General features: G+C 54.4%; 55 protein-coding genes and 1 pseudogene (1 of these 56 cut by a window edge). 27 read left to right on the top strand and 29 right to left on the bottom strand.

All coding sequences use genetic code 11. The annotated features are described in order from the left end of the window. Positions 1 to 141 carry the 5' portion of a 50S ribosomal protein L27 gene (gene rpmA, locus LDK53_RS15155; RefSeq protein ID WP_004385076.1) on the bottom strand. Its footprint begins 117 nt before the window's first position, so the window shows 141 of its 258 coding nt (coding positions 1-141); the start codon lies at positions 139 to 141; the stop codon falls past the left edge of the window. 19 nt (positions 142 to 160) lie between these two features. Beyond that, the gene (rplU, locus tag LDK53_RS15150; RefSeq protein WP_003025032.1) at positions 161 to 472 is read right to left on the bottom strand and encodes a 50S ribosomal protein L21; all 312 of its coding nucleotides are present in this window, start codon (positions 470 to 472) and stop codon (positions 161 to 163) included. A 257-nt stretch (positions 473 to 729) separates the two neighbouring features. Here rplU and ispB point away from each other — a divergent pair, with 257 nt between their 5' ends. Next, positions 730 to 1,701: an octaprenyl diphosphate synthase gene (ispB, locus tag LDK53_RS15145; RefSeq protein ID WP_025756703.1), complete on the top strand. Its 972-nt coding sequence runs from the start codon at positions 730 to 732 to the stop codon at positions 1,699 to 1,701. Between the two features lie 228 nt (positions 1,702 to 1,929). Further along, on the top strand, positions 1,930 to 2,217 hold the full coding sequence (gene sfsB / locus LDK53_RS15140) for a DNA-binding transcriptional regulator SfsB (RefSeq protein WP_025756702.1): 288 nt from the start codon (positions 1,930 to 1,932) through the stop codon (positions 2,215 to 2,217). Between the two features lie 61 nt (positions 2,218 to 2,278). On the opposite strand, the gene murA is transcribed toward sfsB, so the two are convergent. From murA to mlaF, 7 genes are all read right to left on the bottom strand, one after another. Then, entirely contained in the window at positions 2,279 to 3,538 is a 1,260-nt protein-coding gene (murA, locus tag LDK53_RS15135; protein ID WP_025756701.1) for a UDP-N-acetylglucosamine 1-carboxyvinyltransferase, read from the bottom strand. A 50-nt stretch (positions 3,539 to 3,588) separates the two neighbouring features. Next, complete coding sequence (gene ibaG / locus LDK53_RS15130) at positions 3,589 to 3,843, bottom strand: BolA family iron metabolism protein IbaG (RefSeq protein WP_008501458.1); 255 nt, start codon at positions 3,841 to 3,843, stop codon at positions 3,589 to 3,591. Between the two features lie 126 nt (positions 3,844 to 3,969). Then, positions 3,970 to 4,263 (bottom strand): lipid asymmetry maintenance protein MlaB, encoded by a 294-nt coding sequence (mlaB, locus tag LDK53_RS15125; RefSeq protein WP_225287492.1) that lies wholly within the window; start codon positions 4,261 to 4,263, stop codon positions 3,970 to 3,972. Next, positions 4,263 to 4,898, bottom strand: coding sequence for a phospholipid-binding protein MlaC (gene mlaC, locus LDK53_RS15120; RefSeq protein ID WP_014885387.1), 636 nt, complete (start codon positions 4,896 to 4,898; stop codon positions 4,263 to 4,265). The genes mlaB and mlaC overlap by 1 nt, the downstream gene beginning before the upstream one ends. An 18-nt stretch (positions 4,899 to 4,916) precedes the next feature. Then, positions 4,917 to 5,465, bottom strand: coding sequence for an outer membrane lipid asymmetry maintenance protein MlaD (gene mlaD / locus LDK53_RS15115; RefSeq protein ID WP_025756699.1), 549 nt, complete (start codon positions 5,463 to 5,465; stop codon positions 4,917 to 4,919). Between the two features lie 4 nt (positions 5,466 to 5,469). After that, entirely contained in the window at positions 5,470 to 6,252 is a 783-nt protein-coding gene (gene mlaE / locus LDK53_RS15110; protein WP_010436044.1) for a lipid asymmetry maintenance ABC transporter permease subunit MlaE, read from the bottom strand. Positions 6,253 to 6,259: 7 nt separating this feature from the next. Next, positions 6,260 to 7,072 carry a phospholipid ABC transporter ATP-binding protein MlaF gene (mlaF, locus tag LDK53_RS15105; RefSeq protein ID WP_225287491.1) on the bottom strand — a complete coding sequence of 271 codons (813 nt, stop codon included), beginning with the start codon at positions 7,070 to 7,072 and terminating at the stop codon, positions 6,260 to 6,262. 227 nt (positions 7,073 to 7,299) lie between these two features. Between mlaF and LDK53_RS15100 the strand changes: the two genes are divergently transcribed. From LDK53_RS15100 to npr, 11 genes are all read left to right on the top strand, one after another. Then, positions 7,300 to 8,277 carry a calcium/sodium antiporter gene (locus LDK53_RS15100; protein WP_225287490.1) on the top strand — a complete coding sequence of 326 codons (978 nt, stop codon included), beginning with the start codon at positions 7,300 to 7,302 and terminating at the stop codon, positions 8,275 to 8,277. Between the two features lie 13 nt (positions 8,278 to 8,290). Next, positions 8,291 to 9,277, top strand: coding sequence for an arabinose-5-phosphate isomerase KdsD (gene kdsD / locus LDK53_RS15095; protein ID WP_059385406.1), 987 nt, complete (start codon positions 8,291 to 8,293; stop codon positions 9,275 to 9,277). Positions 9,278 to 9,291: 14 nt separating this feature from the next. Then, positions 9,292 to 9,858, top strand: coding sequence for a 3-deoxy-manno-octulosonate-8-phosphatase KdsC (kdsC, locus tag LDK53_RS15090; protein WP_151412465.1), 567 nt, complete (start codon positions 9,292 to 9,294; stop codon positions 9,856 to 9,858). Further along, entirely contained in the window at positions 9,855 to 10,430 is a 576-nt protein-coding gene (gene lptC / locus LDK53_RS15085) for an LPS export ABC transporter periplasmic protein LptC (RefSeq protein ID WP_025756694.1), read from the top strand. The genes kdsC and lptC overlap by 4 nt, the downstream gene beginning before the upstream one ends. Continuing rightward, entirely contained in the window at positions 10,399 to 10,953 is a 555-nt protein-coding gene (gene lptA, locus LDK53_RS15080) for a lipopolysaccharide ABC transporter substrate-binding protein LptA (RefSeq protein WP_025756693.1), read from the top strand. Before lptC ends, lptA begins: the two co-directional genes overlap by 32 nt. Positions 10,954 to 10,959: 6 nt before the next feature. Continuing rightward, positions 10,960 to 11,685 carry an LPS export ABC transporter ATP-binding protein gene (gene lptB / locus LDK53_RS15075; protein ID WP_025756692.1) on the top strand — a complete coding sequence of 242 codons (726 nt, stop codon included), beginning with the start codon at positions 10,960 to 10,962 and terminating at the stop codon, positions 11,683 to 11,685. Positions 11,686 to 11,732: 47 nt separating this feature from the next. Beyond that, complete coding sequence (gene rpoN / locus LDK53_RS15070; RefSeq protein ID WP_025756691.1) at positions 11,733 to 13,166, top strand: RNA polymerase factor sigma-54; 1,434 nt, start codon at positions 11,733 to 11,735, stop codon at positions 13,164 to 13,166. Positions 13,167 to 13,188: 22 nt separating this feature from the next. Then, the gene (gene hpf, locus LDK53_RS15065) at positions 13,189 to 13,476 is read left to right on the top strand and encodes a ribosome hibernation promoting factor (RefSeq protein WP_013098943.1); all 288 of its coding nucleotides are present in this window, start codon (positions 13,189 to 13,191) and stop codon (positions 13,474 to 13,476) included. Between the two features lie 82 nt (positions 13,477 to 13,558). Then, positions 13,559 to 14,050, top strand: a complete 492-nt coding sequence (ptsN, locus tag LDK53_RS15060; RefSeq protein ID WP_008501443.1) for a PTS IIA-like nitrogen regulatory protein PtsN — start codon at positions 13,559 to 13,561, stop codon at positions 14,048 to 14,050. Positions 14,051 to 14,095: 45 nt separating this feature from the next. Next, the gene (gene rapZ, locus LDK53_RS15055; RefSeq protein ID WP_014885397.1) at positions 14,096 to 14,950 is read left to right on the top strand and encodes an RNase adapter RapZ; all 855 of its coding nucleotides are present in this window, start codon (positions 14,096 to 14,098) and stop codon (positions 14,948 to 14,950) included. Further along, positions 14,947 to 15,219, top strand: coding sequence for a PTS phosphocarrier protein NPr (npr, locus tag LDK53_RS15050; RefSeq protein ID WP_025756690.1), 273 nt, complete (start codon positions 14,947 to 14,949; stop codon positions 15,217 to 15,219). The genes rapZ and npr overlap by 4 nt, the downstream gene beginning before the upstream one ends. A 39-nt stretch (positions 15,220 to 15,258) precedes the next feature. Here npr and mtgA read toward each other — a convergent pair whose 3' ends face one another. The 5 genes from mtgA to lptF form a co-directional block, all read right to left on the bottom strand. After that, complete coding sequence (gene mtgA, locus LDK53_RS15045) at positions 15,259 to 15,984, bottom strand: monofunctional biosynthetic peptidoglycan transglycosylase (RefSeq protein WP_225287489.1); 726 nt, start codon at positions 15,982 to 15,984, stop codon at positions 15,259 to 15,261. Then, positions 15,981 to 16,634, bottom strand: a complete 654-nt coding sequence (elbB, locus tag LDK53_RS15040) for an isoprenoid biosynthesis glyoxalase ElbB (protein ID WP_225287496.1) — start codon at positions 16,632 to 16,634, stop codon at positions 15,981 to 15,983. The genes mtgA and elbB overlap by 4 nt, the downstream gene beginning before the upstream one ends. Before the next feature lie 232 nt (positions 16,635 to 16,866). Next, the gene (gene arcB, locus LDK53_RS15035) at positions 16,867 to 19,200 is read right to left on the bottom strand and encodes an aerobic respiration two-component sensor histidine kinase ArcB (protein WP_225287488.1); all 2,334 of its coding nucleotides are present in this window, start codon (positions 19,198 to 19,200) and stop codon (positions 16,867 to 16,869) included. Between the two features lie 135 nt (positions 19,201 to 19,335). Continuing rightward, positions 19,336 to 20,418 carry an LPS export ABC transporter permease LptG gene (lptG, locus tag LDK53_RS15030; protein ID WP_025756686.1) on the bottom strand — a complete coding sequence of 361 codons (1,083 nt, stop codon included), beginning with the start codon at positions 20,416 to 20,418 and terminating at the stop codon, positions 19,336 to 19,338. Further along, positions 20,418 to 21,518 (bottom strand): LPS export ABC transporter permease LptF, encoded by a 1,101-nt coding sequence (gene lptF / locus LDK53_RS15025; protein ID WP_045284739.1) that lies wholly within the window; start codon positions 21,516 to 21,518, stop codon positions 20,418 to 20,420. The genes lptG and lptF overlap by 1 nt, the downstream gene beginning before the upstream one ends. A 266-nt stretch (positions 21,519 to 21,784) precedes the next feature. On the opposite strand from lptF, the gene pepA reads away from it, so the two are divergent. The 5 genes from pepA to ahr all read left to right on the top strand — a co-directional run bounded on the left by pepA (position 21,785) and on the right by ahr (position 28,408). After that, positions 21,785 to 23,296: a leucyl aminopeptidase gene (gene pepA, locus LDK53_RS15020; RefSeq protein ID WP_025756684.1), complete on the top strand. Its 1,512-nt coding sequence runs from the start codon at positions 21,785 to 21,787 to the stop codon at positions 23,294 to 23,296. An 83-nt stretch (positions 23,297 to 23,379) separates the two neighbouring features. After that, positions 23,380 to 23,823, top strand: coding sequence for a DNA polymerase III subunit chi (holC, locus tag LDK53_RS15015; RefSeq protein ID WP_025756683.1), 444 nt, complete (start codon positions 23,380 to 23,382; stop codon positions 23,821 to 23,823). Continuing rightward, entirely contained in the window at positions 23,823 to 26,678 is a 2,856-nt protein-coding gene (locus tag LDK53_RS15010; protein ID WP_095450570.1) for a valine--tRNA ligase, read from the top strand. Before holC ends, LDK53_RS15010 begins: the two co-directional genes overlap by 1 nt. A 123-nt stretch (positions 26,679 to 26,801) precedes the next feature. Then, positions 26,802 to 27,305 carry a GNAT family N-acetyltransferase gene (locus tag LDK53_RS15005; RefSeq protein ID WP_025756681.1) on the top strand — a complete coding sequence of 168 codons (504 nt, stop codon included), beginning with the start codon at positions 26,802 to 26,804 and terminating at the stop codon, positions 27,303 to 27,305. A gap of 83 nt (positions 27,306 to 27,388) precedes the next feature. Next, on the top strand, positions 27,389 to 28,408 hold the full coding sequence (ahr, locus tag LDK53_RS15000) for an NADPH-dependent aldehyde reductase Ahr (RefSeq protein WP_225287487.1): 1,020 nt from the start codon (positions 27,389 to 27,391) through the stop codon (positions 28,406 to 28,408). An 89-nt stretch (positions 28,409 to 28,497) separates the two neighbouring features. On the opposite strand, the gene LDK53_RS14995 is transcribed toward ahr, so the two are convergent. Next, the gene (locus LDK53_RS14995) at positions 28,498 to 30,135 is read right to left on the bottom strand and encodes a dihydroxyacetone kinase subunit DhaK (protein WP_225287486.1); all 1,638 of its coding nucleotides are present in this window, start codon (positions 30,133 to 30,135) and stop codon (positions 28,498 to 28,500) included. 137 nt (positions 30,136 to 30,272) lie between these two features. On the opposite strand from LDK53_RS14995, the gene LDK53_RS14990 reads away from it, so the two are divergent. Then, positions 30,273 to 31,775 (top strand): helicase HerA-like C-terminal domain-containing protein, encoded by a 1,503-nt coding sequence (locus LDK53_RS14990; protein ID WP_225287485.1) that lies wholly within the window; start codon positions 30,273 to 30,275, stop codon positions 31,773 to 31,775. On the opposite strand, the gene LDK53_RS14985 is transcribed toward LDK53_RS14990, so the two are convergent. Then, entirely contained in the window at positions 31,755 to 32,696 is a 942-nt protein-coding gene (locus tag LDK53_RS14985) for a TIGR01212 family radical SAM protein (protein WP_104556610.1), read from the bottom strand. The two genes, LDK53_RS14990 and LDK53_RS14985, sit on opposite strands and share 21 nt — an antisense overlap. A gap of 687 nt (positions 32,697 to 33,383) precedes the next feature. Between LDK53_RS14985 and gltB the strand changes: the two genes are divergently transcribed. Beyond that, positions 33,384 to 37,844 (top strand): glutamate synthase large subunit, encoded by a 4,461-nt coding sequence (gene gltB / locus LDK53_RS14980; RefSeq protein WP_225287484.1) that lies wholly within the window; start codon positions 33,384 to 33,386, stop codon positions 37,842 to 37,844. A 9-nt stretch (positions 37,845 to 37,853) separates the two neighbouring features. Continuing rightward, positions 37,854 to 39,272 (top strand): glutamate synthase subunit GltD, encoded by a 1,419-nt coding sequence (gene gltD, locus LDK53_RS14975; RefSeq protein ID WP_025756676.1) that lies wholly within the window; start codon positions 37,854 to 37,856, stop codon positions 39,270 to 39,272. A 42-nt stretch (positions 39,273 to 39,314) separates the two neighbouring features. Here the strand turns inward: gltD and LDK53_RS14970 are convergent, their stop codons facing one another. The 10 genes and pseudogenes from LDK53_RS14970 to zapE all read right to left on the bottom strand — a co-directional run bounded on the left by LDK53_RS14970 (position 39,315) and on the right by zapE (position 48,643). After that, positions 39,315 to 39,992, bottom strand: a complete 678-nt coding sequence (locus tag LDK53_RS14970) for a DUF1120 domain-containing protein (RefSeq protein WP_225287483.1) — start codon at positions 39,990 to 39,992, stop codon at positions 39,315 to 39,317. Positions 39,993 to 40,044: 52 nt separating this feature from the next. Continuing rightward, entirely contained in the window at positions 40,045 to 40,596 is a 552-nt protein-coding gene (locus tag LDK53_RS14965; protein WP_225287482.1) for a hypothetical protein, read from the bottom strand. Next, complete coding sequence (locus LDK53_RS14960) at positions 40,593 to 43,019, bottom strand: fimbrial biogenesis outer membrane usher protein (protein WP_225287481.1); 2,427 nt, start codon at positions 43,017 to 43,019, stop codon at positions 40,593 to 40,595. The genes LDK53_RS14965 and LDK53_RS14960 overlap by 4 nt, the downstream gene beginning before the upstream one ends. A 6-nt stretch (positions 43,020 to 43,025) precedes the next feature. Further along, complete coding sequence (locus LDK53_RS14955) at positions 43,026 to 43,733, bottom strand: fimbria/pilus chaperone family protein (RefSeq protein ID WP_225287480.1); 708 nt, start codon at positions 43,731 to 43,733, stop codon at positions 43,026 to 43,028. A gap of 108 nt (positions 43,734 to 43,841) precedes the next feature. Then, on the bottom strand, positions 43,842 to 44,513 hold the full coding sequence (locus LDK53_RS14950) for a DUF1120 domain-containing protein (protein ID WP_225287479.1): 672 nt from the start codon (positions 44,511 to 44,513) through the stop codon (positions 43,842 to 43,844). 427 nt (positions 44,514 to 44,940) lie between these two features. Further along, a pseudogene (sspB, locus tag LDK53_RS14945) lies at positions 44,941 to 45,437 on the bottom strand (ClpXP protease specificity-enhancing factor). A 5-nt stretch (positions 45,438 to 45,442) separates the two neighbouring features. Continuing rightward, positions 45,443 to 46,081 carry a stringent starvation protein SspA gene (gene sspA, locus LDK53_RS14940; RefSeq protein WP_025756674.1) on the bottom strand — a complete coding sequence of 213 codons (639 nt, stop codon included), beginning with the start codon at positions 46,079 to 46,081 and terminating at the stop codon, positions 45,443 to 45,445. A gap of 308 nt (positions 46,082 to 46,389) precedes the next feature. Continuing rightward, entirely contained in the window at positions 46,390 to 46,782 is a 393-nt protein-coding gene (gene rpsI, locus LDK53_RS14935) for a 30S ribosomal protein S9 (RefSeq protein ID WP_003860436.1), read from the bottom strand. 15 nt (positions 46,783 to 46,797) lie between these two features. Continuing rightward, positions 46,798 to 47,226 (bottom strand): 50S ribosomal protein L13, encoded by a 429-nt coding sequence (gene rplM, locus LDK53_RS14930; protein ID WP_003860434.1) that lies wholly within the window; start codon positions 47,224 to 47,226, stop codon positions 46,798 to 46,800. A gap of 292 nt (positions 47,227 to 47,518) precedes the next feature. Continuing rightward, the gene (zapE, locus tag LDK53_RS14925; RefSeq protein WP_045284729.1) at positions 47,519 to 48,643 is read right to left on the bottom strand and encodes a cell division protein ZapE; all 1,125 of its coding nucleotides are present in this window, start codon (positions 48,641 to 48,643) and stop codon (positions 47,519 to 47,521) included. Between the two features lie 189 nt (positions 48,644 to 48,832). Between zapE and zapG the strand changes: the two genes are divergently transcribed. The 3 genes from zapG to degS all read left to right on the top strand — a co-directional run bounded on the left by zapG (position 48,833) and on the right by degS (position 51,930). Then, positions 48,833 to 49,231 carry a Z-ring associated protein ZapG gene (gene zapG / locus LDK53_RS14920; protein ID WP_008502832.1) on the top strand — a complete coding sequence of 133 codons (399 nt, stop codon included), beginning with the start codon at positions 48,833 to 48,835 and terminating at the stop codon, positions 49,229 to 49,231. A gap of 171 nt (positions 49,232 to 49,402) precedes the next feature. Next, positions 49,403 to 50,770: a serine endoprotease DegQ gene (gene degQ / locus LDK53_RS14915; protein WP_025756671.1), complete on the top strand. Its 1,368-nt coding sequence runs from the start codon at positions 49,403 to 49,405 to the stop codon at positions 50,768 to 50,770. Between the two features lie 92 nt (positions 50,771 to 50,862). Beyond that, positions 50,863 to 51,930 carry an outer membrane-stress sensor serine endopeptidase DegS gene (degS, locus tag LDK53_RS14910; RefSeq protein WP_045284728.1) on the top strand — a complete coding sequence of 356 codons (1,068 nt, stop codon included), beginning with the start codon at positions 50,863 to 50,865 and terminating at the stop codon, positions 51,928 to 51,930. Between the two features lie 89 nt (positions 51,931 to 52,019). Here degS and mdh read toward each other — a convergent pair whose 3' ends face one another. Then, on the bottom strand, positions 52,020 to 52,958 hold the full coding sequence (gene mdh / locus LDK53_RS14905) for a malate dehydrogenase (RefSeq protein ID WP_225287478.1): 939 nt from the start codon (positions 52,956 to 52,958) through the stop codon (positions 52,020 to 52,022). A gap of 395 nt (positions 52,959 to 53,353) precedes the next feature. Between mdh and argR the strand changes: the two genes are divergently transcribed. The 3 genes from argR to yhcN (LDK53_RS14890) all read left to right on the top strand — a co-directional run bounded on the left by argR (position 53,354) and on the right by yhcN (LDK53_RS14890) (position 54,838). After that, the gene (gene argR, locus LDK53_RS14900) at positions 53,354 to 53,824 is read left to right on the top strand and encodes a transcriptional regulator ArgR (RefSeq protein WP_025756668.1); all 471 of its coding nucleotides are present in this window, start codon (positions 53,354 to 53,356) and stop codon (positions 53,822 to 53,824) included. Between the two features lie 375 nt (positions 53,825 to 54,199). Further along, entirely contained in the window at positions 54,200 to 54,463 is a 264-nt protein-coding gene (gene yhcN / locus LDK53_RS14895; RefSeq protein ID WP_025756667.1) for a peroxide/acid stress response protein YhcN, read from the top strand. Between the two features lie 108 nt (positions 54,464 to 54,571). Then, positions 54,572 to 54,838, top strand: a complete 267-nt coding sequence (gene yhcN, locus LDK53_RS14890) for a peroxide/acid stress response protein YhcN (RefSeq protein ID WP_045284727.1) — start codon at positions 54,572 to 54,574, stop codon at positions 54,836 to 54,838. A 67-nt stretch (positions 54,839 to 54,905) separates the two neighbouring features. Here yhcN (LDK53_RS14890) and LDK53_RS14885 read toward each other — a convergent pair whose 3' ends face one another. Next, positions 54,906 to 55,178 (bottom strand): barstar family protein, encoded by a 273-nt coding sequence (locus LDK53_RS14885; protein ID WP_025756665.1) that lies wholly within the window; start codon positions 55,176 to 55,178, stop codon positions 54,906 to 54,908. Between the two features lie 45 nt (positions 55,179 to 55,223). Further along, on the bottom strand, positions 55,224 to 56,678 hold the full coding sequence (locus LDK53_RS14880) for an NAD-dependent succinate-semialdehyde dehydrogenase (RefSeq protein ID WP_225287477.1): 1,455 nt from the start codon (positions 56,676 to 56,678) through the stop codon (positions 55,224 to 55,226). Positions 56,679 to 56,755: the final 77 nt, after the last annotated feature.

The raw sequence follows: 56,755 nt of genomic DNA, 5'->3' as shown, positions 1-56,755 counted from the left end.
AGCGTGGAATTTGGTACCACGTTGACGAACGATGATGCTACCCGCCAGAACGGATTCGCCACCGAAACGCTTAACGCCCAGGCGTTTAGCTTCTGAATCGCGACCGTTACGTGTGGAGCCGCCAGCCTTTTTATGTGCCATTTAAATCTCTCCTCAGGTCTTAGGCGCTGATGCCAGTAATTTTCACATCAGTGAACCACTGACGGTGGCCCTGCTGCTTACGGTAGTGCTTACGACGACGAAACTTAACGATTTTAACTTTCTCGCCACGACCGTGTGCAACAACTTCAGCTTTGATAACGCCGCCATCAACGAAAGGAACGCCGATTTTGACTTCTTCACCGTTTGCGATCATCAGAACTTCTGCGAACTCAACAGATTCGCCAGTTGCGATGTCCAGCTTTTCCAGGCGAACGGTCTGACCTTCGCTTACTCGGTGTTGTTTACCACCACTTTGGAAAACCGCGTACATATAAACTCCGCTTCCGCGCACGTCCTCGTATGAATCAGAGTGCGCTATAAATATTCACAATAGGGCGCGAATATTACGCAAAACGCGAGCCTTTGACAAGTGCTACCGTCAATACATGAAGAAAAAAAACACAACACGTACGGTAACGTTTATCTGAGCCGTTTTTTCAGTACAATCAGCAATACTATTGATAAACCGAAACCCTTCGTTACCCCATAGTAGATGGGATCAACAGGATAAAAAGCCCGGCTTTTGCGATGAATTTAGAAAAAATCAACGAGTTAACCGCGCAAGATATGGCGGGTGTGAATGCAGCAATCCTGGAGCAACTCAACTCTGACGTTCAACTGATCAATCAGTTGGGCTATTACATTGTCAGCGGTGGCGGTAAACGCATACGTCCGATGATTGCCATTCTGGCTGCCAGAGCCGTTGGTTATCAGGGAAATGCCCACATCACCATCGCAGCGCTCATCGAATTTATTCACACAGCGACGCTTCTGCATGATGATGTTGTGGATGAATCGGATATGCGTCGCGGCAAAGCCACGGCAAACGCCGCTTTCGGGAACGCAGCCAGCGTACTGGTGGGGGATTTTATCTATACCCGCGCCTTCCAGATGATGACCAGTCTGGGCTCCCTGAAAGTACTGGAAGTGATGTCCGAAGCCGTTAACGTCATCGCAGAAGGCGAAGTACTGCAGCTGATGAACGTCAACGATCCTGATATTACCGAAGAAAACTACATGCGCGTGATCTACAGCAAAACCGCGCGCCTGTTTGAAGCAGCCGCCCAGTGTTCCGGCATTCTGGCTGACTGTACCGACGCCCAGGAAAAAGGGCTGCAGGACTATGGTCGTTATCTGGGTACGGCATTCCAGCTGATTGATGATTTGCTGGACTACAGTGCGGACGGCGAGACGCTCGGCAAAAACGTGGGTGATGACCTGAACGAAGGCAAACCGACTCTGCCGCTGCTCCACGCCATGCGCAACGGAACGGCCGACCAGGCGAAAATGATCCGTGAAGCGATTGAGCAGGGAAATGGTCGCCATCTTCTGGAACCCGTACTGGAAACCATGGCCATTTGCGGATCGCTCGAGTGGACGCGCCAGCGTGCGGAAGAGGAAGCGGATAAAGCCATTGCTGCACTTCAGGTTATTCCAGACAGCCCGTGGCGCGATGCGCTGATCGGTCTGGCGCACATCGCCGTTCAGCGCGATCGGTGATCCCTCCTGTTTCTCCCCGCGCCTTTGCGGGGAGATTCCCGTACGTTCCTGTAAATTACGTCTTCATGTAAACGCATCGGTTTAGAGACCGCATGAATAAAGCTGTGCCTTATTCTGAATATCCCTTCAAGTAACGCGAACTTTTTAGAACAAGAGTTTGAAATGGGTATAGTAACCCCGTCGTTTCTGACGAAACGGCGAAGGTGAATCCGAACTAAGGACAGCGTTATGGACACGAAATTTATCGACTGGCACACAGCGGATATTATTGCCGCACTGCGCAAAAGAGGCACGTCACTGGCAGCAGAGTCCCGCCGCCACGGACTGAGTTCTTCAACCCTGGCAAACGCCCTCACCCGCCCCTGGCCCAAGGGAGAGCTCATTATCGCAACGGCGCTGGATACGCACCCGTGGGTGATTTGGCCCTCGCGTTACCACGATCCTATTACCCATGAGTTTATTGACAGAACGCGCATGATTCGCCAGAAAAAGGCAAAGAAAGGATTGCAGGGATAACACGTTAATTGACAGGCACAGCAACCCCCCGGTCATTGCTGGCAGGGGGCTGCCGGAACGATTACTCGCCCTTCACACGCTCGATATTCGCACCCAGCGCGCGCAGTTTATCTTCGATACGCTCATAACCACGATCGATGTGATAAATACGATCCACAATCGTTGTCCCTTCCGCGATACAACCCGCCAGCACCAGGCTCGCAGACGCACGCAGATCGGTGGCCATCACCTGAGCACCCGACAGTTTCTCCACGCCGTGGCAAATTACGGTATTACTCTCGATCTCTGCATGCGCGCCCATACGGATCAACTCCGGTACGTGCATAAAGCGGTTCTCGAAAATGGTTTCAGTGATAAAGCCCGTCCCTTCGGCGACCAGGTTCAATAAGGTGAACTGCGCCTGCATGTCCGTCGGGAACGCCGGGTGTGGCGCCGTACGCACATTGACAGCTTTTGGACGCTGACCGTGCATATCGAGGCTGATCCAGTCTTCACCGATTTCGATATCCGCGCCGGCATCGCGCAGCTTCGCCAGCACTGCATCCAGGGTATCAGGCTGTGCGTTACGGCAAACAATCTTACCGCCAGAGATCGCCGCTGCCACCAGGAAGGTACCGGTTTCGATACGGTCAGGCAGGACGCGATAAACACCACCGCCCAGACGCTCAACGCCTTCAATGGTGATACGGTCTGTTCCCTGACCGGAGATCTTCGCCCCCAGCGCCACGAGGAAGTTGGCGGTATCCACAATTTCCGGCTCACGCGCGGCGTTTTCGATGATCGTGGTACCTTCAGCCAGCGTTGCCGCAGACATAATGGTGACCGTTGCGCCCACGCTCACCTTGTCCATGACAATGTGCGCGCCTTTCAGACGACCGTTGACGGACGCTTTAACGTAGCCTTCTTCCAGTTTGATCTCTGCGCCCAGTTTTTCCAGGCCAAAGATATGCAGGTCAACCGGACGCGCCCCGATGGCACAACCGCCCGGAAGTGAAACCTGCCCCTGGCCAAAACGCGCCACCAGCGGGCCAAGCGCCCAGATGGAAGCACGCATGGTTTTCACCAGATCGTAAGGGGCAGAGAAGTTATTCACATTGCTGGCGTCGATCCAGACAGAACCGTTACGCTCAACTTTAGTGCCCAACTGGGTGAGCAACTTCATGGTCGTGTCGATATCTTTCAGTTTCGGGACGTTCTGAATTTCTACCGGCTCTTCCGCGAGCAGCGCAGCAAAGAGGATTGGCAGCGCGGCGTTTTTCGCGCCAGAAATTGTGACTTCGCCCTGGAGGCGCGTAGGCCCCTGTACACGAAATTTATCCATTGTGTGCTCTCTTATAAATTCAACCGTGCTGCGGGCCTGTCGCCCTCAGCTCAAAAACCGTTTAGTTTGCGATCGCGTGCCCACTCTTGCGGGGTGAACGCTTTAATCGACAGGGCGTGGATGCGGTTATCCGCAATATATTCCATCAGCGGCGCGTACACAGCCTGCTGTTTCTTCACGCGGCTCATGCCGTCGAACATCTCACCCACAGCAATAACCTGGAAGTGACTGCCATCGCCAGTGACGTGGGCTTCCTGAAGGGAGAGTGCATTCATCAGCACTGTCTGGATTTCATGATTTTCCATGGGTTCTTAATCATCTGATAGTGAAAACAAGCCCAACATCTTAGAGCAAAGTGGCGTCGTCTTAAACAAGCAAAAAGCCCCGACGATGAAACTGTCAGGGCTTTCGGAAGTAACGCACTGAAAATATTAACGAGGCAGTACGTCCTGAGGAAGATTGTAGAGCTGCGCAAGGGTCACGACATTATCGCTCGCGCCGTGAAGCCTGACGCTCGCCCCCTGCTTTTTCCCCTCGGCAACCAGATGGGCAAGCAGCGCAACACCTGCCGTATCCACCCGGGTGATACCGCTTAAGTCAATCAGCGTCACGCCCTGCATGGCGTCATGGCGCTGGTCCCATAACGGGTTCAGGAGGTCCTGATCCAGTTCGCCGGACAGTTTCAATGTCTCGCTTTCACGCGACCAGCTGAGTTGCTGTGACATTACTTCTTCTCGTCCAGCGTGATTTTCTGACGAGCTATGGATTGCAACTGTGCAGTCAGGCCATCAATGCCTTTAGTGCGCAGCAGGTCGCTCCACTCGTTCTGCTTGGTAGTGATCATGCTTACCCCTTCGGCGATCATGTCATACGCCTGCCAGTGGCCGGTCTGGCTGTTTTTACGCCACTGGAAATCCAGACGAACCGGCGGACGACCGTTAGGATCGTTGATCGTCACACGGATAGGCACGATGGTCGCATCACCCAGCGGTTGCTCAGGTGCAATCTGGTAGGTCTGGCCGTGATACATCGCCAGCGCCTGACCATAAGCCTGCTTCAGATATTCACGGAACGCGGCAAAGTAGGCCTCACGCTGCGCCGGGGTCGCGTCTTTGTAATAACGACCCAGCACCAGCGCACCCGCATATTTAATCTGCACATACGGCAGCAATTCCTGGTCAACAACGTCACGCAGGTAATCAGGATTCGCACGAATTTTAGGCTGTTCGTTTTTAAGACGGTCGAAGGTTTTCTTCGCCGCTTCGTCCATCAGTTTGTACGGGTTACTCTGATCCGCAGCATGGGCAGCGGTAAGAGGGGCAATGACCAGCATGGCCACCATTAACAGTCGTTTAAACATGAATGACTTCTCCTGAAATTAATGCGTCGTGCCAGGTGTCGGTGCGACGTCGGTATGATCTTCAGACTGCGCAGGGGCAGCGTCGGATTTTTTCTCATCCCCTTTACTGTTGTAAAGGAACTGACCAATCATATCTTCCAGCACCATTGCGGACTTCGTATCCTGAATAACGCTGCCGTCTTTAAGGATAGTCGTTCCCAGCTCGGGGTCTTCAAAGCCGACGTTAAGCGCCAGATATTGTTCACCCAGCAAACCGGAAGTCCGGATCGACAGGGAACTGGTGTCCGGAATATGGTTGTAACGCTCTTCGATATCCATCGCGACGCGTGGCAGATAGGTTTTCTCATCAAGCGTAATATCTGATACGCGTCCGATCACCACGCCGCCAATACGGACCGGTGAACGGGCCTTCAGCCCGCCGATGTTATCGAAGGTGGCATAGATGCGATATGTCGGCTCGGTACGCACGGAGGTGATATCCGCCGCTCTCAGGCAGATAAACAGTGCGGCCAGCAGCGCCAGCAGCAGGAACACGCCGACCCAAATTTCATTTTTTTTCGTTTGCATGAACTCAATTCCCAAACATCAGTGCGGTGAGCACAAAATCCAGACCCAGTACGGCCAGCGACGAATGTACGACTGTACGTGTAGTTGCACGGCTAATGCCTGCCGACGTCGGGATGGCATCGTAACCATTGAACAAGGCAATCCAGGTGACCGTAATGGCGAATACCACGCTTTTAATCAGACAGTTAACCAGATCCATTCGCAGGTCGATGGCGTCCTGCATGGCGGACCAGAAGAAACCGGCATCAATGCCTTTCCAGTGAACGCCAACCAGCGAACCGCCCCAGATACCCACGGCGACAAACAGAATAGTCAGTAACGGTAAAGAGATCACCCCAGCCCAGAAACGCGGCGAAATTACGCGACGCAGCGGGTCAACCGCCATCATCTCCATACTGGAGAGCTGCTCAGTCGCACGCATCAGGCCAATTTCAGCCGTTAATGCCGACCCCGCGCGTCCGGCGAACAACAGCGCCGCCACAACCGGCCCCAGTTCACGCAGCAGCGAAAGCGCCACCAGCATCCCGAGACTGGTTTCCGCACTGTAGGTTGTCAGGACGAGGTAGCCCTGCAGCCCCAGCACCATGCCGATAAACAGACCGGACACAATGATGATGAGCATCGACAGCACGCCGACGTTATAGAGTTGCCGCACCAGTAAAGGCGCATGCTTTCGGAACTCCGGCTTGCCGACCAGCGCGTTGAATAACATCAATCCGGCACGCCCGAACGTCCTGATGGTTTTTATGCCACGGTGTCCGAGAGCGGCCAACGCATTTAACAGCATGAGTGGCTTAACTCCCTATTCCCAGTAAATCGTCACGATAGTCGCCCGCCGGGTAGCGGAACGGCACAGGGCCATCGGCAATACCGTCGAGGAACTGTCGCACGCGCGGATCGCAATTTTCCTGCAACGCCTGGGCGCTACCGTGTGCGACGATCTTTTTGTCCGCCACGATATAGGCGTAATCGGCGATGCTCAACACTTCCGGCACATCGTGAGAAACCACAATGCAGGTTACGCCAAGTGCGCTGTTCAGCTCAGAGATGAGCTTCACCAGCACGCCCATCGTGATGGGATCCTGCCCGACGAACGGTTCATCGAACATGATTAAATCCGGTTCTAATGCAATGGCTCGCGCCAGCGCGGCGCGGCGCGCCATCCCGCCTGAGAGTTCCGAAGGCATCAGCTTCGCCGCCCCGCGCAAACCGACGGCTTCAAGCTTCATCATCACCGTACTTTTCAGCAACGCCGGCGGCAGGCTGGTATGTTCGCGCAGCGGATAGGCCACGTTATCAAAGACGTTCATATCGGTGAACAACGCCCCCGACTGAAAGAGCATGCTCATGCGCTTGCGAACGGTATACAGACGCGAGCGCGACATCTCCGGGACATTTTCGCCATCAAAGAGGATTTCACCGCTGTCAGGTGGGATCTGCCCACCAATAAGACGCAGCAGTGTCGTTTTACCGATCCCGGACGGCCCCATGATGGCCGTGATCTTGCCACGCGGTACGGTCAACGAAATATCATCAAATATCAATCTGTTGGCGCGAGAAAAACTCACACCGCGGACATCGACTAAATTCGCCATCTTTTGGCTCATTTATGGTTCCTTTCTTACCCTGCTCACGTTTAGGCATGCAGCCTGGATCAGCCCTAAACTCAGCATTTTTACAGAATAATAGCCGTTGAGGTTAGCGAAAGCTGGCATTTGTTTTACTTTTCCGGCGCATAAAGTCAAAATTAGGAATTCGTTACGCCTCAGACTGTATGCAGTCCAGCCATTCCCGCGCGATGGACCGACGAGTATACCTGAAGAAAGGACTTTTGATGCTTTTAGCAACAGCACTGTTAATAATTGGTTTACTTTTGGTGGTCTACAGTGCTGACCGTTTAGTGTTTGCTGCATCTATCCTGTGTCGCCTGACGGGCGTGCCACCTCTCGTCATCGGGATGACCGTTGTCAGCGTTGGAACATCACTTCCTGAAATCATCGTCTCTGTCTCGGCATCGCTGCATGGCCAGTTAGACCTGGCCGTCGGTACCGCGATTGGCTCTAATATCGTCAATATATTGTTGATTTTAGGGCTGGCGGCACTGCTCCATCCATTTCGCGTGCATTCTGATGTTCTACGTCGTGAATTGCCGCTAATGTTAATCGTAAGTCTGCTGGCAGGCTGCGTATTTTATGATGGCATACTGAGCGTCAGTGACGGCATTTTCTTGCTGGCGCTGGCCGTCATTTGGTTGCTGTATAGTGTTAAGATCGCCCGTCTGGCTGAGAAGCAGGGGCACGATAGCCTCACGCGTGAGCAGGTCGCCGAACTCCCGCGGGAAGGCACGCTCCCCGTCGCCCTGCTCTGGCTTGGCGTGGCGCTGATCATCATGCCGATGGCCACGCGCATGGTCGTAGATAACGCGACGGTCGTGGCAAACTATTTTGCCATCAGCGAACTGACCATTGGCCTGACGGTTATTGCTATCGGTACCAGTCTGCCGGAGCTGGCCACGGCCATTGCCGGGGCGCGGAAAGGAGAGGATGACATTGCCATTGGTAATATCATCGGCTCCAATATTTTTAATATCGCGATAGTAATGGGTCTGCCGGCCCTGATTACGCCAGGGCCCTTTAACCCCCTGGCGTTTTCACGCGATTACGGCGTGATGCTGCTGGTCAGCGTGATATTTACCCTGCTCTGCTGGCGGCGGCAACGACAAATTGGCAAAGGCGCAGGCGCGCTGTTGACGGGTGGATTTATCGTATGGATGGCGATGCTGTACTGGCTCTCGCCTCTTCTCTCTGGGTAAACGGAAACGCATTATGTCGCAAATAGAATTGCAGCCGGGTTTTGACTTTCAGAAAGCAGGCAAAGACGTTCTGGAGATTGAACGTGAAGGTCTGGCGCAGTTGGATCAGTACATTAATCAGGATTTTAGTCTGGCATGTGAGAAGATATTCTACTGTGCCGGCAAAGTCGTGGTGATGGGGATGGGCAAGTCCGGCCACATTGGACGCAAAATGGCGGCAACGTTTGCCAGTACCGGAACCTCTTCATTCTTTGTCCACCCGGGGGAAGCCGCCCACGGCGACCTGGGTATGGTCACGCCGCAGGATATCGTCATCGCGCTGTCCAACTCCGGTGAGTCCAATGAAATTCTGGCGCTGATCCCGGTACTGAAGCGTCTGCAGGTGCCGCTCATTTGCATGACCAGCCGTCCGGAAAGTAGCATGGCGCGCGCAGCCGATATTCACCTGTGCGTAAAGGTGCCGAAAGAGGCCTGCCCGCTCGGCCTGGCGCCGACCTCCAGCACCACCGCGGCGCTGGTGATGGGCGATGCGCTCGCCGTGGCGCTGCTGGAAGCCCGTGGTTTTACGCCGGAAGATTTCGCCCTTTCCCACCCGGGCGGCGCGCTGGGGCGTAAGCTGCTGCTGCGGGTTAACGATATTATGCACACCGGGGATGAAATCCCCCACGTCAGTAAAGACGCCTCCCTGCGTGATGCGCTGCTGGAAATCACCCGTAAGAATCTGGGTATGACGGTCGTGTGCGACGATCTGATGAAAATTCAGGGGATCTTCACCGATGGCGACCTGCGTCGCGTGTTCGACATGGGTGTGGATGTCCGTACGCTGGGCATTGCCGATGTGATGACACCCGGCGGCATTCGCGTGCGCCCGGGGACGCTGGCTGTGGATGTGCTGAACCTGATGCAGTCCCGTCATATCACCTCCGTTATGGTTGCCGATGGCGACCAGTTGCTGGGTGTGGTACATATGCATGATCTGCTGCGCGCAGGCGTAGTGTAATGAAGGATAAGACAATGAGTAATGCGGGTGCATCCCTTGCAACCTGTTATGGTCCGGTCAGTACCCAGATGATGGCAAAGGCGGAAAACATTCGCCTGCTCATTCTGGATGTGGATGGCGTACTCTCCGATGGCCTGATTTATATGGGCAATAACGGTGAAGAGCTTAAAGCGTTTAACGTTCGCGACGGCTACGGTATCCGCTGTGCGCTGACCTCAGGTATCGAGGTGGCTATCATCACCGGACGGAAAGCTAAACTGGTAGAAGATCGCTGTGAAACCTTAGGCATTACCCATTTGTATCAGGGTCAATCCGATAAGATGGCGGCGTTCAACGATTTACTGGGTAAACTGGCTATCGCACCGGAAAACGTGGCCTACGTCGGGGACGATCTGATTGACTGGCCCGTAATGTCTGAAGTTGGGCTGAGTATCGCCGTTGCCGATGCGCATCCGCTGCTGATCCCGCGTGCGGACTACGTTACCCACATCAACGGGGGCCGCGGTGCCGTCCGTGAAGTCTGCGATCTGCTCCTGCTGGCGCAGGGCAAGCTTGATGAGGCCAAAGGGCAATCGATATGAGTAAAACCAGACGTTGGGTTATCATTTTGCTTTCGCTTGTCGCCCTGGTATTGATTGGCGTGAACCTCGCCGATCGCGACGATACGCAAACGGAAGTGATCAACAATAACGATCCAACCTATAAAAGCGATCACAGCGACACCGTGGTCTACAGCCCGCAAGGCGCGCTGAACTATCGCCTGATTGCCCAGCATGTTGAATATTTTTCAGATGACGGTATTTCGTGGTTTACCCAACCTGTTATGACCACGTTTGATAAGGACAAAGTACCGACGTGGTCAATCAAGTCAGACCGGGCAAAACTGACAAATGACCGTATGCTTTATCTGTATGGCCACGTTGAAGTCAACGCCCTGACCGCTGACTCGCAACTGCGAAAAATTACGACGGATAATGCCCAGATCAACCTGGTGACCCAGGATGTGACGTCGCAGGATCTGGTTACTCTGTATGGCACAACATTTAATTCCAGCGGTTTGAGAATGCGCGGGAACTTACGCAGCAAAAACGCCGAGCTGATTGAAAAGGTTAGAACCTCCTATGAAATTCAAAACAAACAAACTCAGCCTTAAAGTAATTATCGCCAGCGCGATGCTGGCGACCAGTCTCCCCGCGCTTGCTGTAACGGGCGATACCGAGCAGCCGATTCATATCGAGTCCGACACCCAGTCTCTTGATATGCAGGGTAATGTCGTCACCTTCACGGGTAACGTCGTCATGACTCAGGGCACCATCAAAATCAACGCCGACAAAGTGGTTGTTACCCGTCCGGGTGGCGAGCAGGGCAAAGAGATTATCGATGGTTACGGTAATCCGGCGACCTTCTACCAAATGCAGGACAACGGCAAACCGGTGAAAGGCCATGCCACGCATATGCACTATGAGCTGGCGAAGGACCTGGTGATCCTGACCGGAAATGCGTACCTGGAACAGTTGGACAGCAACATTACCGGCGACAAGATTACCTATCTGGTTAAAGAGCAAAAAATGCAGGCCTCCAGCGAGAAAGGCAAACGCGTCACCACCGTACTGGTACCGTCGCAGCTGCAGGACAAAGGCAAAGGCCAGGCCCCGGCACAGAAGAAGAGTAACTAATTCGTTATGGCAACATTAACTGCAAAAAATCTCGCGAAGGCCTATAAGGGCCGCCGTGTCGTAGAGGATGTCAGTCTGACCGTTAACTCCGGCGAAATTGTGGGCCTGCTTGGCCCTAACGGTGCGGGTAAAACGACAACCTTCTACATGGTCGTTGGCATTGTGCCGCGCGATGCCGGCAACATTGTCATTGATGATGAAGACATCAGCCTTCTGCCGCTGCATGCACGCGCACGCCGCGGGATCGGCTATTTGCCGCAGGAAGCCTCCATTTTCCGTCGCCTAAGCGTTTACGATAACCTGATGGCGGTTCTGCAAATTCGTAACGATCTGACCAGCGAACAGCGTCAGGATCGTGCCAACGAGCTGATGGAAGAGTTCCACATCGAGCATCTGCGCGACAGCCTCGGTCAGGCGCTCTCCGGTGGGGAACGCCGTCGCGTTGAGATTGCGCGTGCGCTGGCCGCAAACCCGAAATTTATCCTTCTGGATGAACCGTTTGCCGGTGTTGATCCGATCTCCGTTATCGATATTAAACGTATCATTGAGCACCTGCGCGACAGCGGGCTTGGCGTGTTGATCACCGACCACAACGTGCGTGAAACGCTGGCCGTGTGTGAACGTGCGTATATTGTGAGCCAGGGTAACCTTATCGCCCACGGTACGCCGCAACAAATCCTCGAAGATGATCATGTTAAGCGCGTCTATCTTGGGGAAGACTTCAGACTCTGATAGGGTAGAGGTAACGTAACGCCGAACCGGAGAAAAATGCTCTGAACATGAAGCAAGGTTTGCAATTAAGGCTCAGCCAACAACTGGCAATGACGCCGCAGCTACAGCAGGCAATTCGCCTGTTGCAACTGTCCACGTTAGAACTTCAGCAGGAACTCCAGCAGGCGCTGGACAGTAACCCCCTGCTGGAACAAACCGATCTTCATGACGAGGTAGATACCCAGCAATCGCAGGATACAGAAGCGCTCGACACCGCGGATGCACTCGAACAAAAAGAGATGCCGGACGAGCTTCCGCTGGATGCCAGCTGGGATGAGATCTACACCGCCGGAACCCCATCCGGAACGCGTGCGGACTACCAGGACGATGAGCTACCGGTCTATCAGGGAGAAACCACTCAGTCGCTTCAGGATTACCTGATGTGGCAGGTGGAGTTGACCCCCTTCTCCGACACCGATCGTGCGATTGCCACATCCATTGTCGATGCCGTTGATGACACCGGCTATTTAACCGTCACGCTGGACGACATCCTCGAAAGCATGGGCGACGAAGAGATTGAGCTTGAGGAAGTTGAAGCCGTTCTGAAGCGTATTCAGCGTTTCGATCCGGTAGGCGTGGCCGCAAGAGATCTGCGCGACTGCCTGCTGATCCAGCTTTCTCAGTTCAGCAAAGAGACGCCATGGCTCGATGAGGCGCGCTTAATCATCAGCGATCATCTGGATCTGTTGGCTAACCACGATTTCCGCACCCTGATGCGCGTCACGCGGCTGAAAGAAGACGTGCTGAAAGAAGCGGTGAATCTGATCCAGTCGCTCGATCCGCGCCCCGGTCAGTCGATCCAGACCAGCGAACCCGAATACGTGATCCCGGATGTGCTGGTCCGAAAACACAATGGCCGCTGGGTCGTTGAACTGAATTCTGACAGCATTCCTCGCCTGCAAATCAACCAGCAGTATGCCTCCATGTGCACCAGCGTGCGTAACGACTCCGACAATCAATATATTCGTAGCAATTTGCAGGAAGCGCGATGGTTGATCAAAAGTCTGGAGAGCCGTAATGATACGCTGCTTCGCGTCAGCCGCTGCATTGTCGAACAGCAGCAGGCGTTCTTTGAGCAGGGCGAAGAGTATATGAAACCGATGGTGCTGGCGGATATCGCCCAGGCCGTCGAGATGCATGAATCAACCATTTCCCGTGTCACCACGCAGAAGTATCTGCACAGTCCACGCGGTATTTTTGAGCTTAAGTATTTCTTCTCCAGCCACGTCAATACCGAGGGTGGCGGCGAAGCGTCGTCAACCGCGATTCGTGCCCTGGTGAAGAAGTTGATCGCCGCGGAGAACCCCGCGAAGCCACTGAGTGACAGTAAGTTAACCACCATGCTGTCCGAACAGGGTATTATGGTGGCACGTCGTACTGTCGCGAAGTATCGAGAGTCTTTATCCATTCCGCCGTCCAACCAGCGTAAACAGCTGGTCTGACACAACCGATAAGGAAGACACTATGCAGCTCAACATCACTGGACAAAACGTCGAAATTACTGAGGCTTTACGCGACTTTGTGAATACGAAGTTTGCAAAACTCGAGCAGTATTTCGAAAGGATCAACCAGGTCTATATTGTGTTGAAAGTGGAGAAAGTGACTCACATCTCGGATGCCACCCTGCATGTTAATGGGGGGGAACTTCATGCCAGTGCGGAAGGGCAAGACATGTACGCGGCTATCGACGGCTTGATTGATAAGCTTGCGCGACAGCTCAATAAACATAAAGATAAACTGAAACAACACTAATTGTCCGGGCAGTTAACGGGTGCAGGACGGCCTGTTGTGAAACACAACAGGCCATTTGTACAGTTAGCGCTTAGGTGAAATTATGATGAACAACGATTCCGCTCTTCAACTGAGCAATGTCCTTAACCAGGAATGTACCCGCAGTGCTGTTCACTGCCAGAGCAAAAAACGTGCGCTGGAGATCATCAGTGAGCTGGCCGCAAAACAGCTGGGCCTGCCGCCACAGGTGGTGTTCGAAGCGATCCTGACCCGTGAAAAAATGGGCAGTACCGGTATCGGCAACGGCATCGCCATCCCGCACGGCAAACTGGAAGAGGATACCCTGCGTGCCGTGGGTGTGTTTGTGCAGCTTGAAACACCCATCGCCTTCGATGCCATTGATAACCAGCCCGTCGATCTTCTCTTCGCGCTGCTGGTGCCTGCCGACCAGACGAAAACCCATCTGCATACGCTGTCGCTGGTTGCCAAACGTCTGGCCGATAAAACCATTTGCCGCCGACTGCGCTCGGCCCAAAGTGATGAAGAGCTCTATCAGATTATCACTGAAGCAGAAGGCAATCAGGATGATGCATAACCAGGAGATGGCCTTCACATCTGTTGTCCTGAGGAGAAACGGAACATGGTGCTGATGATTGTCAGTGGTCGTTCAGGGTCGGGGAAGTCCGTTGCTCTGCGCGCGCTGGAAGACATGGGTTTTTACTGCGTAGATAATCTGCCAGTCGTGTTGCTGCCCGATCTGGCTCGCACGCTTGCGGAAAGACAAACCTCTGCCGCCGTCAGTATCGACGTTCGTAACATGCCTGAATCGCCTGAAATTTTTGAACAGGCAATGAGTAACCTGCCTGATGCGTTTTCGCCTCAGTTGCTGTTCCTTGATGCAGACCGCAATACCCTGATCCGTCGCTACAGCGATACCCGTCGTCTGCACCCGCTTTCCAGCAAGAACCTCTCTCTGGAGAGCGCTATCGACGAAGAGAGCGACCTGCTGGAGCCGCTGCGTTCACGCGCTGACCTGATTGTCGACACCTCTGAGATGTCCGTTCACGAGCTGGCGGAAATGCTGCGTACCCGGTTGCTGGGCAAGCGCGAGCGCGAACTGACGATGGTGTTCGAATCCTTTGGCTTTAAGCACGGGATTCCAATTGATGCAGATTATGTTTTCGACGTGCGCTTCCTGCCGAACCCGCACTGGGATCCGAAACTGCGTCCCATGACCGGTCTGGATAAACCCGTCGCGGCCTTCCTCGACAGGCACACAGAAGTTCACAATTTTATCTACCAGACGCGAAGCTACCTTGAGCTATGGTTACCTATGCTGGAGACAAACAATCGCAGCTACCTGACGGTGGCGATTGGCTGTACCGGCGGTAAACATCGTTCGGTCTACATCGCCGAACAGCTGGCCGACTATTTCCGCTCGCGCGGGAAGAACGTTCAGTCCCGTCATCGCACGCTGGAAAAACGTAAAACATGACCGTAAAACAAACCGTTGAGATCACTAATAAGCTGGGCATGCATGCGCGCCCGGCGATGAAGCTGTTTGAACTGATGCAGGGTTTCGATGCGGAAGTTCTGCTGCGAAATGATGAAGGTACCGAAGCGGAAGCAAACAGCGTGATTGCGCTGCTGATGCTCGATTCCGCCAAAGGCCGCCAGATTGAAGTTGAAGCCACCGGCCCTCAGGAAGAGGAAGCGCTGGCGGCGGTGGTTGCGCTGTTTAACGCCGGTTTTGACGAAGACTAACGCCTCATTTTCTGGCGGGTGGCGCTGCGCTTACCCGCCTTACATCAACTGATTACGCTGCATAAACCCTTCCCCACCCAGCTGACGCATCTGACGCATAATCCACGCCTGACGGCTTCGCACGTACCCTGACGGGGCACCGGCTTTAAAGCGGATAGGGTTAGGTAACACCGCGGCCAATAACGCCGCTTCAGACATACTCAACCGGCTGGCCGGTTTATTAAAATAGCGTTGTGCAGCCGCTTCCACGCCAAATACCCCATCGCCAAACTCAGCGATATTCAGGTAGACGGTCAGAATGCGCTTTTTACTCCAGACCGTTTCCATGCCCAGCGTCAGCCCCGCTTCCAGCCCTTTTCGTACCCAGCTACGGCCGTCCCACAAAAACAGATTCTTTGCCGTCTGCTGTGACAGGGTTGATGCACCGCGCACGCGGTTTTCGTGGCGTTCATTATGGGCCAGAGCCTTCTCTATGGCCGCGACGTCGAACCCCCAGTGTTCCGGGAATTTCTGATCCTCCGCCGCAATCACGGCCAGCCCCATAAAGGGCGAGATGACGTCCATGCTCACCCAATCAGAATGCGCGACATAGCTGAAATCACCGCTGAACCATGCACCGAGCTGACGCTCAACCATCACGGCAGAAAATGGCACGGGCAGAATGCTGAACAGGGCGAGTCCCCCGCCCCAGAAGACCGCCAGCACAAGAACGATGCGCAACAGGGTGCGCTTCACCCATGCGCCAGCACCGGATGGACGACTCATTCAGCCAGCACCAGCACTCTGGCCACCAGCTTCTCAATACCCGTGGCCGCTTCTGCAATATTCTGCGCCAGCATATACGCAGGCGTGGTGACGATCTTATTGTCTTCGTCCACCACAATGTCATCCACCGGACAAGGCACGTGCTCGCCGCCCATATCTTCAATGACTTCCGCGGTATCAATATCCGTCCCGATGGTCAGGCGCAGCGGGAAATCAAAAATGTTAGGCAGCATGGCGGGGGCGATGCAGATAAAGCCCAGCGGTTTTCCCGCCGCGTGCATAGCCTGCGACAGCGTTTTTAGATGCGGATCGATCTGACACTCCGCCCCCTGGGTGGCAAACGTACTGAGATTTTTGGCCGCGCCAAACCCGCCTGGCACAATTAGCGCATCAAGCTCTGTGGCGTCTGCCTGAATAAGAGGGTGAATATTTCCGCGGGCAATACGCGCGGCTTCAACCAGTACGTTACGGGTTTCCGCCATTGACTCACCCGTGAAATGGTTAATCACATCCGCCTGATTTTTGTCCGGCGCAAAACAAATCACCTCTGCCCCCTGTTTTGCCAGGGCCAGCAGCGTGATGACGGCTTCATGTATTTCAGAGCCATCGTAAACACCGCATCCACTCAGCACGACACCAATCTTTTTCATCATGAGGATCCTTTTCTGCAACTTGCTGAAGCACATTAATAATTTTGATTAAAACGCTATGCTTCACACATTTCACTGATTCATGTAACAAACCATTTAAGATTTGCTATCTTATCTGCGTGCGGCCTAAATTTTTCAGGCGGCGCCGATTCGAAAAATACTTGAAAAAACAGGCGCAGCCACGATTTCCCTGGTGTTGGCGCAGTATTCGCGCACCCCGGTTAAGCCGGGGTCATTTTTTTCTGGTCTCGACCCAGGCTTTAAGCACCGCAACATCGTTTTGCCACTCTTGTTTCATCTCTTCAACCCAATCACCCACGTTATCTTCCCATGCAGGTAAATCAGGCGACTGAATCTGTTGACCCAGCTGTTGCAGGTGGCGCAGGCCGACCGAGCCGGCTGCGCCTTTGATTTTATGTCCTTCTTCTACGATGCCTTTCTGGTCGCGCGCAGTCAGGTTGGACTCCAGCACGCTCAGATATCCCGGCATCATTTTTTCGAACACCGCCAGACCGTCGGTAATCAGTTTCGGGCCAACCAGATCGATATACTGCTCCAGCATCGCGGTATCGAGTATCGTTTGGGCTTTTGCGCTATCAACAGACGTCATGGTGCTCTCCTCTTCATCATGGGTATCCCAGAACTTCTTGATCATAGCGGTCAGAGCAGGCACCGCCAGCGGCTTGCTGAGCACATCGTCCATACCGGCATCGAGATACTCTTTTTTATCTTTCAGTACGTTCGCCGTCAGCGCAACCAGCGGCGGCAGCTCATCGGCCGCGTACTGACGCGTCAGCTCACGGGAGATATCCAGCCCGGTCATATCCGGCAGTTGAATATCCAGCAGAACGAGGTCGTATTCACCCGGTTTAAACATCTCCAGCGCGGCTTTGCCCGTCATCGCGACATCCACGCTGTTGCCCAGTTTTTCCAGCACCGAGCGCGCCACAATCACGTTCAGCTCGATGTCTTCCACCAGCAGGACATGCAGCGCAGGCAGCGGCATATCGTCGTCTTCAAAGGTATCCTCAACCTCTTCCGCCACCGCCGGAGCATGCACCGTCAGGGTGAACGTTGAGCCTTTGCCCGGCTGACTGGCTACGGTGATATCCCCGCCCATGCTCTTCGCCAGCCGTTTCGACACCGCCAGGCCAATGCCCGTACCGGTAGCCGGTTTCCCGCCGTTGCTATCTTTCACCTGGTAGTACATGGCAAAGATTTTGTCCTGCTCCTCCTGCGGAATACCAATCCCGGAATCCTCCACCTCAAAGTGCAGCATGTCACCGTCGTCATAGCGGACACGCACGGCCACCTGCCCCTTCTGGGTAAATTTTACCGCGTTGCTGATCAGGTTCCACAGGATCTGACGCAGACGCGTACCGTCAGTCACCACTTTATGCGGCAGCGGCAGGGTTGGCTCCATGACAAAGCTCAGTCCCTTCTGCTGCGCCTGCAGGCCGGACAGGTTTTCCAGATCCGCAAGGAAGCTGGTGAAATCAACCGGCTGATTATCAAGCTGAACTTTTCGGCGCTCCATTTTATCCATATCAATAATATCGTTGAAGATATTCCCCAGCGTGACCGCCGAGACATGGATAGTTTTGAGGTATTTTTCCTGCTCCGCGGTCAGGTCGGTATCCAGCAGAATGCGGCTCAACCCGACGATACCATTCAGCGGGGTACGCAGTTCGTGGCTAATGGTAGAGATAAAGGTGGTCTTATCGCGGCTGGCACGCTCCAGGGCATCCTGATAGCGCTTACGCTCTGTAATATCGCGGCCAAAGCCCATCAGGCCGTGGCGTTTCCCCACGCGGTCATAGTAGGGAACCTTACGGATCTCAAAGCAGGCTTTGCGTCCGTCCGGATAATCCAGCCACTGTTCATAGGTCAGCGAGACATTGTGACGGAACACTTTTTCGTCCGTCTCCATAACCTTCGCGGCCGCCTCTTCAGAGTAAACGTCCTGTGGCTTCAGGTGGATAAGCTGCTTCTCGCTTTTCCCGGTGAGCAGCTCCATAGCGCGGTTACAGCCGGAAAACTCTTTATCTTCATTGCGGTAGAACACCAGATCCGGCGACGCGTCCAGGAACGAACGCAGGAAAGAGGATTGCTGTTCAAGCTGGATCTGCGTGACCTCACGCTCTTTCATTTCGATTTTCAGCTGCTCCAGCGTGGCCTGACGCTCGGCTTCCGCCTTCTCACGATCCGAAATCTCCTGATTGAGTTGCGCAATGTTGTCTTTGAGCTGAACGTTAAGCTTCAGGTCGCGCTCGCGCATCTCTTCCAGTTTATCGACCAGTTTTGACAAACGCTGACGGGACTCTTCCAGCTGTTCAACTACCACAGACAGGAAATAGACCGCCCAGGGAGTAATCAGCAAGCCAAAGAAGATAGAGCGGATGACGTCGATACTCTCGACCTGACCATGCAGAACCATGGTGACGGCCATTTGCACGACGATGGCCAGAACGACCAGCGCCAGCGCAAGCAGCATGGAGAAACGCACCAGCCCAAGCTTCATCATCAGGTCGACGTAATACTGGGCAAGCATTCGAATTTGCTTCATAGAGGATCCCTTCACGACTTTATCGCTCAATAATACTCAAATTCGCGGCGGGACGTTGAAGGTTGTGAGAAAAAGTGCGGGGTGAAACAGGAGATTAGCCTCGCTCCCGGGTAACCGGAAGCGAGGAGAGGTCAATCAGGAGCGTTTAAGCAACAGCCAGAGGCTGATCAGGAGGAAACTGGCGCTTGGCAACAGCGCGCCAATAATTGGCGGAATGCCATATACCAGCGTCAATGGACCGAAGATCTGATCGAGCACGTAGAACACAAAGCCGAAGCTGATACCGGTGACAACGCGCACTCCCATCGGCACACTGCGCAGCGGGCCGAAGATAAACGACAGCGCCATCAGCATCATCACCGCCACGGACATCGGTTGGAAGATTTTGCTCCACATGTTGAGCTGGTAACGTCCCGCATCCTGGCCGCTCGACTTCAGGTATTTCACATAGTTGTGTAAACCGCTGATGGAGAGCGCGTCAGGATCCAGCGCCACGACCCCGAGCTTATCGGGCGTGAGGTTGGTCTTCCACGTACCGGACACCGTCTGAGAACCGGTGATCTGTTTCGGATCTCTCAGGTCAGACTCATCAACCTGCGACAAACGCCACTGCTTATGTTCAGGGTCAAACTTCGCCGAAGAGGCGTGTTTAACTGACTGCAGGCGGCGCTGGTCATTGAAGGCGTAGATGCTCACACCGCCTAACTCATCATCGCCTTTTACGCGTTCGATGTAGACGAAGCTGTTGCCATCTTTCGCCCATAACCCTTGCTGAGTGGAAAGCAGAGAACCACCGTACATCGCCTGAGCGCGGTAGTTACGCGCCATCTGTTCACCCTGCGGCGCCACCCACTCACCGATCGCCATGGTCAACAGCACCAGCGGGATCGCGGTTTTCATTACCGACAACGCAACCTGCATACGGGTAAAACCCGATGCCTGCATAACAACCAGTTCACTGCGCTGCGCCAGCATCCCCAGCCCCAGCAGCGCACCCAACAGCGCCGCCATCGGGAAGAAGATCTGCACATCTTTCGGCACGCTGAGCAGGGTATACATTCCCGCGCCGAGCGCGTCATAACTTCCCTGCCCGGCTTTTTTCAGTTGGTCGACAAATTTGATAATGCCGGAGAGCGACACCAGCATGAACAACGTCATCATGATGGTGGTAAAAATGGTTTTACCGATATAGCGATCAAGAACGCCAAACGCCTGCATTAGATGGCTCCTTTACGCGAGAATCGGGCACGTATGCGGCGCACAGGCACCGTATCCCACAGGTTTAATCCCAGCGCCAGTAAGATATACAAGCTGTTCACGAACCATGTCCAGACCATAGGGTCCAGCTTACCCTTCGCGCCGTTGGAACGAATCGAGGTTTGGAGCAGGAAGTAGATCAGGTAAAGCAGCATCGCTGGCAGCATCGAGAGCACGCGTCCCTGACGCGGGTTCACCACGCTCAGCGGAACAACAATCAGCGCCATCATAAATACGGTAAATACGAGAGTAATACGCCAGTGGAACTCCGCACGCGCTCTGTTGGTATCGGTATTCCACAGGGTACGCATATCCATCTGCTCGGTATCGGTTGGATCGAGCGCCACCGTCTGATGGCCGATGATGGCCTGATAGTTCTGGAAATCCGTAATACGGAAGTCACGCAGCATCGCGGTCCCTTCGAAACGGGTACCTTTGTCCAGCGTCACGATCTGCGAACCGTCTTTGCGCTGAGCAAGTTGCCCGGAGTCGGCAATGACCACTGACGGACGCGCGTTACCTTTCGTACGCAGCTGCGCCAGGAAGACGTCGTTAAACTTGCTGCCGTCAACGCTCTCAATAAAGAGCACGGAGTTCCCGTCGGTGGCTTGCTGGAATTGCCCCTGGGCTAACGCCGCCATGCCGGGGTTGGCTTTCGCTTCGGCCAGCACTTCGTCCTGATGACGGGAAGACAAGGGGCCCGCCCACATCACATTCACCGCCGCAACAATTCCCGTGAACAGCGCCAGTATCATGGCCGCTTTCACCAGTACCGCTTTGCTCAGGCCACAGGCATGCATCACCGTGATTTCACTCTCGGTGTAGAGCTTCCCAAGGGTCATGAGCAGACCAAGGAAAAGACTTAGCGGCAGGATAAGCTGCGCCATTTCCGGGATCCCTAAACCAAGCAGGGAAAGCACCAGATTCGTTGGAATTTCGCCGTCAACAGCCGCACCGAGGATCTTAACCAGCTTCTGACAGAAAAAAATCAGCAGCAGGATGAAGAGGATCGCCAGCTGGCTTTTGAGCGTCTCCCGCACCAGATATCTTATGATTATCACTTTAAATACGCCCGTAAAAACCCGTCTCTTTGCAGGAATTTCGCTTGTTTCATGGCTTAAACGTCATTTATTCTCTTGAGTCGTCGAAATCATCGCTAAGATTAAAACATCCGGCGGATTCACGCTTCAGGACTTTTTCTGACGTGTCGAAACCGTAGTAACGTAAGATTAACACGAAGTCACCACAACAGCGGACATGAGTTACGAAAGGTTTCAATTCTATCCGTAGCCCCCGCCGTTGTCTTTAAGATTCAGGAGCGTAGTGCATGGAGTTCAGTGTAAAAAGCGGTAGCCCGGAGAAACAGCGGAGTGCCTGCATCGTTGTGGGCGTCTTTGAACCGCGCCGACTCTCCCCGATCGCCGAACAACTCGATAAAATCAGTGACGGCTATATTAGCGCCCTGCTGCGCCGTGGCGAACTGGAAGGCAAACCTGGGCAGACGCTGTTACTGCATCATGTTCCGAACGTCCTGTCCGAACGCATTCTGCTGATTGGCTGCGGCAAAGAACGCGAGCTGGATGAGCGTCAGTATAAGCAGGTGATTCAGAAAACGATTAATACGCTGAATGACACCGGTTCAATGGAAGCCGTCTGTTTCCTGACGGAGCTGCACGTCAAAGGGCGTAACACCTACTGGAAAGTCCGTCAGGCGGTCGAAACGGCAAAAGAGAGCCTGTACAGCTTCGATCAACTGAAGACCAATAAAAGCGAGCCGCGTCGCCCGCTGCGTAAAATGGTCTTTAACGTGCCAACCCGCCGCGAACTGACCAGCGGCGAGCGCGCCATTCAGCACGGTCTGGCCATTGCTGCCGGCATTAAAGCGGCCAAAGACCTCGGCAACATGCCGCCGAACATCTGTAACGCCGCGTACCTGGCCTCTCAGGCGCGTCAGCTGGCCGATGCCTACAGCAAGAATGTCATTACCCGCGTCATTGGCGAACAGCAGATGAAAGAGCTGGGAATGCACTCTTATCTGGCGGTGGGTAACGGCTCGCAGAATGAGTCGCTGATGTCGGTCATTGAGTACAAGGGCAATCCGTCCGAAGATGCGCGCCCTATCGTGCTCGTCGGTAAAGGCCTGACCTTCGACTCCGGCGGTATCTCCATCAAGCCGGCCGAAGGCATGGATGAGATGAAGTACGACATGTGCGGCGCGGCGGCGGTGTATGGCGTGATGCGCATGGTGGCGGAGCTTCAATTGCCTGTTAACGTTATTGGCGTACTGGCGGGCTGCGAAAACATGCCTGGCGGTCGTGCCTATCGTCCGGGTGACGTCCTGACCACCATGTCCGGACAGACGGTTGAAGTGCTGAACACCGACGCCGAAGGCCGTCTGGTGCTGTGTGACGTGCTGACCTATGTGGAACGCTTCGAGCCGGAAGCGGTGATTGACGTCGCTACGCTCACCGGCGCCTGTGTGATTGCGCTGGGCCATCACATCACCGGTCTGATGTCGAACCACAATCCTCTGGCGCATGAGCTTATTAGTGCCTCGGAGCAGGCCGGCGACCGCGCATGGCGTCTGCCGCTGGGTGATGAGTATCAGGATCAGCTGGAGTCTAACTTCGCGGACATGGCGAACATCGGCGGACGTCCTGGTGGTGCTATCACTGCAGGCTGTTTCCTGGCACGCTTTACCCGCAAGTACAACTGGGCGCACCTGGATATCGCGGGCACCGCATGGCGCTCCGGTAAGGCCAAAGGCGCAACCGGTCGTCCGGTGGCGTTACTGTCGCAGTTCCTGCTGAACCGCGCGGGTTTTAACGGCGACGAGTAAGTCATCACGGCAGCAAACTGTAGGCCGGGTAAGCGTAGCGCCACCCGGCTTTGCCTTTGAATCCAAAACAAGAACCCCCATATATGAAGAATGCAACGTTCTACCTTCTGGACAACGACACCCATCAGGATGGCCTGAGCGCCGTCGAACAGCTGGTGTGTGAAATTGCCGCAGAACGTTGGCGCGCAGGTAAACGTGTGCTGATTGCCTGTGAAGATGAACAGCAGGCGATTCGACTTGATGAAGCGCTGTGGGCGCGCCCGCCGGAGAGCTTTGTACCGCATAACCTGTCAGGCGAAGGCCCACGCGGCGGCGCACCGGTTGAAATTGCCTGGCCGCAAAAGCGCAGCAGCAGCGCGCGCGATATTCTGATTAGCCTGCGGATAGATTTTGCAGATTTTGCCACCGCTTTCACAGAAGTGGTAGACTTTGTCCCTTACGAAGAATCTTTGAAACAACTGGCGCGCGAACGCTATAAAGCGTACCGCCTGGCTGGTTTTAACCTGAATACGGCAACCTGGAAATAATGGAAAAGACATATAACCCACGCGATATCGAACAGCCGCTTTACGAGCACTGGGAACAGCAGGGCTATTTCAAGCCTAACGGCGACGAAAGCAAAGAGTCCTTCTGCATCATGATCCCGCCGCCGAACGTCACCGGCAGTTTGCATATGGGTCATGCTTTCCAGCAGACCATCATGGACACCATGATCCGCTACCAGCGTATGCAGGGTAAAAACACCCTGTGGCAGGCGGGGACTGACCACGCGGGTATCGCGACCCAGATGGTGGTTGAGCGTAAAATTGCCGCTGAAGAAGGGAAAACTCGCCACGACTACGGTCGCGACGCCTTCATCGACAAAATCTGGCAGTGGAAAGCAGAATCTGGCGGCACCATTACCCGTCAGATGCGCCGTCTCGGAAACTCCGTTGACTGGGAGCGCGAGCGTTTCACCATGGACGAAGGCTTGTCCAACGCCGTGAAAGAAGTTTTCGTCCGTCTCTACAAAGAAGACCTGATTTACCGTGGCAAACGCCTGGTAAACTGGGACCCGAAACTGCGCACCGCCATCTCTGACCTGGAAGTGGAAAACCGCGAGTCCAAGGGCTCCATGTGGCACATCCGCTATCCGCTTGCCGACGGCGCTAAAACCGCAGACGGTAAAGATTACCTGGTGGTCGCGACCACCCGTCCGGAAACCCTGCTGGGCGATACCGGCGTGGCCGTTAACCCGGAAGATCCGCGTTATAAAGATCTGATCGGTAAATTCGTAGTGCTGCCGCTGGTGAACCGCCGTATTCCGATTGTGGGCGACGAACACGCCGATATGGAAAAAGGCACTGGCTGCGTGAAAATCACCCCGGCGCACGACTTCAACGACTACGAAGTGGGCCGTCGTCACGCCCTGCCGATGATCAACATTCTGACCTTCGACGGTGATATCCGTGAAAGCGCAGAAGTGTATGACACCAAAGGCAACGAATCTGACGTTTACTCAAGCGACATTCCGGCTGAGTTCCAGAAGCTGGAACGTTTTGCGGCGCGTAAAGCGATCGTGGCTGCCGTTGACGCGCTCGGCCTGCTGGAAGAAATCAAACCTCACGATCTGACCGTGCCGTACGGCGACCGTGGCGGCGTGGTTATCGAGCCAATGCTGACCGATCAGTGGTACGTGCGTGCCGACGTGCTGGCGAAACCGGCTGTTGAAGCGGTTGAGAACGGCAGCATCCAGTTCGTGCCGAAGCAGTACGAAAACATGTACTTCTCCTGGATGCGTGACATTCAGGACTGGTGTATCTCCCGCCAGCTGTGGTGGGGTCACCGTATCCCGGCGTGGTACGACAACGAAGGCAACGTCTACGTAGGACGTAGCGAAGATGAAGTGCGTCAGGAAAACAACCTGAGTGCAGATGTTGCCCTGCGCCAGGACGAAGACGTGCTGGATACCTGGTTCTCCTCCGCGCTGTGGACCTTCTCCACACTCGGCTGGCCGGAGAACACCGACGCGCTGCGTCAGTTCCACCCAACCAGCGTGATGGTGTCCGGCTTCGACATCATCTTCTTCTGGATTGCCCGCATGATCATGATGACCATGCACTTCATCAAAGACGAAGACGGCAAGCCGCAGGTTCCGTTCCATACCGTCTATATGACCGGTCTTATCCGTGATGATGAAGGCCAGAAGATGTCCAAGTCCAAGGGTAACGTCATTGACCCACTGGATATGGTTGACGGTATCTCTCTGGAAGAGCTGCTGGAAAAACGCACCGGCAACATGATGCAGCCGCAGCTGGCAGAGAAAATCCGCAAGCGTACCGAGAAGCAGTTCCCGAACGGGATTGAGGCTCACGGTACCGACGCCCTGCGTTTCACCCTGGCGGCGCTGGCCTCTACCGGTCGCGACATCAACTGGGACATGAAGCGTCTGGAAGGTTACCGTAACTTCTGTAACAAGCTGTGGAACGCCAGCCGCTTCGTGCTGATGAACACCGAAGATCAGGATTGCGGCTTCAACGGCGGCGAGATGACCCTGTCTCTGGCAGACCGCTGGATCCTGGCGGAATTCAACCAGACGGTGAAAGCGTTCCGCGAGGCGCTGGACAGCTACCGCTTCGATATCGCGGCGGGCATTCTGTACGAATTCACCTGGAACCAGTTCTGTGACTGGTACCTGGAACTGGCGAAGCCGGTCATGAACGGCGGCACTGAGGCTGAACTGCGCGGTACGCGTAATACGCTGATTACCGTCCTGGAAGGTCTGCTGCGCCTGGCGCATCCGGTCATTCCATTCATCACCGAAACCATCTGGCAGCGCGTGAAGGTGATTGCAGGCATCAATGCCGACACCATCATGCTGCAGCCGTTCCCGGAATTCGATGCGGCGAAAGTTGATGACGCGGCATCTGCAGATACCGAGTGGCTGAAGCAGGCGATCGTAGCGGTACGTAACATCCGTGCTGAAATGAACATCGCGCCGGGCAAACCACTGGAGCTGCTGCTGCGCGGCTGCAGCGAGGCGGCGGTTCGTCGTGTCAACGAGAACAACACCTTCCTGAAAACCATGGCGCGCCTGGAAAGCATCACCGTGCTGCCTGCTGATGACAAAGGTCCGGTCTCCGTGACCAAAATCATCGACGGCGCCGAGCTGCTGATCCCGATGGCAGGTCTTATCGACAAAGATGCTGAGCTGGCGCGTCTGGCGAAAGAAGTGGCGAAAGTGGACGTGGAAATCGGCAAGATCGAAAGCAAACTGGCGAACGAAGGCTTTGTTGCCCGTGCGCCGGAAGCGGTCATCGCGAAAGAGCGTGAGCGTCTGGTGGCTTTCGCCGATGCGAAGACCAAGCTGATTGAGCAGCAGGCGGTTATCGCAGCCCTGTAATGCTATTACCCCTTACGCTTCAGGGCGTAAGGGGTATCCTTCCTGAAAACTCCTCGCTTGCACTCCCCTTTCCGCGGTGCTATTAACAGCAAATGTGTGTCAATTTTTGTAATGAGTAATGCTATGAGCGTGATCACTCCCGTCGCGACGACGATGCGTCGGATCGCTGTGCAGGACAACCCGGCTATCGCCGCCGTCATCCGCACGGTCTCTGCCGAATATGGCCTGACGGCTGATAAAGGCTACACGGTTGCCGACCCGAATCTGGACGAACTGTTTCAGCTGTACAGCCAGCCGGGGCATGCTTACTGGGTCATCGAGCAGAACGGCCAGGTCGTCGGCGGCGGCGGCGTAGCGCCCCTCAGCTGCAGCGAGCCGGATATCTGCGAACTGCAAAAAATGTATTTTCTGCCGTCCGTTCGCGGGCAAGGCCTGGCGAAAAAGCTGGCGCTGCTTGCCCTGGACCACGCGCGCAAACAGGGTTTTACCCGCTGTTACCTCGAAACAACCGCCTTCCTCAAAGAGGCCATCGGCCTGTATGAACATCTGGGCTTTGAGCATATTGATGCACCGCTGGGCTGCACCGGGCACGTCGATTGCGAAGTCAGAATGTTGAAAACGCTGTAAACATTTTTGCTGCCCTCTTCTGTTAAGCGGTGGTTAACTGAATGCTCTACACTCTCAGTTCACACCACAACGGGGGAAACACGATGTCGAAGATAAAAAGCTACGCCGCACCGCAGGCGGGTGCAGAACTTGAACTGTACGAGTACGATGCAGGCGTTCTAAAAGCAGAAGACGTCGAGGTACAGGTTGATTACTGCGGGATCTGCCACTCGGATCTCTCGATGATCGACAATGAATGGGGCTTTTCAAGCTATCCACTGGTTGCCGGTCACGAAGTCATTGGCCGTGTTGTCGCGCTCGGTAGCGCTGCGCAGGACAAAGGGCTGAAAGTCGGCCAGCGCGTGGGCATTGGCTGGACAGCACGCAGCTGTGGCCACTGCGACGCCTGTATCAGCGGCAACCAGATCAACTGCCTCGAAGGCGCTGTTCCCACCATTCTGAATAAAGGCGGTTTTGCCGATAAGCTGCGCGCCGACTGGCAATGGGTCATTCCGCTGCCGGACAGCATTGATATTGAATCCGCCGGTCCGCTACTGTGCGGCGGTATTACCGTCTTCAAACCGCTTCTGATGCACCATATCACCGCCACCAGCCGCGTGGGCGTCATCGGTATTGGCGGCCTCGGGCATATCGCCATCAAACTGCTGCACGCGATGGGTTGCGAAGTGACGGCATTCAGCTCGAACCCGGCGAAAGAACAGGAAGTGCTGGCGATGGGGGCGGATAAAGTCGTCAACAGCCGCGATCCAGACGCGCTGAACGCCCTGGCGGGTCAGTTTGATCTGATCATCAACACTGTGAACGTGGATCTTAACTGGCAGCCGTATTTTGAAGCCCTGGCCTACGGCGGTAACTTCCACACTGTGGGTGCGGTGATGAAGCCGCTGCCGGTTCCGGCGTTTACCCTGATCGGCGGGGATCGCAGCGTATCCGGCTCTGCGACCGGTACGCCGTACGAGTTGCGCAAACTGATGAAGTTCGCCGGGCGCACCAAAGTGGCACCAACTACCGAACTGTACCCGATGTCGAAAATCAATGAAGCCATCCAGCACGTGCGCGACGGCAAAGCCCGTTATCGCGTGGTGTTGAAAGCGGATTTTTGATGTGACAGTGCCGGGTGGCGGCTTCGCCTTACCCGGCCAGGGTTCGTTTTTGTAGGCCCGGTAAGCGCAGCGCCACCGGTCTTTTTCGACTACCGCACCAGTGCCGCAAAGACTTCCGCGACAGCCACCGCCCCCGGATCCATTACGCCATCCAGATTCTCTTTATTCACGTACGACGAACGTCCCGCACCTGCTTTCACCATTTTCGCCGTTGCCTCCGCCCCCTGCTGCGCCGCCTGCGCCGCAGCCTGAAGATCTTTTTTCTGTAAAGCCTCCAGCGCCGGTTGCAGCGCGTCGATCAGCGTGCGATCGCCGAGATCCGCCCCGCCATACTGCTTCATCTGCGCCAGCCCGCTGAGCAATGCCTCCGGGAGCGATTGTCCGTCATGCAGCTTTTGCCCGGCCGCGGTGAAGAAGATCGACATTAATACGCCGCTCGATCCGCCCATTACCGTGGCCAGCCGCTCGCCAGCCAGTAACAGTAGCGTAGAGACATCGTTAAGCGGGAGGGTATTCTCCTCCAGACGCTGCGCAATATCCCGCGCACCTTGCGCAAAGGTGGAGCCGGTATCGCCATCTCCCACTTTCGCATCCAGCGCGTTGAGGCGGTTTTCCAGCTGGATCAGCGTTTTTGTCACTGAGGAGACACACTCTCCCACCTGCGGATTGTCCGATGGGGTATATTCCACGCGGTCATGAATGGCACTGTGCTCAACGGTGCGCAAGGGCGCAAACGCCACGGGTTTCTGCCAGCCCAGCGTTTCGACGTCGGCATGAATCGCCTTTTCGAAGAAATCGTTAAGCTTCAGCAGCGTCAGCGAAAAGCCCTTCATATCCAGGGCGCTTACCAATGGCGCGGGACCTATCAGGTACGCGATCTCTTCTTTCAGCGCCGAGTGCGCCAGCTCTTTCGTCAGCAGCGCCATCTCCAGCGCCGATACGCCGCCGAGGTTGTTAATCAGTACCGCAAAGCGCCCCTCACCCGCCTCTGTTTTCAGTGGCGTGACCAGCGTGTCGATAATGGCTTTGCTGTTTTGGGTATCCACCACGGACGCCCCGGGCTCGCCGTGAATGCCCAGACCCAGCTCGACGTGGCCCTGCTTAATGCGCCCCTCTTCCTCCTCGCTGCCGGGCAGGTTACAGGTTTGCATTGCAACGCCCAGGCTCCAGAGGTTATCGCAGGCCTGTTGCGCGATCTCCCGCACTTCACTCAGCGATTTTCCGAGCTCCGCCGCATAGCCCGCAATCTTATGCACCAGCGCGGTGCCGGCAATACCGCGCGGTTGCTTGTTATCCGGCAGCGCGATGTCATCCGCTACAATCACCATCTCCACCTTCAGACCGTAACGTTTGGCCTTTTCCGCCGCGAGGCCGAAGTTCAGACGGTCGCCGGTGTAGTTTTTGACGATCAACAGACAGCCGCGATCGCCGGTTACGGCGACGATGGCATTGAGTACCGCATCCACGCTCGGCGAGGCAAACAGATCGCCACACACCGCCGCCGTCAGCATGCCTTTGCCAACAAATCCGGCATGCGCGGGTTCGTGTCCTGAGCCGCCACCGGAGATCACCGCCACGCGGCTTTTGTCCCAGTCGCCGCGCGCGACAATCCTGATGGCCGGATCGATATCAAGCTTGACGAGATTTGCATGGGGCGCAGAAAGCAGTATGCCTTCAATGGCATCGTTGACCAGCTGTTTGCGGTCGTTAAAGAAGAATCTGGACATAGTTTCCCACTATTTTGTGAACCGTATGCAAAAGCATAGTCCGCGCTGGATAATGCGCCGCAAACTCAGGAATTTACTCATCCCTTTTGCCGTCAGGTTGCCTATACTCCACCCAGGACTACGAGAGGAAGCGCATCATGAGTACACCATTGTTAATTGCCCGGACGCTGGAAAAAGAGCTGTATTTACTGCCCGCCATGACGAACCGCCACGGCCTGATCACCGGCGCCACCGGGACGGGGAAAACCGTGACCCTGCAAAAGCTGGCGGAGTCGCTTTCAGAGATCGGCGTACCGGTGTTTATGGCTGACGTGAAAGGCGATTTAACCGGTGTGGCTCAGGAGGGTACCGCCTCAGAAAAACTGCTCGAACGACTGAAGAATATTGGCATTACGAACTGGACGCCACACGGCAACCCGGTGGTCGTGTGGGATATTTTCGGTGAGAAAGGCCACCCGGTGCGCGCCACCGTCTCCGATCTCGGCCCGCTGCTGCTCGCCCGCCTGCTGAACCTTAACGACGTCCAGTCCGGGGTGCTGAATATTATCTTCCGCATTGCCGATGACCAGGGTCTGCTGCTGCTTGATTTTAAAGATCTGCGGGCCATTACTCAGTACATTGGCGATAACGCGAAATCCTTCCAGAACCAGTATGGCAATATCAGCAGCGCGTCGGTAGGGGCTATTCAGCGCGGGTTACTGACGCTTGAGCAACAGGGGGCTGAGCATTTCTTCGGCGAGCCTATGCTGGATATCAAAGACTGGATGCGCACCGACAGTAACGGCAAAGGCATTATCAATATCCTCAGTGCCGAGAAGCTCTACCAGATGCCGAAGCTTTACGCCGCCAGCCTGCTGTGGATGCTCTCCGAGCTTTACGAACAACTGCCCGAAGCAGGCGATCTGGAAAAACCAAAGCTGGTGTTCTTCTTCGACGAAGCGCACCTGCTGTTCAACGATGCGCCGCAGATATTGTTGGACAAGATTGAACAGGTCATTCGCCTGATCCGCTCTAAAGGCGTCGGCGTCTGGTTTGTTTCGCAAAACCCGTCGGATATCCCGGATAACGTGCTTGGCCAGCTTGGTAACCGCGTTCAGCACGCCCTGCGCGCCTTTACGCCGAAAGATCAGAAAGCGGTGAAAGCCGCTGCGCAAACCATGCGCGCCAATCCGGCCTTTGATACCGAAGCCGCAATTCAGGCGTTAGGCACCGGTGAAGCGCTGATCTCATTCCTGGATGCGAAGGGCAGCCCGTCCGTGGTGGAACGCGCGATGGTGATCGCCCCCTGTTCGCGGATGGGACCGGTGACGGACGATGAACGCAATGGCCTGATTAACCACTCCCCGGTGTACGGGAAGTATGAAGACGAGGTGGATCGGGAATCCGCGTTTGAGATGCTGCAAAAAGGGGTCCAGGCGACAACGGAATCGCAGGATGCCCCTGCCGCTAAAGGGCAGTCGGTGACGGTGGATGACGGTATTCTCGGTGGACTCAAAGATATCCTGTTTGGCAGCACCGGGCCGCGCGGCGGTAAGCGCGACGGCGTGGTACAAACCATGGCGAAGAGCGCGGCGCGGCAGGTGACTAATCAGATAGTGCGCGGCATGCTGGGGAGCCTCTTAGGCGGCCGTCGCCGGTAGACGGGGAACCCACGGACGCCCCAGAGCCGAACCCTGCACGCCGTTTTCCTGAAGATAGCGGTCAATTTCCACCATCCCCGTCCAGCGGTTCTCGCACCACAAGGGTGCAAGAAGCGTTGGACGGCGGGCGCTGGCAGAGATGCGATGGTAGACAATCTCCGGCGGCGTGTGACGAATCATCTCCCCCGCCGTCACCGTATAGGCGTCAAGTTCGATACCGTTCAAACGCCCGGCTTCCCAGGCTTTGGCCATAATGCTGCCCTTCACGATATGCAGCGGATGCAGCTTGATACCGTCCACGCCGGTCTCCACCACTTTTTCCAGCGTCTCCAGGCCGTGCCGCTGCCCTTCACCAGGCAACCCGACAATCAGATGCGAGCAGACTTTCAACCCGCGCTCACGGGCAAGACGGGTAGTGCGCTGGTAGCAGGCGAAATCATGACCACGGTTGATGCGGTGCAGGGTTTTATCGTGCGCGGTCTGTAGGCCCAGCTCCAGCCAAACCTCGTAGCCTTGATCGTTATACTCGCTGAGCAGATCCAGCACCGCATCCGGTACGCAGTCCGGGCGCGTACCCACGCAGAGCCCGACAATACTGGCCTGGCTGACAGCCTGCTGATACATGTCGCGCAGTACCTGGACTTCCGCCCATGTGCTGGTATAGGCCTGAAAATAGGCCAGATAGCGTCTGGCACGGTTTACCAGACTCGCCTGATGCGAAAGCTGTTCGGCAATAGAGCGATGCTGCTGGGCCTCGTCTGCAAATGACGCAACGTTACAGAACGTGCAGCCCCCGCGCCCGATTGTCCCGTCCCGGTTTGGGCAGCTAAACCCGCCATGCAGCGTCAGCTTGTGAACCTTTTGCCCGTACCGCTGCAAAAGATCCCCACCAAACATATTGACTAATTTCTGTAACTGCATAATCTGATAGACCGTCCCGGAGAAAGGGGACAAGCCTGCCACTTTTAGCCTCTGTCGGCGATGACCTGGATCAATCGCCCTGGACGGCTTTTATCTATATGAATAACTACTCAGGATTACTGCAATTTCATTCACGCCAGCCGTGATTACTTTTCCTTATGTTCTGATTGTTTTTTTCATTTATAGCGCCACCTCTGAAAAACAGTGACTTTATGCGGGTTTAACCCTCGCAGCAGCGTAATATTCTGTTAAAAACCCGCTATTCAGCATGCTGCATTGATAATACCGCTTTCAGATAGTGAGTCAGATCACACTCCGTTACGCCCTGCCAGGGCATTCATTCAATGTAAAATTAGTTAAATTACTTTTAATTACAATCAGATAACTTACCTTTAGCACATTTTTGTATAAATAAGATTGCCATTTGACCTGTGTACCAATTCCCGATAAGTTGGAAATCCGCTGGAAGCTTTCTGGATGAGCGGCCTGCTCATCATATTTATGCAGTAATTGAGATTCCCTCTGAAGCAAGTCCTCAAACTTGTTTACCTGCGCGAAAGGATGAAAAAGAGGGCGAATGCGAGGTCCGCGTATGAAACGCAAACCCCGTCGCCATGCTCTTTCTGCGCCTGTGCGCCACGGTTACGTTCAGAGAGAAGCCCGACGAGCCTGGGGAGGTTCACTGATATGTTGTACGATAAATCCCTTGAGAAGGATAACTGTGGTTTCGGCCTGATCGCCCACATAGAAGGCGAACCTAGCCACAAGGTAGTGCGTACTGCTATTCACGCACTGGCCCGAATGCAGCACCGTGGCGCCATCCTTGCCGATGGTAAAACCGGCGACGGTTGCGGCCTGCTGCTGCAAAAACCCGATCGTTTCTTCCGCATCGTGGCGGAAGAGCGCGGCTGGCGTTTAGCCAAAAACTACGCTGTCGGTATGCTGTTCCTGAACCAGGATCCTGAAAAAGCTGCCGCTTCGCGCCACATCGTCGAAGAAGAACTTCAGCGTGAAACCCTGTCTATTGTCGGCTGGCGCAATGTGCCAACCAACGAAGGGGTGCTCGGTGAAATCGCCCTCTCCTCGCTGCCTCGTATAGAACAGATTTTTGTCAATGCCCCTGCGGGCTGGCGTCCACGTGATATGGAACGCCGTCTGTTTATCGCCCGTCGCCGCATTGAAAAACGTCTCCAGGACGATAAAGAGTTCTACGTCTGTAGCCTCTCGAACCTGGTAAATATCTATAAAGGTCTGTGTATGCCGGCTGACCTGCCGCGCTTCTACCTGGACCTGGCGGACCTGCGTCTGGAATCGGCCATTTGCCTGTTCCACCAGCGCTTCTCCACCAACACCGTACCTCGCTGGCCGCTGGCGCAGCCGTTCCGTTATCTGGCGCACAACGGCGAGATCAACACCATTACCGGTAACCGCCAGTGGGCCCGTGCCCGTACCTATAAGTTCCAGACGCCACTGATCCCTGACCTGCACGATGCCGCGCCGTTCGTGAACGAAACCGGCTCCGACTCCAGCTCGATGGATAACATGCTGGAACTGCTGCTGGCGGGCGGGATGGATATCGTGCGCGCCATGCGTCTGCTCGTGCCACCGGCCTGGCAGAACAACCCGGATATGGATCCAGAGCTGCGTGCGTTCTTCGACTTTAACTCCATGCACATGGAGCCGTGGGACGGCCCGGCGGGCATCGTGATGTCCGACGGTCGTTTTGCCGCCTGTAACCTGGACCGTAACGGTCTGCGTCCGGCGCGCTACGTCATCACCAAAGATAAGCTCATCACCTGTGCCTCTGAAGTCGGTATCTGGGATTACCAGCCTGACGAAGTGGTTGAGAAAGGCCGCGTCGGTCCTGGCGAACTGATGGTTATCGACACTCGCGTTGGGCGCATTCTGCATTCCGCCGAAACCGATAACGACCTGAAAAGCCGCCATCCGTACAAAGATTGGATGGAGAAAAACGTGCGTCGTCTGGTGCCGTTTGAAGATCTGTCGGACGAAGAGGTGGGCAGCCGCGAACTGGACGACGATATCCTCGCCAGCTATCAGAAGCAGTTTAACTACAGTGCGGAAGAGCTGGACTCGGTTATCCGCGTGCTCGGTGAAAACGGCCAGGAAGCGGTCGGCTCGATGGGTGACGATACCCCGTTTGCCGTGCTCTCCAGCCAGCCGCGTATCATTTATGACTACTTCCGTCAGCAGTTCGCGCAGGTCACCAACCCGCCAATCGACCCGCTGCGTGAAGCACACGTGATGTCGCTGGCCACCAGTATTGGTCGTGAGATGAACGTCTTCTGCGAGGCCGAAGGCCAGGCGCACCGTCTGACCTTTAAATCGCCGATCCTGCTGTATTCCGATTTCAAACAGCTCACCACCATGAAAGAGGAGCACTACCGCGCTGACACGCTCGATATTACCTTCGACGTGAACGACGCGAGCCTCGAAGAGACGGTGAATGCGCTGTGTGACAAAGCCGAACAGATGGTACGTAACGGTACCGTTCTGCTGGTGCTGTCCGACCGAAATATCGCGAAAAACCGTCTGCCGGTGCCTGCGCCAATGGCGGTGGGTGCTATCCAGACGCGTCTGGTCGATAAGAGCCTGCGCTGCGACGCCAACATCATTGTTGAAACCGCCAGCGCTCGCGACCCGCACCACTTTGCCGTGCTGTTAGGTTTTGGTGCGACGGCAATCTACCCGTATCTGGCCTACGAAACGCTGGCCCGTCTGGTGGATACCCGCGCGATCGACAAAGACTATCGTACAGTGATGCTGAACTACCGTAACGGCATCAATAAAGGTCTGTACAAAATCATGTCCAAAATGGGCATCTCGACCATTGCCTCCTACCGTTGTTCGAAGCTGTTTGAAGCGGTCGGTCTGCATAACGACGTGGCAAACCTCTGCTTCCAGGGCGTCGTCAGCCGTATCGGCGGAGCCGGATTTGCTGACTTCCAGCAGGATCTGGTGAACCTGTCGAAACGCGCCTGGCTGGCACGTAAGCCGCTGGATCAGGGCGGTCTGCTGAAATACGTTCACGGCGGCGAGTATCATGCCTATAACCCGGACGTGGTGCGCACGCTGCAGCAGGCGGTGCAGAGCGGCGAATACAGTGATTACAAGCAGTACGCTGAACTGGTGAACAACCGTCCGGCGGCGACGCTGCGTGACCTGCTGGCCCTCAATCCGGGTGATGAAGCGGTCAGCATTGACGAGGTTGAGCCAGCATCTGAACTGTTCAAACGCTTTGATACCGCGGCGATGTCCATCGGCGCGCTGAGCCCGGAAGCCCACGAAGCGCTGGCGGAAGCCATGAACAGCATCGGCGGCAATTCTAACTCCGGTGAAGGCGGTGAAGATCCGGCGCGTTACGGCACCAACAAAGTGTCCCGTATCAAGCAGGTGGCCTCCGGCCGCTTCGGCGTCACGCCAGCGTACCTGGTCAACGCCGATGTCATTCAGATTAAAGTCGCTCAGGGTGCAAAACCGGGCGAAGGCGGTCAGTTGCCGGGTGATAAAGTTACCCCGTACATCGCCAAACTGCGCTACTCCGTGCCGGGCGTGACGCTGATCTCCCCGCCGCCGCACCACGATATTTACTCTATCGAGGATCTGGCGCAGCTGATTTTCGACCTGAAACAGGTCAACCCGAAAGCGATGATCTCCGTGAAGCTGGTTTCCGAACCGGGCGTTGGCACCATCGCCACCGGCGTGGCGAAAGCTTATGCGGATCTCATCACCATCGCCGGTTACGACGGTGGTACCGGTGCAAGCCCGCTCTCCTCCGTGAAATATGCGGGTTGCCCGTGGGAACTGGGTCTGGTGGAAACCCAGCAGGCGCTGGTGGCTAACGGTCTGCGTCACAAGATCCGTCTGCAGGTGGACGGTGGCCTGAAAACCGGCCTAGACATCATCAAAGCGGCGATTCTGGGTGCGGAAAGCTTTGGTTTCGGTACCGGCCCAATGGTTGCGCTTGGCTGTAAATACCTGCGTATTTGCCACCTGAACAACTGCGCAACCGGTGTTGCAACCCAGGACGAGAAGCTGCGTAAGAACCACTACCACGGCCTGCCGTTCAAAGTGACTAACTACTTTGACTTCATCGCCCGTGAAACCCGCGAGCTGATGGCGCAGCTGGGTGTGAAACGTCTGGTGGACCTGATTGGCCGTACCGATTTACTGAAAGAGCTGGAAGGCTTCACGGCGAAGCAGCAGAAGCTGGAGTTGAGCAAGCTGCTGGAAACGGCGCAGCCACACCCTGGCAAAGCGGTTTACTGCACCGAGAACAACCCACCGTTCGATAACGGCGTGCTGAACGCGCAGCTGTTGCAGCAGGCGAAACCGTACGTGGATGACAAGCAGAGCAAAACGTTCTGGTTTGATATCCGCAACACCGACCGTTCTGTGGGTGCGTCCCTCTCCGGTTACATTGCGCAGACGCACGGCGACCAGGGGCTGGCGGCGGATCCGATTACCGCGCACTTCAGCGGTACCGCGGGTCAGAGCTTTGGCGTGTGGAACGCCGGCGGCGTTGAGCTATACCTGACCGGCGACGCCAACGACTACGTCGGGAAAGGCATGGCGGGCGGTCTGCTGGCGGTGCGTCCTCCGGTGGGTTCTGCCTTCCGCAGCCATGAGGCAAGCATCATCGGTAACACCTGCCTGTACGGCGCGACCGGTGGTCGTCTGTTCGCTGCGGGCCGTGCGGGCGAGCGTTTTGCGGTGCGTAACTCCGGTGCCATCACCGTGGTGGAAGGCATTGGCGATAACGGTTGTGAATACATGACGGGCGGGATTGTTTGCGTCCTGGGTAAAACCGGCGTGAACTTTGGCGCAGGCATGACGGGCGGTTTTGCATACGTCCTGGATGAAGACGGCGAGTTCCGCAAACGCGTGAACCCGGAACTGGTGGAAGTGCTGGACGTTGATACGCTGGCTATTCACGAAGAACACCTGCGCGGTTTGATTACCGAACACGTGCAGCATACCGGTTCTTCGCGCGGCGAAGAGATCCTGGCGAACTGGCCAGCATTCTCTGCGAAATTCGCGCTGGTTAAACCGAAGTCCAGCGATGTTAAAGCCCTGTTGGGTCACCGTAGTCGTAGCGCAGCAGAGCTGCGTGTGCAGGCGCAGTAAGGAATTCAGATGAGCCAGAACGTATACCAGTTTATCGACCTGCAGCGTGTTGATCCGCCAAAGAAACCGCTGAAGATCCGTAAAATTGAATTTGTAGAAATCTATGAGCCGTTTTCAGAAGGCCAGGCCAAAGCACAGGCAGACCGCTGCCTGTCCTGCGGTAACCCTTACTGCGAGTGGAAATGTCCGGTACATAACTACATCCCGAACTGGCTGAAGCTGGCCAACGAGGGGCGTATTTTTGAAGCCGCCGAGCTGTCTCACCAGACCAACACCCTGCCGGAAGTGTGCGGCCGCGTGTGTCCTCAGGACCGTCTGTGTGAAGGTTCCTGTACGCTGAACGACGAGTTTGGCGCGGTGACCATCGGCAACATCGAGCGCTATATCAACGATAAAGCGTTTGAGATGGGCTGGCGTCCGGATATGTCCGGCGTGAAGCAGACCGACAAGCGTGTGGCGATTATCGGCGCGGGCCCGGCGGGCCTGGCCTGTGCGGACGTCCTGACCCGTAATGGCGTGAAGGCGGTGGTCTTCGACCGTCATCCGGAGATCGGCGGTCTGCTGACCTTCGGTATCCCGGCCTTCAAGCTGGAGAAAGAGGTCATGACCCGCCGCCGTGAAATCTTCACCGGCATGGGGATTGAGTTCAAACTGAACACAGAAGTGGGCCGCGACGTGCAGCTCGACGACCTACTGAAAGATTACGATGCCGTCTTCCTGGGCGTGGGCACCTATCAGTCCATGCGTGGTGGTCTGGAAAACGAAGACGCGCCGGGCGTTTATGACGCGCTGCCGTTCCTGATCGCCAACACTAAACAGATTATGGGCTATGGCGAAACAGCCGATGAGCCTTTCGTCAGCATGGAAGGTAAGCGCGTGGTGGTGCTGGGCGGTGGTGATACCGCGATGGACTGCGTGCGTACCTCTATTCGTCAGAATGCGGCACACGTGATCTGCGCCTATCGTCGTGACGAAGAGAACATGCCAGGCTCCAAACGCGAAGTGAAAAACGCGCGTGAAGAGGGTGTCGAGTTCCAGTTCAACATCCAGCCGCTGGGTATTGAAGTGAATGCTAACGGTAAAGTGAGCGGCGTGAAGATGGCGCGCACGGAGATGGGCGCGCCGGATGCCAAAGGCCGCCGTCGCGCCGAGATCGTGGCGGGCTCTGAGCACGTGATCCCGGCCGATGCCGTCGTTATGGCGTTCGGTTTCCGTCCGCACAGCATGGAGTGGCTGGCGAAGCACAGCGTCGAGCTGGACTCGCAGGGCCGTATTATTGCGCCAGAAGGCAGCGATAACGCGTTCCAGACCAGCAACCCGAAAATTTTTGCTGGTGGTGATATCGTTCGCGGTTCCGACCTGGTGGTGACGGCGATTGCCGAAGGTCGTAAGGCGGCAGACGGTATACTGAACTACCTGGAAGTGTAATAAAAAATAGCCCGGCGATTGCCGGGCTTATTTTAGAATCGATTAGAGATAAATAAGCGTAAATGTTGCCTGACCGTCAATTGGGGTATCATCGGTAATAGCAAGCGTGTCCGTTCCCTGAATCGCAAGAGCCGTTGTCATTGGAATTACGGCAGTAGAAAATGCCAAGGGTGCGACGTTTTGAGCTGAGGCAGCAACGGTAGAAATACGGTTGCGGTTATATAGTATTTCACCTACCCCCAGATTTGCCCAACTGCTCCCGTTGTCCGAACTATAAACGAAAATTCCCCGTTTACCGTCTATCTGCATGCTCGCTTCATTAACGTATATGCTATAGTTTCCGATGTTTACACCGTCAGCCGTTTTGTTGACGCCAAACAATTTATCTCCGTCGACCACATCCCCGCCACCATTTCTCCCATTAATGACCTTAACAAGTGGCGCAGTACCATTGCGGTCATCCGTGGTAGAAAAAGCAATTTTAGTGGGCGTTACGCAAGTAATAGTCAACGTGAAATCTCTTTTGCCCAGCTGATTGATATCAGTAGCAGAGAGACCTGCCAGAGAAATCGTCCCATAATCAACCGTGCCGCCATTGCTTAGCTCTGGCGTGCAGGATGAATTCGTAAGGTTACCCTGTACTTTCATTACTGCCGTATCAGCTGCAAATGCTGAGTTAACACACAATGCAAGCATTGTGACTAATAATATTTTTTTCATCTGTCAATCCTTAACATATTAAATTACTCTTGTTTATGGGCCATTAAACTTTTTACTTCTTTATTACTGTCCAGCTCAAATCACTTTCTAATGTGGTTTGATCGGAAATATGGCTAAACGCACTATCATTCAGCACAGGGAAAATAGTGACGGTAAAATTCATTTGCTGGCCGCTGGGTACCTGACCGTTTTCAACCGCGATTATCGCCTCGTTACTGTGAATATAAAGCGATGCGCCGTTGTCATTTTCCGGCGTAAGGTTCACCTGATCGGTTGTTTTCCCCACGTTATAGCTTTTCCCGTCAAGCGTCATATTGCTGACTTTGATCGCTACCCCGCCGTTCTGCCCAAACTGAAAACGCCCTTTCTGGCCTGAAGCCCCCTGCACTAACGTCGCCATCTGCTGTTTTTCCGGGCAATAGACGCTGACGTTAATCTCTTTTTCCGGCATTTTGTTCCAGCTTTGCTGACTGGAGATAATGTTGTCACGCCGCATCTGGTGATAATCCACCACCTGCTGAGAGAGCGTTAACTGGCACTCTTCTGCATAAGAAAGACCCGGTAAAACAAGCAGTACTAGCGCCGCCAGACGTTGAATGTTCATCGGCATACTCCGTTAACTTCCTCATAAAAGGCGTCTTCGTCATGCTTTTCAGGAAGTGTGAAATCAAGCCTGCACAGACGTTGGTTGTCATCATTAATGGCATACAGTGCCGTTACCTGATCGGCATCGTTCAGGAACACATGCCCATCATCGACCACCGTGACCACGTAGTTATCTTTGTCATCCACCACGGACAAACCTTTGACTAGCGGCTTACCGTCGGCCTGTTTAATACGTAACATGACCCGACGGCTGTTCAGCACCTTAAAGCTCACTTCACTCACCGAGCCATGCGCAGCCGCAATGTACTTGGTACCGTTTGCCAGGGTCATGCTTTGCGGAAGCTTGTTGGCGTCCACTTCAATGCGCGAGTTACGCCACTCGTTCAAACCAGGGATAACAGCCTGCCCCCAGCGATCGGTCCAGACGGTACCCTGCGGGGTGGTGATCTCCACACCCGCTTTCGGCTCGCTCAGTCTGGCAATCGCGAAGGTATCCTTAATGGAATAAGGCGAGAAGGTGACCCCCTCTTTATGCATGGCAATACCGCCAGACAGCGTCGCACTATAGTTACGCTGGTTATCGCCGCTGGTTCCTCCCCCTACGCTAAGCTGGGTGTAGTGCAGGTTTGTGTTGATGTTGCCGTTAAAATTGTTTTCCTTCGATTCCTGGTCACGGTCGGCGGAAATATAGTAGTGGGTGTCATCACCCAGCGCTCCGCTGTTCGCCAGACCGTAGCTGGTGCTGTCGCCCTGCTTGCGCATATAGGAACTCAGACTCTGCGTTCCCCCTAATGGAATACTGAGGTTGATGTATAAAAGATCGTCATTCCGATCGTCATCGGTATTCCCTACCGCGCTTTGCCAGTTCACGTTGACCGAGGCATATTTGAAAGTCTTACCCCATGTCAGCAGTAAATAGCGAGAATCCTCACCATCCCCTGCGGCCTGGTTGTAGCTGAAGCCCGCGCTGAATGTCCCGGCCAGCGGCGTCGACCAGCGAAGATTGGCAGAATAACTGTTGTCATACCCCTGATAATCATCGTCCATGGCGTCCGCCAGCTCCCGATAATCACCGCTGTAGTGCGCAACGCTGCCCGAGAGCCCCACATTCTCGGTAAGGGAATAATCGCTCTGTAACTCGTTTTTGATGCCGCTATCACTGTCACCAAACTGCGCCTTGCTGGCAGCCATGCTGGTTGATACGCTCCAGCTGTCGGTGACCATAAACTCAGTGCGCGCCCCTACAGCCTGGTACTCTTCAGCCACCACACCGGAGGCAAGCAGATTCATCCAGGGGAAAATTCGCCAGCCATCGGAGACGTTGAAAACCAGCGGATCGCTGTAGTCACTGTCGATATCCCTCACCTGACCTGCCGACACGGTCAAACCGGTGGGCCGTGAAAGGTTTTGCGCTTTTACGGATGCGGCAGGAACAATGTAGTGATTGGTCGAACCGTCAGACTCCACAACGGTGACGTCCAGATCGACGTTATTGCGCACCATCGGGACATCATCCAGGGTAAACGGCCCGGCCGGAACCAGAGTGTTAAAGATAAGTCGTCCGTTCTGACGAACCTCCACGCGGGCCTGTGATGTCCGGGCGATACCGGATACGCTGACGCCGGAGCCCTCTTTCTGCAATCCGCTGGTCGGCATAAACTGCACACCGGTTATTGGGACGCCGCTGAGCACGTCGGACATGGCGTTAACTTCCCCTACCTGCATGGTCAGGCGCTGGGGAACAAAGACATGCTCAGCATAGGTATAGAGACTCTCTGCGTTTCGGGCACCGTTATCATCCGTCAGGATATACCGGCTGCGCAGAGACCAGTCCATGGTATTGAATCCCGCCTCCAGGCTTGCCTGAGAGTAGCGGTGACTGCTGCTGTCGCTTCCACTGTAGTCACTTTTGGTGCTGAAGAGCGAGTAGTTCAGCAAGCCTGCCGTGCCGCCATGCTGGAAGTTTTTAACGTCAGCGCTCAGGCTATTAAGTGCTTCCGCAGGCAGATACAGCTCGACTGCCTCCTGGTTTGGCAAGGGGTTGATCACGGCCTGGGCATAATCACTGCGTAGATCATGACAGGCCTCAGTCGCCTTTATGGAAACAGGCATCAGTCCCGCAAATTGCAGAAAATCGTTATCAACGCACATCGTACCGTCTTCGCTGAAGCGTACGGCTGAGGTTCCACGGTCGTTACCGTTCACTTTAACCGAAACTGAATGCGTGCCCGGTAAAAAACGTGGAGCTTCGGCAAAGTAACGGTTTAGATCGGCACCCAGGCCACGAGACTTGAGGATGTCGGTATCAAACGTCACCTCTCGTGCCAACAGAGAGGTGGAATCAAACAGTACCAGAGGAATTGCGCTATAAATCACAGCGCGCACAAAAAGTGCAAGTTGGCTTTTTTGACGCACCGCCATAATCCTTTATTTTTTACTCAGATCCGTAATGAAGCTTGGGACTTCAACGCCATAGCGGCTGGCAGGGAAGAACTTCACTTTCGTGTTTCCGCTAACGGACTTGCCCATGGAAACCGTCATGGTTTCACCGGGCAAAATATAGGTTTTAGCAAGAGAGCCGCTGATGCCAGAAGGCTGCAGCACCACGTTCTGCGCCAGGCGCACAACATACTTGCTTGGGTTTTTCAGCGTGACGGAGGTGCCTGAGGCCGTCCATTCAAGGTATTTCCAGGCATCCGTTACCACTGCCAGCTTCGCAGGGCGAATCAGCACAGGGAGATCCTGACGAATATTGATGCCAATTTTGATTTTGTTATCGTCGCTCTTCGGTGGGATACCTTCAAAGGTCACACGTTTATAGTGTTCTACATCCAGCGGTTTGCTGGTTTGCAGAATGAAACGCAGCTGCTGTGTCTGACCGGGTTCAAGACGCACGACGGGCTGGGTAGCAACCAGCTTCAGACCTTTATCATCAGGCAGATCCACCACATCGGTATACAGCAGTGACGGATGACTATCGGTATTTTTGACGTTGATGGTGCCACTGTGAGTCGCTTCATCAATAATAAGCAGACTGGTTTCCGGCACCATACCGGCAGCATGCACGGCAAACTGTGCAGAAAATAGCGCAGCTGCGGTGAGCATTTTCACTAAAACTGATTTAGAGTATGTCATATCTATATTCCTTGAAAGCACGACTTAACGCTCCATGTTTATGGCGCTTCGTCGAGAGAAATTATTTCATCTCTGGACGAGATTTAACTCACTTTAAATTTGAAACGATTACAGGTATTTAAGACTTATCGTCAACTGACCATCCAGCCGGGTGTCATCGGTAATACCGAGCGTCGTGGTATTTTGAATAGCCAAAGATGTTACCAGCGGAAATGTTGCTGTCTGGAAAGCAAGCGGGTCGACACTTCCCGATAATGCGACAGTAATATTGCGACTATTTTCACCCTGGCTTGAACCATCAGTACTTTTAGCCCAGGTTGTTGAACCATTCTGCTGATATATAGGATCGACAATTTTTCCGTCAGCAGTAATGCTATTTACTTTCATAAACATGGCATAAGAGCCAATGTTCACCGTGCCTGCTTTCCCCAGCCCGTAAGTCTGGTTAGCCGCACTTTGCGCCCCACCGGTAAATGTCCCGGTAGAGACGGTTAAACCCACGTTAGAATCGGCACGATCGTCTATCAGATTCCAGGCTACTTTTGTTGCTTCCGTACAGGTAATCGTGAGTTCGATATTCCTTTGTCCGAGCTGGTTCACGTTGGTGGATGACAATTCACCCAGGCGGATGTTGCCATAGTCAACCACCCCGCCATTACTAAACTCAGGTGTACAGGCTGAGCTCGTCAACGTCCCTTTAATTTTCAGTATCGCGGTTTCGGAGGCAAACGTGGAACTTACGCAAAGGAATAATGTTGCAGCCAATAGAATTTTATTCATGAGTTAATCCTTAACTTATGAGTCATCGCAAATACAATATCGACGTAAACAATCCCTGTTTGTCGCTATCATCCCCGTATGCAGAAAGCATGTCGCGATAATATAGAAATCCTAAATACAAGCAAATCAGGTTTATTAATTATTCTTTTTAGATTTACTAAATTTATAAATGAGTTTGATAAAAGAGGCGATTCAACACTTTTACAGGCCATTTATATTCACCATGTATATTGCTTGCATTAAGTGATTACGAATGCACTCTTTTTCAAAACTTTCATTCATTTGGAATAATGCATTGCACTGTCTTAATTTCAAACAAACCTATACAGGGTAAAAATATGCTTTCAGCATGCAACCAAATATTTACATCGATAACAAAAAAATCCAGCCGACTGACGAGGGCTGGATTTTATAAGGGATGAATCCGTTATTTTACTACTCTGAGAGCAGGACGCCCCCCCGCGGTGGCGGATCGTCATCCGGATCGTTATCATCCTGGTGATCGGGTTTGTCACCGTCAATAACGGACATGACCGTGTCGCTTTCACGCTCCCCGGCGTTATCGTCATCATTCAGGCTGGCAACGTCTTCATCGTAAGCCGCTTCCGGCTCGAACATGGTACCCGCACCATTTTCACGCGCATAGATAGCCAGCACGGCAGCCAGCGGCACCGATACCTGACGCGGCACACCACCGAAACGCGCGTTAAAGCGGACTTCGTCGTTGGCCAGTTCCAGGTTTCCCACTGCTCGCGGCGCAATATTCAGCACGATCTGTCCGTCGCGTGCGTATTCCATCGGAACCAGCACGCCCGGCAACGTCACATCCACTACCAGGTGCGGCGTGAGCTGGTTATCCAGCAGCCATTCATAGAAGGCGCGCAGCAGATACGGACGGCGTGGGGTGAGTTGTGACATTTCCACAGTCATTAGCCTCGGCCGAGACGCATTTCACGTTCCGGTTCAGTTAAAGATGCCAGGAAAGAGTCGCGTTCAAAGACGCGAGTCATGTAGCCCTTCAGCTCTTTGGCGCCAGGGCCGCTGAATTCAACACCCAGGGTTGGCAGACGCCACAACAGCGGCGCCAGGTAGCAATCCACCAGGCTGAACTCATCGCTCAGGAAGAACGGTTTCTGGCCAAACACAGGGGCAATAGCCAGAAGCTCTTCACGCAGTTGCTTACGCGCAGCGTCAGCTTCCGCAGCGGAACCGCTGGTAATCACGTTCATCAGCGAGTACCAGTCTTTCTCGATACGCTGCATGTACAGGCGGCTTTCACCACGCGCGACAGGGTAAACAGGCATCAGCGGCGGATGCGGGAAACGCTCATCCAGATATTCCATAATGATACGGGATTCCCACAGGGTCAGCTCGCGATCCACCAGCGTCGGTACGCTTTGGCTCGGGTTGAGATCGATCAGATCCTGAGGCGGGTTATCCTTTTCCACATGCTCGATCTCAAAACTGACACCCTTCTCGGCCAGCACGATACGAACCTGATGGCTATAAATGTCAGTAGGACCAGAAAACAGCGTCATTACCGAACGTTTGTTGGCAGCGACAGCCATGAAAACCTCCAGGTATATTCAGAATTTTTACTGCTACCGGCCCAACAGGGGCCAGCCAGATGTTGTATCGCCCATCCCAGAGAAAACACATTGTTCAAGAATCGAACAAAAAGCGAGTATTCACCGATATTTGGGCAGAAAATTGGATGATAGTTTACCAGATTTTGATGGCTTTGTGGTGAGGGGATTCTGGAAATGTGGAAAAAGAGAAGATATATGCATTGATATTGTGGATAACCTGCGCATTATCCATAAAAAAACCCGCCGAAGCGGGTTTTTCGCCAATCGTTCTGCGCAAGCAGAATGGATTAACGTTTGGAGAACTGTGGACGACGACGTGCTTTACGCAGACCCACTTTCTTACGTTCAACCTGACGAGCGTCACGAGTAACGAAGCCAGCTTTACGCAGTTCAGAACGCAGGGATTCGTCGTACTCCATCAGAGCGCGGGTGATACCGTGACGGATCGCACCTGCCTGACCGGAGATACCACCACCTTTAACAGTGATGTACAGATCCAGTTTTTCTACCATATCAACCAGTTCCAGCGGCTGGCGAACTACCATGCGGGCAGTTTCGCGACCGAAGTACTGTTCCAGAGAACGCTGGTTGATAACGATTTTACCACTGCCCGGTTTGATGAAAACGCGAGCTGCGGAACTTTTGCGGCGACCAGTGCCGTAGTATTGATTTTCAGCCATTGCCTATAATCCCGATTAGATGTCAAGAACTTGCGGTTGCTGTGCCGCGTGGTTGTGCTCGTTGCCTGCGTAAACTTTCAGTTTACGGAACATAGCACGACCCAGCGGGCCTTTTGGCAGCATGCCTTTAACCGCGATTTCAATCACACGCTCAGGACGGCGGGCAATCATCTCTTCAAAGGTCGCTTCTTTGATACCACCGATGTGGCCGGTGTGGTGGTAGTACATTTTGTCAGTACGCTTGTTGCCGGTTACAGCAACTTTATCAGCGTTCAGAACGATGATGTAATCACCGGTATCAACGTGCGGAGTGTATTCCGCTTTATGCTTACCGCGCAGGCGACGAGCCAGTTCAGTAGCCAGACGGCCCAGAGTTTTACCGGTCGCGTCAACAACATACCAGTCGCGCTGTACGGTTTCTGGTTTAGCTGTAAAAGTTTTCATTAAAAGCTTACCCAAATAATAAGTTACACGTTGGTGAACACCCAAACGTTTAGTCAGTTGAGGTTCACACGACAAAGTCCGGCAAACCTACCCCTTCGAATAGCTCATGCCGACACATAGAAAGTTTCGGGAAAAAAACCTTCTCGTAACGTGGGGTCGCAAGATTATAGAGAAGTTGAGGTCAAAGATCGACCCTTAAATGTGATTTGGAATGGGTTTTTCGAGGGTGGGTATTGTGCGGTCTGATGCCCTCACCCCCAGCCCCTCTCCCACAGGGAGAGGGTGGCATTTATTATGGCATATGCTCAAGCTTCAGGTATTCCTCGCTCTGCATCTCCTGCAGGCGCGAGAGGCAGCGCTGGAACTCAAACTTCAGCCTTTCCCCCTGGTAGATCTCATATAAAGGTACCTCGGCGCTGACCACCAGCTTGACGTGACGCTCATAAAACTCGTCCACCAGCGCAATGAAGCGCCGTGCTTCGCTCTCCATCAGCCGGGTCATCACCGGCACATCCAGCACCATCACGGTGTGGAACAGACGCGAAAGCGCAATGTAGTCATGCTGACTGCGGGCATCTACGCAGAGCGTCGTAAAGGAGACCGCCAGCGTTTGGTTCTCAACACCGAGGGTGGGCAACGGGCGATGGTTAATCTCAAGTTCCGGGGCATGCTCGCGCTTTGCCCCCGCCAGCGCCAGCCACAGTTTGTCCATCTGGCGGGTGGTCTCGGTATTTAACGGTGAAAGCCACAGGTGCGCCTGGGTCAACGTGCGCAGGCGGTAATCCACCCCAGCATCCACGTTCATGATGTCGCAGTGCTGCTTGATGGCGTCAATCGCAGGCAGGAAGCGAGCCCGCTGCAGGCCATTGCGGTACAGCTCGTCCGGCGGGATATTCGAGGTAGCAACCAGCGTAATCCCGCGGGCAAATAACGCTTTCATCAGGCCGCCTAACAGCATGGCATCGGTGATATCAGAGACAAAAAACTCATCAAAGCAGAGCACGTCCGTTTCCGCCTTGAATCTGTCGGCCACAATCTCCAGGGGATCGCTTTTACCCTGCAGCGCCGTCAGCTCTTCATGCACCCGCAGCATAAAACGATGGAAGTGCAGACGCTGTTTACGCGCTCCCGGCAGGCTCAGATAGAACAGATCCATCAGCCAGGTTTTTCCCCGCCCGACACCGCCCCACATATATAAACCGCGCACCGGCGTGTGCTCCGGTGGCGCTTTTTTACCGAGTAACCGCCCAAACGCCGCCTTTAGCCCACTGCTCTGCTCTGTTTCAGCGGGTCTGGCCGTGAGCGCCTGATAAATCATCTCCAGACGGCTCACCGCCTCACGTTGAACGTCATCCGGCTGATGCGTGCCCTCGTTAAGGGCCAGTTGATATCGTGATGCAGGGGACAGGTTTTGCATAATCTTATTGTTATTCCTTCAATTAACGCTCATCAGCAGGCGTGACTGATGAAAAAAAGGCCGTTCTACACTACGCGATGATACGTCAGGATTCCACTTCTGCGGAAATAGCGGTTATAGTGGCATTATCAGGCACAGGCAGGAGCCGAGCCAACACCCTACGGAACAACAAGACAACGGGAGAAGTTCATGACCTGGGAATATGCGCTAATCGGTTTAGTCGTCGGCATCGTCATTGGTGCTGTGGCCATGCGTTTCGGTAACCGCAAATTGCGTCAGCAGCAGTCACTGCAGTACGAACTGGAAAAGAACAAAGCCGAGCTGGAAGAGTATCGTGAAGAGCTGGTCAGCCACTTTGCCCGTAGCGCCGAGCTGCTGGACAACATGGCGACCGACTATCGTCAGCTGTATCAACATATGGCCAAAAGCTCCAGCAGCCTGCTGCCGGAAATGACGGCGGAAACCAACCCGTTCCGCAACCGTCTGGCAGACTCTGAAGCCGGTAACGATCAGGCCCCTGTCCAGATGCCTCGCGACTATTCAGATGGCGCGTCCGGCCTGCTGCGCGGCGGTGTAAAACGCGATTAATCGCACAACCTGAATTTATTTTACGGGCGCAGCGATTGCGCCCGTCCTTTCTTCATGACCCCAGCTATCATTTAGTTAAACACCTCATTGTTCAGCGGTTTAAAATTCAATAACATCAACGTGTTTTTAGGGCCGTTTTTCCTTTATTCCAGGTTACGAGAGTCAACATCGATGAAGAAAAAAAACCAGCTGTTGAGCGCTATCGCGTTAAGTGTCGGGTTATCTCTCTCGGCGTCCTTCCCCGTAGTGGCCGCCATTCCCTCCCAGGTGCCCGGGCAAGCGGCCGTTCCAAGCCTCGCCCCCATGCTGGAAAAAGTGTTGCCGGCGGTCGTTAGCGTACAGGTTGAAGGCACGGCCGTACAAAGCCAACGCGTCCCTGAAGAACTGAAAAAATATTTTGGCGATGAGGCTCCCGACCAGCAGGCTCAGCCTTTTGAAGGCCTGGGTTCAGGCGTCATTATTGATGCAGCCAAAGGCTATATTCTGACTAACAACCATGTCATCAGCCAGGCTGATAAAATCAGCGTTCTGCTTAATGATGGGCGCGAGTTTGATGCCAAACTGATTGGCGGCGATGACCAGAGCGACATCGCGCTGTTGCAGGTTCAAAACCCCAGCAACCTGACCCAGATTGCCATCGCGGATTCCGACAAACTGCGCGTCGGTGATTTTGCCGTCGCCGTGGGCAACCCCTTTGGTTTAGGGCAGACCGCGACGTCCGGGATCGTCTCGGCGCTGGGCCGCAGCGGCCTGAATCTGGAAGGGCTGGAAAACTTTATCCAGACCGATGCCTCAATCAACCGCGGGAACTCCGGCGGGGCATTGCTCAACCTTAACGGCGAGCTGATTGGGATCAACACCGCGATCCTGGCCCCGGGCGGCGGCAGCATTGGGATCGGTTTTGCTATTCCGAGCAATATGGCCAAAACCCTGGCGCAGCAACTCATCCAGTTCGGCGAGGTCAAACGTGGGCTGCTGGGTATCAAAGGAATGGAGATGAGCGCGGATATTGCAAAGGCGTTCAATATTAACGTGCAGCGCGGGGCGTTCGTCAGTGAAGTGCTGCCAAACTCCGGCTCGGCAAAAGCGGGCGTGAAGTCGGGGGACGTGATCGTCAGCCTGAACGATAAACCGCTGAGCAGCTTTGCAGAACTGCGCTCGCGGATTGCCACAACCGAACCCGGCGCCAAAGTGAAGCTGGGCCTGATCCGCGACGGCAAGCCGCTCAGTGTTGAAGTGACGCTGGATAAGAGCACCTCTTCCTCCGCCAGTGCGGAGCTTATCGCTCCAGCGCTGCAGGGGGCTACGTTGAGCGACGGGCAGTTGAAAGACGGGACGAAGGGGATCACCATCGACACCGTTGAGAAGAGCAGCCCTGCCGCGCAGGCCGGATTGCATCAGGATGACGTTATCATTGGTGTAAACCGTAATCGCGTGCAGTCCATTGCTGAACTGCGCAAGCTGCTGGAAAGTAAACCGGCTGTGATTGCCCTGCAGGTTATGCGTGGCAATGAGTCTATCTATATTCTGTTGCGCTAAGCATTTGCGATCCCGGACATCACCGCTGCGTGTGATGTCCGGATAACTCATGTTATGCTGCAAATCGTTCCTTTTTTCACGACACGCGCATCATGCTTTTAAAGCTCTTACGTTCTATTGTCATCGGTTTGATTGTCGCTGGCCTGCTGCTGCTGGCGCTGCCGTCTTTACGTCAGTTCAATAAACTGTCGGCTCCCCAGTTTGATAGCACGGATGAAACACCGGCCACCTATAACCAGGCCGTTCGCCGTGCCGCACCTGCCGTCGTCAACGTCTATAACCGTGGTCTCAATACCTCAGCCCATAACCAGCTGGAGATTCGTACCCTCGGCTCCGGGGTGATTATGGACGAGCGGGGCTACATTATTACCAACAAGCACGTGATTAACGATGCCGATCAGATCATCGTCGCCCTGCAGGATGGCCGCGTGTTTGAGGCGTTACTTGTGGGGTCGGATAGCCTGACCGACCTGGCTGTTCTGAAAATTAACGCTACGGGCGGTTTACCGGTTATCCCGATCAACCGTAAACGTACCCCGCATATTGGTGACGTCGTACTGGCTATCGGCAACCCTTACAACCTGGGCCAGACCATCACCCAGGGGATTATCAGCGCGACCGGTCGTATTGGTCTCAACCCATCGGGACGGCAGAACTTCCTGCAAACCGATGCCTCAATCAACCACGGTAACTCCGGTGGCGCGCTGGTCAACTCGCTGGGTGAGCTGATGGGCATCAATACCCTCTCGTTCGATAAGAGTAACGACGGAGAGACGCCGGAAGGGATCGGCTTCGCCATTCCGTTCCAGCTGGCAACCAAAATTATGGATAAGCTGATCCGCGATGGCCGTGTGATCCGCGGCTATATCGGTATCGGCGGCCGTGAAATTGCGCCTATGCATACCCAGGGCGGCGGTATCGATCAGATTCAGGGCATCGTGGTCAACGAGGTCGCACCGGGAGGTCCGGCGGCTAACGCGGGAATTCAGGTCAATGATGTCATTGTGTCGGTCAACGGCACGCCGGCGGTTTCTGCGCTGGAGACCATGGACCAGGTGGCAGAAATTCGCCCGGGTTCCATCATCCCTGTAGAAGTCATGCGCAACGATAAGAAACTGACGCTGCATGTGACCATTCAGGAATACCCGGCCACCAACTGACAGCCATAAAAAAACCGAAGCCAGTAAGTGCTTCGGTTTTTTTGCCGGGTGGCGCTAACGCTTACCCGGCCTACAAAAGCGGGTTCGTTTTACTTGTTAACGAACTCTTCGCCCAGGGTGATATCTTTCTTCAGCGTATCCAGCATGCCTTCCATCGCGTGTTGTTCAAACGCGCTCAGCGTGCCAATCGGCTTACGCTCTTCGATACCGTTTTTACCCAGCAGCAGCGTCTGAGAGAAGAAACGAGCGTGTTCGCCATCACCTTCAACGTAAGCGCATTCGACCACGCCTTTCTCGCCCTGCAGCGCGCGAACCAGTGACAGACCGAAGCGCGCAGCCGCCTGGCCCATAGACAGAGTTGCAGAACCGCCACCCGCCTTCGCTTCCACCACTTCGGTGCCCGCGTTCTGGATGCGTTTGGTCAGATCAGCCACTTCCTGCTCGGTGAAGCTCACGCCAGGGATCTGTGACAGCAGAGGCAGAATGGTGACGCCAGAATGTCCGCCAATGACCGGGACTTCAATGTCAGTTGGCTGTTTGCCTTTCAGCTCAGCAACAAACGTGTTGGAGCGGATGATATCCAGCGTGGTCACGCCGAACAGTTTGTTCTTGTCGTAAACACCCGCTTTCTTCAGCACTTCTGCCGCGATAGCAACGGTGGTGTTCACCGGGTTAGTGATGATACCGATGCACGCTTTCGGGCAGACTTCTGCGATCTGCTGCACCAGATTTTTCACGATGCCCGCGTTGACGTTGAACAGGTCTGAACGATCCATACCTGGCTTACGCGCCACGCCTGCAGAAATCAGCACCACGTCTGCACCCTGCAGGGCAGGACGCGCGTCTTCACCGGAGAAGCCTTTGATTTTTACAGCGGTCGGGATGTGGCTCAGGTCAACCGCCACACCTGGGGTTACCGGAGCAATATCGTACAGGGAGAGTTCTGAGCCTGAAGGCAGTTGGGTTTTCAGTAGTAGGGCAAGCGCCTGGCCGATACCACCAGCAGCGCCGAGGACTGCGACTTTCATCCTAAACTCCTTATTATGGTTAACTTAAGTATCTGTAAATCCGTTGCGGCGACCATAATTCAGCAAGTGTTTAATTACAATTTTCGTAGCTAAAGAATTTGAGGTCGCGCGACTTTATCTCTCTTCAGATGGCTCTGACGACAGACGGCAACGCATTAAGAGGGGGTTACAATACACCCTGCCCCGCCACCAAAACAACATCATTTTGATAACATTTAATTTACTTTTAAGCTTATTTGCGCGGCGTGACCCAGGCATGTTTTCTGATAACGAAATCTGATAAAATCACTCCCTTTCATAACATTATTTCAGGCTGCTGCCTGGTAGATAATTTGCATAAAAATTCATCCACATGCATAATAATGTTGTTTCTATCGTCATATTCCGGGTGACTTATGCGAAGCTCGTCTAAGCAAGAAGAATTAGTCAAGGCGTTCAAAGCGCTACTCAAAGAAGAGAAATTCAGTTCTCAGGGAGAAATTGTTCAGGCGCTGCAGGAACAAGGCTTCGATAACATCAATCAGTCGAAAGTCTCCCGCATGTTAACCAAGTTTGGTGCGGTACGTACCCGCAATGCCAAAATGGAGATGGTCTATTGCCTGCCTGCGGAACTTGGCGTGCCAACCACCTCCAGCCCGCTCAAGAACCTGGTTCTCGATATCGACTACAACGACGCTGTTGTGGTGATCCACACAAGCCCGGGTGCTGCGCAGCTGATTGCCCGCATGCTGGACTCGTTGGGTAAAACGGAGGGTATTCTCGGCACCATCGCCGGTGATGACACCATCTTTACCACTCCGGCTAACGGATTCTCGGTGAAAGACCTCCACGAAGCGATTCTGGTGCTGTTCGAACAGGAACTGTAATCCTCTCTCCCCGTAGCACCGCTGCGGGGATCGTTCTGCTCCCCCTCTTTTTCTCCCGCTATTCCACTGCCCCTGCTTTGACAAATAGTGCTTTTTACCACCCTTTAACATTCACTTGGTGAATGATAAATCAAAAAATCGCACAAAATATCAAAATCAAATATCCATATGATTTAATTAGAGATAACCACGCTTAGCGAACAAAAAACAGTCAATCTTATGCGTTTTGGTTATTAAAAAAAGACCGGTTAACACGTAATAACAATAGAAATCATTAGTCTGGTATTAATTTTTTCCGTTATTAGTGTATACTTGATTTTGTGATGAGGGTCACGAAACAAGACCCCACTAAAAAATTCGACGAGGTAAAGAATCATGAAAATCAAAACCACTGTAGCGACGCTGAGCGTCCTGTCTGTCCTGTCATTCGGTGCTTTCGCAGCGGACTCCATCAATGCCGAACAGGCGCAATCCCGCCAGGCAATCGGTACGGTTTCAGTCGGCGCGATCGGCACGTCTCCGATGGACATGCATGAAATGCTGAACAAAAAAGCGGAAGAACAGGGTGCGTCATCCTATCGCATCATTGAAGCGCGTTCAGGTGACCACTGGCACGCTACTGCTGAGCTGTATAAATAAGTTTTAGTAATAACTGAATACGTAAATCTCCACTCAACGGCACCAGGCATAAAAATAGCGGTTCAACCCTTCTCGCCGTTGAGCAAAACCTCTTCAGGAGTAAAGACTATGAAAACTAAATTGATCATCGCAACCCTCGGTCTGGCATCGGTTCTCTCTTTCGGCGCAAGCGCAGCCGTTCAGCAGGTGAACGCAGACCAGGCACAAAATCTGCAGCCTATGGGCAGTGTGTCCGTAACATCCGTTACCGGCTCGCCGATGGATATTCGTTCCGAACTTGCCGCCAAAGCTGAAAAAGCAGGCGCCAGCAGCTATCGTGTCACCGAACTGAATCAAGGTGACCACTGGCATGCTACGGCAGAACTGTACAAATAAACCCTCGTCGTATCTCATCATACGACTTGCCCCTGGCCTCATGGTCAGGGGCTTTTTTTTATCTCTTTCAATGCCGCGCGTTAAAACGCAGTTGCCCTTCCAGCTCTTCTTCCGCCTCATCGAACAGTAATATCAGTGCGCCAAAACGTCTGCGCAGCTTATCGGGCAAATGGATGAACTCGATCTCCAGCGGTAGCGGCAACAGGCTACCGGTCACCACATCCCACAGCGTATCCAGATTCGTCACGCTTTGCCGTTCAAGATCAAACACCCGGATAAATTCACGATAGAAGTCTTCCTGACTGTCGATCTCGTCAAAATCAAAGGTATAGGTTTTCATTGCCAGCCACCCAGTCCAGGCGAGCGCCATCTGCCGCCCTGTCTATTATAATCCCCCGATATGCAGGGTTTTCACTTCCAGATACTCTTCCAGCCCCAGTACGGAGCCCTCACGTCCCAGCCCTGACTCTTTGACGCCACGAAATGGCCCCAGCTCCGTGGAGACGGCGCACTCGTTAATGCCAATCATCCCGCTCTCGATGGCCTGCGAAACGCGGAATACCCGCGAAAGGTTCTGGGTGTAGAAGTAAGCCGCCAGCCCATACGGCGTGTTGTTGGCACGCTGGATCACTTCATCTTCCGAGGTAAAACGGAAGCAGGCCGCCACGGGGCCAAACGTCTCTTCTTCTGCGAGTTTCATCCCTTCATGGCAGTCACCCAGTACGGTTGGCATCCAGAAGTTCCCGCCCAGCGGGTGCGGTTTGCCGCCCGCCAGAACGGTCGCGCCCCGGGCAACAGCATCCTCAACGTGCTCGCGCACTTTGTTCACCGCCGAAGGTTCGATCAGCGGGCCAACGACAACCCCCTCTTCCAGGCCATTCCCGACCTTCAGCGCCGTGACCGCATCGGCCAGTTTATTGACAAACTTGTCATAGACGGTTTCCTGAATATAGAAGCGGTTAACGCTGACGCAGACCTGCCCGGCATTACGGAATTTATTGGCGATGGCCCCTTTAACAGCCGCATCGATGTCCGCATCCTCAAACACGATATACGGCGCATTTCCCCCCAGCTCCATGGAGACTTTCTTCATCGTTTCTGCGGCATTACGCACCAGCGTTTTGCCAACGGCGGTCGAACCGGTAAAGGAAATTTTGCGCACCTCCCGGCTTGCCATAATTGCGTCGCTGATCTCATGCGTATTCCCGGCCACGGCGTTGAGGACGCCGTCAGGCACACCGGCCTGTTTTGCCAGCGTAAGCAGCGCAAAAGCACTGAGCGGTGTGTTATTTGCCGGTTTGATGACCCCGGTACATCCCGCAGCCAGGGCCGGACCTAACTTGCGAGTGAGCATCGCCATCGGGAAGTTCCACGGCGTAATCGCCGCAACCACACCCACGGGTTCCCGGGTCGCCAGAATGCGCGAGCCGGGTTTGATAGGGGGAATAATTTCCCCGTTTGCGCGCTTGGCTTCTTCGGCAAACCACTGGATAAAGCTGGCAGCGTACTCTACTTCGCCTTCCGCTTCTTTCAGGGGTTTACCCTGCTCGGTCGTCATTAAGCGACCGAGCCAGCTTTTATTCTCAATAATCAGCTCGTACCAACGATAGAGAATGGCAGATCGCTCCTTCGCGGTTTTGGCGCGCCATGCCGGGAAGGCTTTAGCGGCCGCTGCGATAGCGTCTTCGGTTTCCGCTTTGCCGGCTTTCGCCACTCTGGCGATGACCTCACCGGTCGCGGGGTTCAGCACATCAAACGTTGTGTCCAACGTTTTCCAGATCCCGTTGACCAGATAACCGGTCTGAAAAAGGATGTGGTCCTGTAGCGCCTGGGTCGTCATATGCCCTCCCTTTCTGAAGTGTAAGAACATGCTGGAATTAAGTATAGCCACAAAAAAACCGACGCTTTTGGCGTCGG

Origin of the sequence: Enterobacter sp. K16B, assembly GCF_020216105.1 — a bacterium.
Taxonomy (GTDB): Bacteria; Pseudomonadota; Gammaproteobacteria; order Enterobacterales; family Enterobacteriaceae; genus Enterobacter; species Enterobacter sichuanensis.
This window is presented reverse-complemented; position numbering and strand designations above follow the sequence as displayed.

Bases quoted from the DNA above. Each gene is read 5' to 3' on its own strand.
- LDK53_RS14880 (WP_225287477.1), bottom strand. From the start codon at position 56,678: ATGACGACCCAGGCGCTACAGGACCACATCCTTTTTCAGACCGGTTAT.
- ahr (WP_225287487.1), top strand. From the start codon at position 27,389: ATGTCGAAGATAAAAAGCTACGCCGCACCGCAGGCGGGTGCAGAACTT.
- LDK53_RS14970 (WP_225287483.1), bottom strand. From the start codon at position 39,992: ATGAAAAAAATATTATTAGTCACAATGCTTGCATTGTGTGTTAACTCA.
- lptB (WP_025756692.1), top strand. From the start codon at position 10,960: ATGGCAACATTAACTGCAAAAAATCTCGCGAAGGCCTATAAGGGCCGC.
- hpf (WP_013098943.1), top strand. From the start codon at position 13,189: ATGCAGCTCAACATCACTGGACAAAACGTCGAAATTACTGAGGCTTTA.
- LDK53_RS14965 (WP_225287482.1), bottom strand. From the start codon at position 40,596: ATGAACATTCAACGTCTGGCGGCGCTAGTACTGCTTGTTTTACCGGGT.
- gltB (WP_225287484.1), top strand. From the start codon at position 33,384: ATGTTGTACGATAAATCCCTTGAGAAGGATAACTGTGGTTTCGGCCTG.
- mlaF (WP_225287491.1), bottom strand. From the start codon at position 7,072: ATGAGCCAAAAGATGGCGAATTTAGTCGATGTCCGCGGTGTGAGTTTT.
- LDK53_RS14955 (WP_225287480.1), bottom strand. From the start codon at position 43,733: ATGACATACTCTAAATCAGTTTTAGTGAAAATGCTCACCGCAGCTGCG.
- zapG (WP_008502832.1), top strand. From the start codon at position 48,833: ATGACCTGGGAATATGCGCTAATCGGTTTAGTCGTCGGCATCGTCATT.
- rplM (WP_003860434.1), bottom strand. From the start codon at position 47,226: ATGAAAACTTTTACAGCTAAACCAGAAACCGTACAGCGCGACTGGTAT.
- lptA (WP_025756693.1), top strand. From the start codon at position 10,399: ATGAAATTCAAAACAAACAAACTCAGCCTTAAAGTAATTATCGCCAGC.
- rapZ (WP_014885397.1), top strand. From the start codon at position 14,096: ATGGTGCTGATGATTGTCAGTGGTCGTTCAGGGTCGGGGAAGTCCGTT.
- mlaE (WP_010436044.1), bottom strand. From the start codon at position 6,252: ATGCTGTTAAATGCGTTGGCCGCTCTCGGACACCGTGGCATAAAAACC.
- mdh (WP_225287478.1), bottom strand. From the start codon at position 52,958: ATGAAAGTCGCAGTCCTCGGCGCTGCTGGTGGTATCGGCCAGGCGCTT.
- lptG (WP_025756686.1), bottom strand. From the start codon at position 20,418: ATGCAGGCGTTTGGCGTTCTTGATCGCTATATCGGTAAAACCATTTTT.
- gltD (WP_025756676.1), top strand. From the start codon at position 37,854: ATGAGCCAGAACGTATACCAGTTTATCGACCTGCAGCGTGTTGATCCG.
- mtgA (WP_225287489.1), bottom strand. From the start codon at position 15,984: ATGAGTCGTCCATCCGGTGCTGGCGCATGGGTGAAGCGCACCCTGTTG.
- pepA (WP_025756684.1), top strand. From the start codon at position 21,785: ATGGAGTTCAGTGTAAAAAGCGGTAGCCCGGAGAAACAGCGGAGTGCC.
- sfsB (WP_025756702.1), top strand. From the start codon at position 1,930: ATGGACACGAAATTTATCGACTGGCACACAGCGGATATTATTGCCGCA.
- LDK53_RS14960 (WP_225287481.1), bottom strand. From the start codon at position 43,019: ATGGCGGTGCGTCAAAAAAGCCAACTTGCACTTTTTGTGCGCGCTGTG.
- rpoN (WP_025756691.1), top strand. From the start codon at position 11,733: ATGAAGCAAGGTTTGCAATTAAGGCTCAGCCAACAACTGGCAATGACG.
- mlaC (WP_014885387.1), bottom strand. From the start codon at position 4,898: ATGTTTAAACGACTGTTAATGGTGGCCATGCTGGTCATTGCCCCTCTT.
- npr (WP_025756690.1), top strand. From the start codon at position 14,947: ATGACCGTAAAACAAACCGTTGAGATCACTAATAAGCTGGGCATGCAT.
- LDK53_RS14995 (WP_225287486.1), bottom strand. From the start codon at position 30,135: ATGTCCAGATTCTTCTTTAACGACCGCAAACAGCTGGTCAACGATGCC.
- LDK53_RS15005 (WP_025756681.1), top strand. From the start codon at position 26,802: ATGAGCGTGATCACTCCCGTCGCGACGACGATGCGTCGGATCGCTGTG.
- LDK53_RS14990 (WP_225287485.1), top strand. From the start codon at position 30,273: ATGAGTACACCATTGTTAATTGCCCGGACGCTGGAAAAAGAGCTGTAT.
- ibaG (WP_008501458.1), bottom strand. From the start codon at position 3,843: ATGGAAAATCATGAAATCCAGACAGTGCTGATGAATGCACTCTCCCTT.
- arcB (WP_225287488.1), bottom strand. From the start codon at position 19,200: ATGAAGCAAATTCGAATGCTTGCCCAGTATTACGTCGACCTGATGATG.
- kdsD (WP_059385406.1), top strand. From the start codon at position 8,291: ATGTCGCAAATAGAATTGCAGCCGGGTTTTGACTTTCAGAAAGCAGGC.
- sspA (WP_025756674.1), bottom strand. From the start codon at position 46,081: ATGGCTGTCGCTGCCAACAAACGTTCGGTAATGACGCTGTTTTCTGGT.
- kdsC (WP_151412465.1), top strand. From the start codon at position 9,292: ATGAGTAATGCGGGTGCATCCCTTGCAACCTGTTATGGTCCGGTCAGT.
- LDK53_RS15100 (WP_225287490.1), top strand. From the start codon at position 7,300: ATGCTTTTAGCAACAGCACTGTTAATAATTGGTTTACTTTTGGTGGTC.
- ptsN (WP_008501443.1), top strand. From the start codon at position 13,559: ATGATGAACAACGATTCCGCTCTTCAACTGAGCAATGTCCTTAACCAG.
- LDK53_RS15010 (WP_095450570.1), top strand. From the start codon at position 23,823: ATGGAAAAGACATATAACCCACGCGATATCGAACAGCCGCTTTACGAG.
- rpsI (WP_003860436.1), bottom strand. From the start codon at position 46,782: ATGGCTGAAAATCAATACTACGGCACTGGTCGCCGCAAAAGTTCCGCA.
- holC (WP_025756683.1), top strand. From the start codon at position 23,380: ATGAAGAATGCAACGTTCTACCTTCTGGACAACGACACCCATCAGGAT.
- murA (WP_025756701.1), bottom strand. From the start codon at position 3,538: ATGGATAAATTTCGTGTACAGGGGCCTACGCGCCTCCAGGGCGAAGTC.
- mlaB (WP_225287492.1), bottom strand. From the start codon at position 4,263: ATGTCACAGCAACTCAGCTGGTCGCGTGAAAGCGAGACATTGAAACTG.
- LDK53_RS14985 (WP_104556610.1), bottom strand. From the start codon at position 32,696: ATGCAGTTACAGAAATTAGTCAATATGTTTGGTGGGGATCTTTTGCAG.
- zapE (WP_045284729.1), bottom strand. From the start codon at position 48,643: ATGCAAAACCTGTCCCCTGCATCACGATATCAACTGGCCCTTAACGAG.
- yhcN (WP_045284727.1), top strand. From the start codon at position 54,572: ATGAAAACTAAATTGATCATCGCAACCCTCGGTCTGGCATCGGTTCTC.
- degS (WP_045284728.1), top strand. From the start codon at position 50,863: ATGCTTTTAAAGCTCTTACGTTCTATTGTCATCGGTTTGATTGTCGCT.
- ispB (WP_025756703.1), top strand. From the start codon at position 730: ATGAATTTAGAAAAAATCAACGAGTTAACCGCGCAAGATATGGCGGGT.
- rplU (WP_003025032.1), bottom strand. From the start codon at position 472: ATGTACGCGGTTTTCCAAAGTGGTGGTAAACAACACCGAGTAAGCGAA.
- elbB (WP_225287496.1), bottom strand. From the start codon at position 16,634: ATGAAAAAGATTGGTGTCGTGCTGAGTGGATGCGGTGTTTACGATGGC.
- mlaD (WP_025756699.1), bottom strand. From the start codon at position 5,465: ATGCAAACGAAAAAAAATGAAATTTGGGTCGGCGTGTTCCTGCTGCTG.
- yhcN (WP_025756667.1), top strand. From the start codon at position 54,200: ATGAAAATCAAAACCACTGTAGCGACGCTGAGCGTCCTGTCTGTCCTG.
- lptC (WP_025756694.1), top strand. From the start codon at position 9,855: ATGAGTAAAACCAGACGTTGGGTTATCATTTTGCTTTCGCTTGTCGCC.
- degQ (WP_025756671.1), top strand. From the start codon at position 49,403: ATGAAGAAAAAAAACCAGCTGTTGAGCGCTATCGCGTTAAGTGTCGGG.
- LDK53_RS14885 (WP_025756665.1), bottom strand. From the start codon at position 55,178: ATGAAAACCTATACCTTTGATTTTGACGAGATCGACAGTCAGGAAGAC.
- LDK53_RS14950 (WP_225287479.1), bottom strand. From the start codon at position 44,513: ATGAATAAAATTCTATTGGCTGCAACATTATTCCTTTGCGTAAGTTCC.
- argR (WP_025756668.1), top strand. From the start codon at position 53,354: ATGCGAAGCTCGTCTAAGCAAGAAGAATTAGTCAAGGCGTTCAAAGCG.